47 protein-coding genes, 1 tRNA gene and 1 pseudogene (1 of these 49 running past the window's edge) are annotated in these 57,671 nt (G+C 41.2%); 37 read left to right on the top strand and 12 right to left on the bottom strand.

The window, feature by feature from the left end; translation table 11 throughout:
* The 3 genes from I2I33_RS09345 to I2I33_RS09335 all read left to right on the top strand — a co-directional run.
* Nucleotides 1-687, top strand: partial view of a serine protease gene (locus tag I2I33_RS09345; protein WP_229128250.1) — the 3' portion only. The gene continues 237 nt to the left of window position 1, outside the view; only the last 687 of its 924 coding nucleotides appear in the window; the start codon falls outside the window, past its left edge; the stop codon is at nucleotides 685-687.
* A 59-nt stretch (nucleotides 688-746) separates the two neighbouring features.
* Nucleotides 747-1,127 (top strand): hypothetical protein, encoded by a 381-nt coding sequence (locus I2I33_RS09340; protein ID WP_087421705.1) that lies wholly within the window; start codon nucleotides 747-749, stop codon nucleotides 1,125-1,127.
* 143 nt (nucleotides 1,128-1,270) lie between these two features.
* Nucleotides 1,271-1,804 (top strand): hypothetical protein, encoded by a 534-nt coding sequence (locus I2I33_RS09335; protein ID WP_087421706.1) that lies wholly within the window; start codon nucleotides 1,271-1,273, stop codon nucleotides 1,802-1,804.
* 12 nt (nucleotides 1,805-1,816) lie between these two features.
* On the opposite strand, the gene I2I33_RS09330 is transcribed toward I2I33_RS09335, so the two are convergent.
* From I2I33_RS09330 to I2I33_RS09315, 4 genes are all read right to left on the bottom strand, one after another.
* Nucleotides 1,817-2,557, bottom strand: coding sequence for a shikimate dehydrogenase family protein (locus I2I33_RS09330; RefSeq protein WP_087421707.1), 741 nt, complete (start codon nucleotides 2,555-2,557; stop codon nucleotides 1,817-1,819).
* 147 nt (nucleotides 2,558-2,704) lie between these two features.
* The gene (locus I2I33_RS09325; protein ID WP_229128249.1) at nucleotides 2,705-3,628 is read right to left on the bottom strand and encodes a DUF368 domain-containing protein; all 924 of its coding nucleotides are present in this window, start codon (nucleotides 3,626-3,628) and stop codon (nucleotides 2,705-2,707) included.
* A gap of 120 nt (nucleotides 3,629-3,748) precedes the next feature.
* Nucleotides 3,749-5,314 (bottom strand): DUF4301 family protein, encoded by a 1,566-nt coding sequence (locus I2I33_RS09320; RefSeq protein ID WP_087421708.1) that lies wholly within the window; start codon nucleotides 5,312-5,314, stop codon nucleotides 3,749-3,751.
* A gap of 175 nt (nucleotides 5,315-5,489) precedes the next feature.
* Nucleotides 5,490-5,744, bottom strand: coding sequence for a hypothetical protein (locus I2I33_RS09315; protein WP_087421709.1), 255 nt, complete (start codon nucleotides 5,742-5,744; stop codon nucleotides 5,490-5,492).
* 136 nt (nucleotides 5,745-5,880) lie between these two features.
* Between I2I33_RS09315 and I2I33_RS09310 the strand changes: the two genes are divergently transcribed.
* The 9 genes from I2I33_RS09310 to I2I33_RS09270 all read left to right on the top strand — a co-directional run bounded on the left by I2I33_RS09310 (nucleotide 5,881) and on the right by I2I33_RS09270 (nucleotide 16,648).
* A complete protein-coding gene (locus I2I33_RS09310; RefSeq protein ID WP_087421710.1) occupies nucleotides 5,881-6,546 on the top strand; it encodes a CBS domain-containing protein in 666 nt (221 codons plus the stop codon).
* A 34-nt stretch (nucleotides 6,547-6,580) separates the two neighbouring features.
* The gene (locus tag I2I33_RS09305; protein WP_087421711.1) at nucleotides 6,581-7,486 is read left to right on the top strand and encodes an NAD kinase; all 906 of its coding nucleotides are present in this window, start codon (nucleotides 6,581-6,583) and stop codon (nucleotides 7,484-7,486) included.
* Nucleotides 7,487-7,567: 81 nt separating this feature from the next.
* Nucleotides 7,568-8,296, top strand: coding sequence for an isoprenyl transferase (locus tag I2I33_RS09300; protein WP_087421712.1), 729 nt, complete (start codon nucleotides 7,568-7,570; stop codon nucleotides 8,294-8,296).
* A gap of 5 nt (nucleotides 8,297-8,301) precedes the next feature.
* Entirely contained in the window at nucleotides 8,302-10,848 is a 2,547-nt protein-coding gene (locus I2I33_RS09295; protein WP_087421713.1) for an outer membrane protein assembly factor, read from the top strand.
* 168 nt (nucleotides 10,849-11,016) lie between these two features.
* Nucleotides 11,017-11,553 (top strand): OmpH family outer membrane protein, encoded by a 537-nt coding sequence (locus I2I33_RS09290; protein WP_087421714.1) that lies wholly within the window; start codon nucleotides 11,017-11,019, stop codon nucleotides 11,551-11,553.
* A 104-nt stretch (nucleotides 11,554-11,657) separates the two neighbouring features.
* Nucleotides 11,658-12,482, top strand: coding sequence for a glutamate racemase (gene murI / locus I2I33_RS09285; protein WP_087421715.1), 825 nt, complete (start codon nucleotides 11,658-11,660; stop codon nucleotides 12,480-12,482).
* Between the two features lie 110 nt (nucleotides 12,483-12,592).
* Nucleotides 12,593-14,800, top strand: a complete 2,208-nt coding sequence (locus I2I33_RS09280; RefSeq protein ID WP_087421716.1) for a RelA/SpoT family protein — start codon at nucleotides 12,593-12,595, stop codon at nucleotides 14,798-14,800.
* An 84-nt stretch (nucleotides 14,801-14,884) separates the two neighbouring features.
* Nucleotides 14,885-15,337, top strand: a complete 453-nt coding sequence (locus I2I33_RS09275) for a Fur family transcriptional regulator (RefSeq protein ID WP_087421717.1) — start codon at nucleotides 14,885-14,887, stop codon at nucleotides 15,335-15,337.
* 42 nt (nucleotides 15,338-15,379) lie between these two features.
* Nucleotides 15,380-16,648, top strand: a complete 1,269-nt coding sequence (locus I2I33_RS09270) for an adenylosuccinate synthase (RefSeq protein ID WP_087421718.1) — start codon at nucleotides 15,380-15,382, stop codon at nucleotides 16,646-16,648.
* A gap of 60 nt (nucleotides 16,649-16,708) precedes the next feature.
* Here the strand turns inward: I2I33_RS09270 and nhaD are convergent, their stop codons facing one another.
* Complete coding sequence (gene nhaD / locus I2I33_RS09265; protein WP_087421719.1) at nucleotides 16,709-17,998, bottom strand: sodium:proton antiporter NhaD; 1,290 nt, start codon at nucleotides 17,996-17,998, stop codon at nucleotides 16,709-16,711.
* A 118-nt stretch (nucleotides 17,999-18,116) separates the two neighbouring features.
* On the opposite strand from nhaD, the gene I2I33_RS09260 reads away from it, so the two are divergent.
* A complete protein-coding gene (locus I2I33_RS09260; protein ID WP_162613838.1) occupies nucleotides 18,117-18,779 on the top strand; it encodes an MgtC/SapB family protein in 663 nt (220 codons plus the stop codon).
* 27 nt (nucleotides 18,780-18,806) lie between these two features.
* Here the strand turns inward: I2I33_RS09260 and recQ are convergent, their stop codons facing one another.
* Nucleotides 18,807-20,981 carry a DNA helicase RecQ gene (gene recQ / locus I2I33_RS09255; protein ID WP_087421904.1) on the bottom strand — a complete coding sequence of 725 codons (2,175 nt, stop codon included), beginning with the start codon at nucleotides 20,979-20,981 and terminating at the stop codon, nucleotides 18,807-18,809.
* A gap of 236 nt (nucleotides 20,982-21,217) precedes the next feature.
* Between recQ and I2I33_RS09250 the strand changes: the two genes are divergently transcribed.
* From I2I33_RS09250 to tig, 5 genes are all read left to right on the top strand, one after another.
* On the top strand, nucleotides 21,218-22,183 hold the full coding sequence (locus I2I33_RS09250; RefSeq protein ID WP_087421721.1) for an SIS domain-containing protein: 966 nt from the start codon (nucleotides 21,218-21,220) through the stop codon (nucleotides 22,181-22,183).
* Between the two features lie 103 nt (nucleotides 22,184-22,286).
* A complete protein-coding gene (locus I2I33_RS09245) occupies nucleotides 22,287-24,779 on the top strand; it encodes a DUF5686 and carboxypeptidase-like regulatory domain-containing protein (protein WP_087421722.1) in 2,493 nt (830 codons plus the stop codon).
* A gap of 69 nt (nucleotides 24,780-24,848) precedes the next feature.
* Entirely contained in the window at nucleotides 24,849-25,580 is a 732-nt protein-coding gene (gene lptB / locus I2I33_RS09240; RefSeq protein ID WP_087421723.1) for an LPS export ABC transporter ATP-binding protein, read from the top strand.
* 64 nt (nucleotides 25,581-25,644) lie between these two features.
* A tRNA-Leu gene (locus I2I33_RS09235) sits at nucleotides 25,645-25,726 on the top strand.
* Nucleotides 25,727-25,802: 76 nt separating this feature from the next.
* A complete protein-coding gene (tig, locus tag I2I33_RS09230) occupies nucleotides 25,803-27,155 on the top strand; it encodes a trigger factor (protein WP_087421724.1) in 1,353 nt (450 codons plus the stop codon).
* Between the two features lie 351 nt (nucleotides 27,156-27,506).
* Here tig and I2I33_RS09225 read toward each other — a convergent pair whose 3' ends face one another.
* Nucleotides 27,507-28,193 carry a tetratricopeptide repeat protein gene (locus I2I33_RS09225; protein WP_087421725.1) on the bottom strand — a complete coding sequence of 229 codons (687 nt, stop codon included), beginning with the start codon at nucleotides 28,191-28,193 and terminating at the stop codon, nucleotides 27,507-27,509.
* 218 nt (nucleotides 28,194-28,411) lie between these two features.
* Here I2I33_RS09225 and recF point away from each other — a divergent pair, with 218 nt between their 5' ends.
* From recF to I2I33_RS09205, 4 genes are all read left to right on the top strand, one after another.
* On the top strand, nucleotides 28,412-29,512 hold the full coding sequence (recF, locus tag I2I33_RS09220; protein WP_087421726.1) for a DNA replication/repair protein RecF: 1,101 nt from the start codon (nucleotides 28,412-28,414) through the stop codon (nucleotides 29,510-29,512).
* Between the two features lie 189 nt (nucleotides 29,513-29,701).
* Nucleotides 29,702-29,992 carry a DUF721 domain-containing protein gene (locus I2I33_RS09215; RefSeq protein ID WP_229128248.1) on the top strand — a complete coding sequence of 97 codons (291 nt, stop codon included), beginning with the start codon at nucleotides 29,702-29,704 and terminating at the stop codon, nucleotides 29,990-29,992.
* A 26-nt stretch (nucleotides 29,993-30,018) separates the two neighbouring features.
* Nucleotides 30,019-31,815, top strand: a complete 1,797-nt coding sequence (locus I2I33_RS09210; protein WP_087421728.1) for a lysophospholipid acyltransferase family protein — start codon at nucleotides 30,019-30,021, stop codon at nucleotides 31,813-31,815.
* Nucleotides 31,816-31,832: 17 nt separating this feature from the next.
* Nucleotides 31,833-32,492, top strand: a complete 660-nt coding sequence (locus I2I33_RS09205; protein ID WP_087421729.1) for a LysE family translocator — start codon at nucleotides 31,833-31,835, stop codon at nucleotides 32,490-32,492.
* Between the two features lie 22 nt (nucleotides 32,493-32,514).
* Here I2I33_RS09205 and hydE read toward each other — a convergent pair whose 3' ends face one another.
* Nucleotides 32,515-33,576, bottom strand: coding sequence for a [FeFe] hydrogenase H-cluster radical SAM maturase HydE (gene hydE / locus I2I33_RS09200; protein ID WP_087421730.1), 1,062 nt, complete (start codon nucleotides 33,574-33,576; stop codon nucleotides 32,515-32,517).
* A gap of 164 nt (nucleotides 33,577-33,740) precedes the next feature.
* Here hydE and I2I33_RS09195 point away from each other — a divergent pair, with 164 nt between their 5' ends.
* The gene (locus tag I2I33_RS09195) at nucleotides 33,741-36,470 is read left to right on the top strand and encodes a hypothetical protein (RefSeq protein WP_087421731.1); all 2,730 of its coding nucleotides are present in this window, start codon (nucleotides 33,741-33,743) and stop codon (nucleotides 36,468-36,470) included.
* Between the two features lie 245 nt (nucleotides 36,471-36,715).
* The gene (locus I2I33_RS09190; RefSeq protein ID WP_195666794.1) at nucleotides 36,716-37,930 is read left to right on the top strand and encodes an alpha/beta hydrolase; all 1,215 of its coding nucleotides are present in this window, start codon (nucleotides 36,716-36,718) and stop codon (nucleotides 37,928-37,930) included.
* A 61-nt stretch (nucleotides 37,931-37,991) separates the two neighbouring features.
* Here the strand turns inward: I2I33_RS09190 and I2I33_RS09185 are convergent, their stop codons facing one another.
* Entirely contained in the window at nucleotides 37,992-39,242 is a 1,251-nt protein-coding gene (locus tag I2I33_RS09185) for an aminotransferase class I/II-fold pyridoxal phosphate-dependent enzyme (RefSeq protein ID WP_087421733.1), read from the bottom strand.
* Between the two features lie 314 nt (nucleotides 39,243-39,556).
* Here I2I33_RS09185 and I2I33_RS09180 point away from each other — a divergent pair, with 314 nt between their 5' ends.
* The 5 genes from I2I33_RS09180 (at nucleotide 39,557) to pyrI (ending at nucleotide 43,796) form a co-directional block, all read left to right on the top strand.
* Nucleotides 39,557-40,366, top strand: coding sequence for an outer membrane protein assembly factor BamD (locus tag I2I33_RS09180; protein ID WP_087421734.1), 810 nt, complete (start codon nucleotides 39,557-39,559; stop codon nucleotides 40,364-40,366).
* A 30-nt stretch (nucleotides 40,367-40,396) separates the two neighbouring features.
* Nucleotides 40,397-40,750, top strand: a complete 354-nt coding sequence (locus tag I2I33_RS09175; protein WP_027203087.1) for a DNA-directed RNA polymerase subunit omega — start codon at nucleotides 40,397-40,399, stop codon at nucleotides 40,748-40,750.
* A gap of 133 nt (nucleotides 40,751-40,883) precedes the next feature.
* On the top strand, nucleotides 40,884-42,083 hold the full coding sequence (coaBC, locus tag I2I33_RS09170) for a bifunctional phosphopantothenoylcysteine decarboxylase/phosphopantothenate--cysteine ligase CoaBC (RefSeq protein WP_087421735.1): 1,200 nt from the start codon (nucleotides 40,884-40,886) through the stop codon (nucleotides 42,081-42,083).
* A gap of 325 nt (nucleotides 42,084-42,408) precedes the next feature.
* Nucleotides 42,409-43,320: an aspartate carbamoyltransferase gene (gene pyrB, locus I2I33_RS09165; protein ID WP_087421736.1), complete on the top strand. Its 912-nt coding sequence runs from the start codon at nucleotides 42,409-42,411 to the stop codon at nucleotides 43,318-43,320.
* A 17-nt stretch (nucleotides 43,321-43,337) separates the two neighbouring features.
* On the top strand, nucleotides 43,338-43,796 hold the full coding sequence (gene pyrI / locus I2I33_RS09160) for an aspartate carbamoyltransferase regulatory subunit (protein WP_162613827.1): 459 nt from the start codon (nucleotides 43,338-43,340) through the stop codon (nucleotides 43,794-43,796).
* A 45-nt stretch (nucleotides 43,797-43,841) separates the two neighbouring features.
* Here pyrI and I2I33_RS09155 read toward each other — a convergent pair whose 3' ends face one another.
* Nucleotides 43,842-44,171, bottom strand: a complete 330-nt coding sequence (locus I2I33_RS09155) for an HU family DNA-binding protein (RefSeq protein ID WP_255378869.1) — start codon at nucleotides 44,169-44,171, stop codon at nucleotides 43,842-43,844.
* Between the two features lie 317 nt (nucleotides 44,172-44,488).
* Between I2I33_RS09155 and I2I33_RS09150 the strand changes: the two genes are divergently transcribed.
* A complete protein-coding gene (locus tag I2I33_RS09150) occupies nucleotides 44,489-45,085 on the top strand; it encodes a recombinase family protein (protein WP_087421739.1) in 597 nt (198 codons plus the stop codon).
* Nucleotides 45,086-45,139: 54 nt separating this feature from the next.
* Here I2I33_RS09150 and pruA read toward each other — a convergent pair whose 3' ends face one another.
* Nucleotides 45,140-46,771 carry an L-glutamate gamma-semialdehyde dehydrogenase gene (gene pruA, locus I2I33_RS09145; RefSeq protein WP_087421740.1) on the bottom strand — a complete coding sequence of 544 codons (1,632 nt, stop codon included), beginning with the start codon at nucleotides 46,769-46,771 and terminating at the stop codon, nucleotides 45,140-45,142.
* A 262-nt stretch (nucleotides 46,772-47,033) separates the two neighbouring features.
* Between pruA and I2I33_RS09140 the strand changes: the two genes are divergently transcribed.
* A complete protein-coding gene (locus tag I2I33_RS09140) occupies nucleotides 47,034-48,974 on the top strand; it encodes an ABC-F family ATP-binding cassette domain-containing protein (RefSeq protein WP_087421741.1) in 1,941 nt (646 codons plus the stop codon).
* 14 nt (nucleotides 48,975-48,988) lie between these two features.
* A complete protein-coding gene (gene rlmB, locus I2I33_RS09135; RefSeq protein ID WP_087421742.1) occupies nucleotides 48,989-49,729 on the top strand; it encodes a 23S rRNA (guanosine(2251)-2'-O)-methyltransferase RlmB in 741 nt (246 codons plus the stop codon).
* Nucleotides 49,730-49,795: 66 nt separating this feature from the next.
* On the opposite strand, the gene I2I33_RS09130 is transcribed toward rlmB, so the two are convergent.
* A complete protein-coding gene (locus I2I33_RS09130) occupies nucleotides 49,796-52,420 on the bottom strand; it encodes a putative LPS assembly protein LptD (protein WP_229128247.1) in 2,625 nt (874 codons plus the stop codon).
* 116 nt (nucleotides 52,421-52,536) lie between these two features.
* Between I2I33_RS09130 and I2I33_RS09125 the strand changes: the two genes are divergently transcribed.
* From I2I33_RS09125 to I2I33_RS09105, 5 genes and pseudogenes are all read left to right on the top strand, one after another.
* Nucleotides 52,537-53,721: an N-acetylmuramoyl-L-alanine amidase gene (locus tag I2I33_RS09125; protein ID WP_087421744.1), complete on the top strand. Its 1,185-nt coding sequence runs from the start codon at nucleotides 52,537-52,539 to the stop codon at nucleotides 53,719-53,721.
* A gap of 22 nt (nucleotides 53,722-53,743) precedes the next feature.
* A complete protein-coding gene (locus I2I33_RS09120) occupies nucleotides 53,744-54,931 on the top strand; it encodes an MlaD family protein (RefSeq protein ID WP_087421745.1) in 1,188 nt (395 codons plus the stop codon).
* 374 nt (nucleotides 54,932-55,305) lie between these two features.
* Entirely contained in the window at nucleotides 55,306-56,733 is a 1,428-nt protein-coding gene (dnaA, locus tag I2I33_RS09115) for a chromosomal replication initiator protein DnaA (protein ID WP_087421746.1), read from the top strand.
* Nucleotides 56,734-56,748: 15 nt separating this feature from the next.
* Nucleotides 56,749-57,366: an IMPACT family protein gene (locus I2I33_RS09110; protein ID WP_087421747.1), complete on the top strand. Its 618-nt coding sequence runs from the start codon at nucleotides 56,749-56,751 to the stop codon at nucleotides 57,364-57,366.
* A 48-nt stretch (nucleotides 57,367-57,414) separates the two neighbouring features.
* Nucleotides 57,415-57,671, top strand: a pseudogene (locus tag I2I33_RS09105) (IS256 family transposase); the annotation flags it as partial.

Below are 57,671 nucleotides of genomic sequence, written 5' to 3'. Positions count from 1 at the left end.
TTGGTACCTCAACGGGTGGAGAAGAAAAAATTGAGCCCACAAGATATGATCGAGAAGAGAAGGGGCAGCGTGTTGACTGTCAACAAGTATCATCGTGCGATGATGCATCCGGAAGGAGTGACAGGCTGGGCAACGGCAGTCGTGTTATCGAACGACGGGATTTGTGTCTCGAATTACCATGTGTTTTGGGAATTTCTGGACTCAACAGCTAAGTTGAATCCACGGGATAGTATTATGTTTGTTGCCACGGAAGAGGGGAGAGTATACCCGATTACCGAGATCTTGAGTTTTAATAAAGCTGCAGATGTGACTTTCTTCAAGATTGATACACGGGGAGATATGCTTACCCCGATACCATTGGGAAATGACCTCCCGGCGGGGACAGGGGTACATTTGTTAAGTCATCCGGAAGGATATCCGTATGCATACACGAACGGGGTGGTTATGCGAACAACGACTTCTGACGCTAAAGATCCCTTTGCACGCCGGATGGAACTTACGGTTGATTACGCCAAGGGGTCAAGTGGGGGACCGATCATGGATGATTGTGGAAACATGGTGGCGATGGTGTCTAGTATACGTGCGATATTTTATTCTAATCAGCCGCCTTATAGTCAGCAGATGAATGTGAAACTGACAATTCCTGTGAGTTCATTGAGAATGTTGATGCAGGGAAAGAATGAATAAAACTAGTATATATTCGAAAAAATATTTACCTTTGTCATGTATTATTGTAGGTATATCGAATGAAAGTTTTTGTGAAATATTGCGTGTTGCTTTTGGTGGCAGTAATCTATCTTGGACAAGGGATAGATTCTACTCGTTATTTAGCAAAGGCAACGGGGCAAGAGCGACTTGTTTCACATGAGAAGGATGATTTTGAACGGTTAGCCATGCTGACGGCGATGAACGGAAATGCATTACCGGTCAACACTGTTCAGGATGTAACAAATGTGCAACCGACTTTTCGTTATTTGCAAAAAAATAATATTTCTGTTTATTTAGAAGAATATAAAAGGGTTTTTACTCCTTATTTTAGGTATATTGAAAACGATTATCTCGACTCTTTTGCGTTAAAGCAGGACGTTGGATACTATGTCTTTGCGTTGCGCGAAATCATTGTATGATTTTGGGTTTATTTGTAAAAACGCTACTCGTTAATTATTAGCGGGTAGAGTTGTGTCTTGACTGAATTGTATTCGGGAACAAGAACATACGCATGAATATGTGGAAAAAATAAACTATTTAATTATACAAAAATTATAAAGTCATGAGTGATAGTAAATTTGAATATATCGATGATGTTCTCTTGAATGTAGATAAAGATAAAATAGAAAAAAAGAAAAAATCTCCTATAAAGCCTTTGGCATTGTTGATCTTGGGTGCTGCAATCCTTTGGTATGGTGCGAATTATATTAACACGGCTCAGAGTGATACGCTTTCTTCTGTTGTTATTATGTTCGGTTTAGGTGTTGCAGCATGGGGAGTCGTGGCATTTTTGGTAAAGAAAGAGCGTTACGTTTACAAACCAACAGGAAAGGTGTTGAAGAAACATAAAGTGTATGTGGCTGCAAATCAGTCCTCACGATTGTATGATATTTTGGAGCAAAATAGGTATGATGATTTACAATCATTGACCCGTTCCGGACAATCTAATTTAAGCTTGGAGGCTTATTGTAGTGAAGATGAACAATATGCTTTGTTACAAGTCATGGAATTCATTCCTTACAATGACGTGCCGATGACTCCTGTCAAAGTATGTGAGGGGACTCAGGCGAAACAAGTAGCTTATTTCTTAAAATAATACTCTGAACTATTAAGTATTCCAGAGTTTCCACGAATAATCGGCTTGCAGATGGAGCATCTGTAAGCCGTTTTTTATTCGTGCTCCTTGTTGCTCTCCACGGTGCATGAATTCGGTTATTTCCGGATTATAAATAAGGTCGAAAAGATAATGATTTGAGGAGAGAAGATGATAAGGAATGTCCGGACAATCGGTTACATACGGCCACATCCCCACGGGGGTTGCGTTAATAATTAAAGGAGTGTTGGGTAGGTAACGGGCAACTTGGTTGTAGGAGATTTCAGAGGAAGAATGGGGGGTACGGCTAACCGTGAATACTTCTATTCCCAAAGAGGCAAGTGCATTCCGGACGGCTTTGGACGCTCCGCCAGTGCCTAAAAGTAAAGCTTGTGTAGGCGGTGTCTGGATAAATTCTAATAAAGATTCTCTGAAACCTAAGATGTCAGTGTTGTATCCGGTTAGGATGGAACCGGAAATCGTGTGTTCTACTTTCACGGAATTAACGGCTCCGATTTTTCTGGCATCCTCGCTGATATGGTCTAAATAGGGAATGATCTTCTCCTTGTAAGGGATCGTGACGGCAAATCCTTTTAGCGAGGGGGTTGTTTTAATGACTTGTAGTGTCTGTTCAATATTATCAGATTCGAAGTTCACAAATTCTGCATCTATTTTTTCTGCCTTGAACTTCTCAGTGAAGTAAGTCTTTGAAAATGAATGTCCCAAAGGAAAACCGAGTAATCCGAAAAGTTGCATGAGAGTTTATGTGGTTTATGAGTTTTATCAGGTTTAAAAAGTTCGGAAGATACATAATTCCCTATGGGATACTTTGTCTTCAGCGGTTTGTGACAGATAAAGACTCTGTTTCTTTATGAATCTTACGAACTTTATAAACTTTGCGAACTATTTTTTAAGTATTACTGCTAGTTTTTCAATACCCCATATGAGTAAAATACCAATGATACACATGAGGATTGCCTGCCATACAAGAGGATCGCTCTCGTTAACTTGCTCGAAGGTATTGGGGAGAACGTTTTTTTCAACATCAAAAGCAATCCCGTTAACCAGTTCTGTATCTGTAATTTTCCAGGGCCAGATTTTGTTGAGTGATCCGACCATGAATCCTGTTAATAGGGCTACTGTCATTCCATGATAGTTTTTCAATAACCAGGATAGCAAGTGTGAGAAAGCGACTATACCAGCCACAGCTCCAACTAAGAAGGTAAGTAGAACGGGAATGTTGAATTCGCTGACGGCGGTAATGATGTATTCGTATTTCCCTAAAAGTAACAGAATGAAGGCACCGGATATTCCCGGTAGGATCATGGCGCAAATGGCGATAGCCCCGGAAAGGAGAATAAACCACCAGTCATTCGGAGTACTGGTTGGGGAGAGAACCGTGATCGTGTACGCGATGATGGCGCCAACGATTAACGAGGTGATGGTTAGTATATCCCATTTTTTTATTTCTCTTGAAACCATGAGGGCAGAAATAATGATGAGACCAAAGAAAAAGGACCAAATGTATAACGGGTGGGTTTCTAGCAAGTATTTCATCAATTTTGCCAGTGAAAATATGGATATGGCAATACCTGCAACGACAGAAATTAAAAAGTTTCCGTTAATGTGTTTCCAAAACTCTTTTAACTGGAAGGTTCCCAACAAACGTAATGCTTTCAGGTTTATTGATCGAATCGACTCGATCAACTCTTCATAGATACCCGTGATAAATGCAATAGTACCTCCTGAAACACCCGGGATTACGTCTGCGGCACCCATGGCACATCCTCTAAGTACTAATAGTAAGTAGTTCTTTTTCTTCTCCATGAACAACAAATTAATTTCTTGATTTTAAATTTTAAATTTTAGATTTCCTTTCACGAATCAACATTTTTGATTTACGATTTATGAATTACCTGAAATCATAAATCGTAAATCTAAATTCATTTATTCTACTTTAAACACGTTACGGTGTTCAAAACGCAACAAGTCAAAGACAGTTTTTACCGGGGTGAAGGTGGATAGCGGAACTTCCACGAATATCGTGTTCCAATTGGCCATGGCACCATTCCACAATCCGGGTAGTTCTTGAACTTTAATATCTTTCCCGCCTAGTGATTTGCTGGTGATGAATCCCTGTGTGTTATCGATGTATTTGGTCAAGTCATATTTCTTACCTTTATAGTTATAGGTACTACATACGATGTCCACGGGATTAAAGTGGGTTGATTGGGTGAATATTTTTTTCTGATTTCGATCTTTCAGGTTGACTTGAGCGCTCTCCACGATCATCAAGCGTGTTGCATGTTCGTGGTCTTCAACCCAGAACGGTCCTCCACCCGGTTCTCCTTCATTTTTCACCATTCCGCATACACGCAATGGTCGATCAAGTAATTGTTTTAAATAAGCGACTCTTTCCTTACGGTCAGTATGAACTAATCCCTCTTTGGGTTTATAACCGAGGTGGTCGTAGATATATTGCTCGATTTCATTCAAATTTTCGTCTGTAATACTGTTTTTCTTGCTTAAGATTTTCATGTAATTGAAAATCTGGTTCTGTGTTTTTAACAAAACTCCGGCAAGGATTTTCTTGTATTTTACTGTGTCTGCCTTGCTACGATCGGGTGCCACGTTGTCAATGTTTTTGATGAAGATTAGGTCTTCTTTCAGGTCATTGAGGTTGTGAATCAATGCACCATGACCACCGGGGCGGAACACGATGTTTCCCTCGTTGTCTCTCACGAGATTATCTTCTGTATCGAGACTCACAGTATCTGTTGCTGGCGACTGGACAGAATACGTAATGTCGTATTTCAAGTTGAATTCTTTCTGGTAATTTTTGAGAACAGATTTCATGAGGGCTTTGAATTTGCCTATATGTTCTTCTGATACCGTGAAATGAATATGAGCTTCCTTACCGTCGTTGGCGTAGAGTGCCGCTTCTACCAAGTGTTCTTCAACAGCCGTGCGGATATGGTCCCTGTAAATATGGAAATCAATTAATCCCTTGGGTGTGGCATTGTAATTAAGCCCCTTGGGGGTAAGGATGTATTCTAGAATTTCAATGAGTTGATTCTTCCAGAGTAATTTGTCTAAATCAAGGCGATCTTTGTAAAGAGCCTCTTTTAGGTGTGGATAGAATGGAAATTCTTTCAATTTCTCGAAGAACGAGAATATACTTCCGGGTTCCTTGTCTTGCCGGAATTTCAAATAGTCTTCATCGCTACCCGTGTACGTGTTGAAAAACGTATTTAGCGTTTTGAACATGCGTGATGCGGAACCGGAGGCCGGAACCATTTTCACGATTTTCAACGAATTCATTCTTTCCTCGAAGATGCGGATGAATTCATCGGCTTGTTCGTCATTCAAACCGTAGATTCCGTTGTTTATTGTTGCCGCATCCCGAATCTGTACAAAATCAAACCCCTGCTTGAAATTTTCAAGCTGGTTTTCAATTTGCTCGGGTTTTATTCCCCTGCGTTTAAATTGTTTGAGATCACTTTTCGTGTACATAATTTCAGGTTTGTAAGTACGTAAATAGTTTTGCAAGTTACGAATTATTGTGCAGAAAGCAAAATTTGTCTTTTGCGTTGCAGGCTGCCGGGTGAGTCTCTGACTCTGAGGGTTATGGGTGTTTATCGTGAACTTGTAACTTGTTAGCTTGTTATTTATACGAGAAAGAAGACAATTAATTGTCTTCTTCTTCGTCATATAATTCTTCTTGATTCTCTAATTCGGTTTCGAAAAATTCTTCCGCTTCTTCCATGAGAGATTCAATGTCGTCTGTGCAGAGAGGCTCTTCGTCAATCCAGTAAATTTTCTGGTTGCTGTAAAAGCCATCCATGTCACATTGAATAATACATTGAGGCTTTTCCGTGTGCACAACATATACTAGATCTGGTGCTTCCTGGGAATTGTCTGCAATAAGAAATTTTGGTAACATGATGTTCACTGTTTTTAAATTTACGTGGCAAATATAGAAATAATTGAAAACGGTGATATTGAAAATTGAAAATTATTTTAAGGGTGGAATTTACTGGGGAAAATAATGTATCTTTAGGGCGAGAAATGAAATAAATATGATCGCATCAAGTTTACTATCAAATGTTGTACCGGTATTGAAGAAGGATGATACTTGTGCCCAGGCATTGGGGTGGATGGACTTGTTTCGGGTGTCTCATTTGCCTGTCTTGGATGGAGAAACGTACGTGGGGTTGTTATCTGATGAAATCATGTATGCGCACGGGAGTATTCATGATCCGATCGGTAAGTTGGATATACCCAGGGAAATGACTTTCGTTTACGAAGATGTACATATGTATGATGTTATCGGGGTTGCCTCTTCACGGCTTTTGTCGGTGGTACCGGTTTTGAACCGAAAAGAGGTATATCAGGGAGCTATTTTGTTAACAGACATCTTGCATAATATTGATAAACTTTTGTGTATAGACGATCCTGGCGGGATTATCGTGTTGGAAGTAAATAAAATTGATTATTCTTTGGCCGAGGTCGCCCAAATCGTGGAGTATAACGAGGCGAAGGTGTTGAGTTGCTATGTTACGTGTATGCCGGATTCTAATAAAGTGGCGATTACTCTTAAAGTGAATACGGCCCGGATAGAACCGATTCTGGATACTTTTATTCGTTATCGTTATGTGATCAAAAATACTTTTGTTTCCGGTGAAGAGATGAATGAAGAGATGAAAGATCGTTACGGGCAGTTGTTGAAGTTTATGGAAATGTAGGAAGTTTTAAATTAATTGAATCTAAAATAAATAGATGTGTTCAAAAATAAGTAAAGTTGCGATTTACGGACGGGTGATTCATGAAGAGTTTTATCCTTATTTCAAACAAATGTTGCGTGATCTGAATGAGCGAGGGGTTTGTTTGACTTGTTATAAACCTTTCTATGATTTTTTGAGGGAAAAATGTGGTATTTCTGATGTGTTTCAAGCGTTTTATGAGGAGGATGTTGATCGGGATACGGATGTTTTGTTCAGCGTGGGAGGAGACGGGACATTTCTTGATTCTGCGATGCGAGTGAAAAATCATGGTGTTCCTGTGTTGGGCATCAATAGCGGGCGGTTGGGTTTTTTGGCTAATATAGCTCAAGAAGAGATTCCTCAGGCTATTCATTGGTTATGTGCCGGAGACTTTGACGTGGAACAGCGTGCGTTGGTGAAATTCGAGATGAAAGATAATCCTTTTGCTGAATTTAATTATGCATTGAATGAGATAAGTGTATTGAAGACAGAACGTTCCTCTTTGTTGAAGGTTCATGCTTATATCGGGGAAGAATATCTCACCACATACTGGGCTGATGGCGTGATCGTGGCCACGCCTACCGGGTCTACTGCCTACTCGTTAAGTTGCGGGGGGCCGATCGTGGCTTTTGGTTGCGATAACTTGATCATAACTCCGGTAAGCCCGCATAATTTGAATATGCGTCCCTTGATTTTGCCTGGTAATGTGCAAATCCGTTTAAAAGTGGAGAGTCGTTCAGGAGACTTCATGTTGAGTGCTGATTCTCGTATGCAAAGAATGTCGGATAATCACGAATTATTTATATCTTCGGGCGATTTTAAAATGAATGTTGTGAAAATGCCTGATCATAGTTATTACGACACGTTACGGAATAAATTGAATTGGGGCGAGGACAAGAGAAACAAGAAAGATAAAAGTTGAAACAATTTTAAATAATAGGGTTAATTTTATTGGAGAGTGAAAAGTAATTTTCAATTTTCAATTTTCAATTTTCAATTAATTATGGATAAAGAGAATATACCGGAACACGTGGCAATTATTATGGATGGAAACGGAAGGTGGGCCAAAAGTCACGGTTTGGAGAGATGGGAAGGTCATAAAAAAGGAGTAGATGCGGTAAGAACAGCAATGGAGGCTGCCGGGGAGATCGGGGTGAAGTATTTGACTTTATATGCTTTTTCGATAGAGAACTGGAATCGTCCGAAGAAAGAGATAGACGTGTTGATGGGTTTGATGGTGGATGCTATTTTGGCTGAAACTGATAATTTGATGAGAAAACAAGTCCGGGTGAAGGCTATCGGGAATTTGTCGGATTTGCCGGAAGAGGTATATAACAAGTTACAGGGATTAATAACGAGAACGGCATCTAATACCGGGTTAACTCTAGTGTTGGCATTAAGTTATGGGGCAAGATGGGAGATTTTGACAGCGGCCAAGCGGATAGTTCAAGATGTGCGGGATGGCAAAATAGAAGATGTTGAGGCATTTACAGACGCAGATTTTTCCACTTACCTGACGACGTCGGGAATCCCTGATCCCGATTTATTGATCCGAACAAGTGGTGAATGTAGGCTTAGTAATTTCCTTTTATGGCAATTAGCGTATACTGAACTATATTTTCTTGATAAATTTTGGCCCGATTTTGAAAAAGAAGACTTATATTTGGCCATTCGTAATTTTCAAAAAAGAGAAAGACGATTCGGGTTAACCGGAGAGCAACTAAAAAAGTGACTCAGATGACAGGAAAAATAACGCTTTTATTAATCTTTATACTGTGTGTTTATGGGGCAAAGGCCCAAGTCGCAGATACGACACAACAATATGATATTTTTTATTCTTCGCCTAAAACTTACGAACTAGCTGGAGTGCGAGCTGTTGGGGGAGGGGAGAATTATGATGAGGATTATTTGGCACAGATGGCTGGATTGTCGATCGGGATGGCGGTACAGATTCCCGGAGAAACAATCACTCGTGCAATTAAGAGATTGTATGGGCATGGAATCTTTTCAGATGTATCTATTGCCATAGATAAGATCGAAGGAGATAAAGTTTATTTGGCTTTATATATAAAGGAGCGTCATAAACTTTCCAAGATTAATTATGTCGGGCTGAAAAAAGCAGAGGAGAATAAAATCAAAGAAAAGATGAATTTGTTACCGGGTGCCCAGGTGACAGATTTGATGAAGTCAAATCTAAAGATGCAGATCGAGAAGTATCTGAAAGAAAAGGGATATTATAACACGAATATCAGGATTATTCAACGTGATGATCCGGACCATAGTAATTTCGTGATCTTGGATGCTATCGTGGAGAAACATAATAAGATCAAGATTGACGAGATTATCATTACCGGAAATAAGTTAATGAAAGATGGTCGTCTGAAAGGTGCCATGAAGAAGACGAAAGAGAAATCTCTTCGTAATTTCTTCAAGTCGGCTAATTATATAGAAAAAAATTACGATGAAGATAAATTCCTTCTTGTTGATAAGTATAACGAGAAAGGTTTCCGGGATGCTGTGATCCTTTCGGATAGCGTGGTACAGATTTCACCTAAGCGGGTAAAAATTTATATTGATGTACAAGAAGGAAACAAATACTATTTCAATAATATTACATGGGTGGGTAACACCATTTATGGTTCAGATGTTTTGAGTGATGTGTTGAATATCAAGAAAGGTGATGTTTATAACAGTAAATATCTTGAGGAACGAATGACATCTGATGATGATGCTGTTTCTAATCTATATCAGAATAATGGTTACCTGTTCTCCCGGTTGGTTCCGGTGGAGACTATATCCGGAGAAGACTCCATTAACTTGGAAGTCCGGGTGGTTGAAGGTCCTCAAGCGACGATTAACAAAGTAATCATCAAAGGAAACAATCGAACGCACGAGCATGTAATTCGTCGGGAACTATATGTTTACCCGGGAGAATTGTTCAGTCGTGAGGATATTATACGAAGTGCCAGAGAGTTGGCGAATATGGGACATTTTGACCCGGAGCAGATTAAACCCGATTTGGCAAATGTGAATGCAGAGGCAGGAACGGCTGATGTCGTATTTGGTTTAGTTGAAAAAGCGAATGATAAAATCGAACTTTCCGGAGGTTGGGGAGCCGGTATGATCATTGGTTCTGTGGGATTGACCTTCACGAACTTCTCTATTCGTAATATATTTAATTGGGATTCTTACCGGCCTCTGCCGCAGGGAGATGGTCAGACGTTTAGTTTGAAGGCTCAGACGAATGGTAAATACTATACTTCTTTCAGTTTGTCTTTCCGTGAACCTTGGTTAGGTGGAAGAAAGCCGAATTCATTGAGTGTATCATTGTATTTCTCTCGGCAAACGGGATATTCCAGTAGTTACCGGAACTCTTATTATATGAGTAATACTTCTCAGATGTACGACTCTCGTCAGTTAATGTTGACTTACGGTCTTAGCGTGGGATTAGGACGACGAATTAACTGGCCGGATAACTGGTTTACGATGTATAATGAGATTTCGTTCCAGCGTTATCAGTTGAAGAATTGGCCGTATTATATCTTCAGTGATGGTAACTCTAATAACTTGTCTATCGCAACGGTTATCAAGAGAAGTTCTATTGACAACCCGCTGTTTACAAGAATGGGTAGTGAATTCACATTCTCATTGACATTGACTCCGCCGTATTCCTTGTTCTCAAACCGTCATTTCGAGGCAGAGAAGGATCAAGTGAAGTATAGATGGATCGAATATCATAAGTGGAAATTCAGCGGAAAGATTTTCATGCCGTTGACTCGTAGTGAGAAACGTCCGTTAGTGTTGTATGCTTCGGCACAGTACGGGTACTTGGGTTACTATGATAAGAACAAAAAATCTCCGTTCGAGGGATTCGAGATGGGTGGTGACGGAATGTCAGGATATAGCTTGTATGGTAGAGAATACGTGGGATTACGCGGTTATGAAAACGGATCATTGACTAATGCCGGTTCATCTTTTATTGCCCCGAAATCTTCAGATGCAAGCTTGTATTCCAAGTTCACGATGGAGTTGCGTTACCCGATTTCTTTGGCACAATCAGCAACGATTTATGCTTTAGGATTCTTGGAAGCAGGTAACTCTTGGTACGAGTTGAAAGATTTTGAACCCTTCAATTTGTACCGTTCTGCCGGCGTCGGTTTGCGTGTATTCCTCCCGATGTTTGGTTTGCTCGGTATTGACTGGGGATATGGATTTGACGATGTGCCGGGACGTAGTGGTGCTGGTGGTTCACAATTCCACTTCGTGTTAGGACAAGAATTTTAGAAATGGAGTGATTTAGTGATTGCAGGTTTCGTGATTTAATACAATCACATAATCGTAAATCACTGAATCTCTAAATAATTTTGAGCTTCTTTGCATACATTATGTATGTAGGCTAGGAAAAGGAATTTTATTTTATTACTTTTGTAGATCATTTTAAAGACAAACATTATGAAGAATACGTTGAAATTATTTGCTTTAGTAGCATTTATGTTTGCTGCTTTTGCTACTTCTGCTCAAACTGCAAAACCAATTAAGTTAGGTCATCTTGATGTTCAAAAGGTGATGACAAGTATGCCGGAGTTTAAAAAGGCACAGGATGATTTAGCAGCTAAGGAGCAAGAGATTAGAAAAGAATTGACTGCAATGCACGAGAATTATCAAAAATTGATGCAAGAATATCAGGCCAATGCTAAAACACTGACTGAATTAAGCCGTACAGCTAAAGAACAAGAAATTCAAGGATTGGCAGAGAGAATTCAAAACTTTCAACAATTAGCTCAAGAACAAATGGCTAAGACTCAGGAAGATTTATTAGCGCCGATTATTACTAAAATTCAAAATGCAGTTCAAGCCGTAGGCAAAGAAGGTGGTTTCACTTATATTTTTGCTGCAACTCCTAATTTTGGTCAAGGTGCATTATTGTACATGGCTGATAATAGTGAGGATGTGTTACCGCTGGTAAAGAAAAAATTAGGTATTCAATAATTTATATATATAATGAAATAAAGTCGCCCTTTGGGCGGCTTTTTTTTTGCATTCTTTGGGAATAAAAGGTATATTAGCAGCTATAAATTTAATATAATAGACATATGTCTTGTCCGATTGGGGTGTTTGATTCCGGATATGGGGGATTGACGATATTGAAAGATATTGTAAAAGAGATGCCTGAGTATGATTATATTTACTTGGGAGATAATGCCCGTACACCTTATGGAACTCGTTCTTTTGATGTTGTTTACAAGTACACGCGAGAGGCGGTTTTAAAGTTGTTCGGGATGGGGTGTAAGCTGGTTATTCTGGCCTGTAACACGGCCTCGGCGAAAGCACTACGGACGATACAGCAAGTCGATTTGCCCCAGATAGATCCTCAACGAAGAGTGTTAGGGGTTATTCGTCCCAGCGTCGAGGCTGTGGCGGATTTTACCGGGAATGGGCATATCGGTATCTTGGCAACTTCGGGGACCGTGGCGTCTGAGTCGTATTTGTTGGAGATTGCCAAAATTCATTCGGAGAAGGGATTTCTGGTCACGCAGCAGGCTTGTCCCATGTGGGTTCCGATCGTGGAGAATAACGAGATGAATTCTCCGGGGGCGGCTTTCTTTGTACAGAAGTATATAGATACAATTCTGCAAGCTGATTCGCAGATTGACACTCTCGTGTTGGCTTGTACGCATTATCCGTTGTTGAGAAGTGTTATTGACCGCTTTATTCCGGAAGGGATAACCGTCATCCAGCAGGGTGAAATTGTAGCACGAAGTTTGAAAGACTATTTGTGTCGACACCCGGAGATGGAACGAGAACTTTCCCGGGGGGGGCAGATTGAATTCTTGACCACGGAGAAAGGTGGAATGTTTGATAAGATGGCAGCGCTATTTATGCAGGCGGAAGTGACATCCCGGCATGTAGAACTGTAAAAATAGAGATTCAATAATTTAGAATTTAAAGTTTAGAATTTAGAATGAATGGAATCGCTGTCTTCTTCTATCTAAAATTTAAAATCTAAAATTTAAAATTGTTTTAGGTTATGGACGAGCAGGAAATGATTGAAACGGCTTTCGATGATTTGATAAAATCTTTGCGAAAGGGGACGACTGAGGAGAGTGTGAAAATGATTCGCAGGGCATTTGAATTTGCCCGGGAAGCTCATCAAGGAGTTAGACGTAAGTCAGGGGAACCTTATATATTGCATCCCTTGGCCGTGGCGAAGATTGCGGTAAAGGAGATCGGATTGGGTACGAAATCGGCTGTAGCTGCACTCCTGCATGATGTGGTGGAAGATACCGATTACACGGTGGAGGATATTGCCAATCTTTTTGGCCCTAAAATAGCTTCACTCGTTGACGGGTTGACGAAAATTAGCGAGGTTATGGGGTCTAATACGACCAAGCAGGCCGAGAGTTTTCGTAAGATGATTCTGACGTTAGCAGATGATGTGAGGGTAATTCTGATCAAGATTGCTGACCGTTTGCATAATATGCGAACGCTTGATTCCATGCCGGAACATAAACAAGTGAAGATAGCGAGTGAAACACTCTATATATATGCCCCCTTGGCGCATCGTATGGGATTGCATGCGATCAAGACGGAGTTAGAGGATTTGAGTCTGAAGTACGAGAATCCGGTTGAATACCAGGAACTGGAGAAACGAATTCATGATTACCGGGATGAACATACCGGTTTGTATCAGCAATTTATTGCTCCGATTCGGGAGCGTTTAACAGAGAGTGGGTATCATTATGATATAACAGCACGAACGAAAAGTGTCTATTCTGTGTGGTCCAAGATGCAGCGTAGGCACATTTCTTTTGAAGAGATATATGATTTGCTTGCCGTGAGGATCGTGTTCGATCCGAAGGATAATCAACCGGAGAAATGGCAATGTTGGAATATTTACTCGTTGATTACTGATATGTATAGTCCAAAACCGGAGAGAATCCGGGATTGGGTGAGTGTTCCGAAGGCTAATGGGTACGAGGCCTTACATCTTACCGTTATGGGGCCCGGGGGAAAGTGGATAGAGGTGCAGATTCGTTCCCGTCGGATGGATGAGATTGCCGAGAAGGGATTGGCTGCACACTGGAAATACAAGGGGGATAATGCCGAAGCGAGTAACGAGGTGGACAAGTGGTTGGCGGGTATCAAGGAGATGTTGGAGCAGCCGGGAACTGATGCGTTGGAATTTTTAGATGAATTTAAACTTAATCTTTTTGCCAAGGAGATCCGGGTGTTTACCCCGAAGGGGGAGATGAGAACACTTCCGAAAGGAGCTTCTGTTTTGGACTTTGCTTATGATATTCACACGGAGATCGGGAATTCATGTATAGGCGGTAAGGTGAATCACAAACTGGTCCCGATGAGTCATCGGTTACAGAGTGGCGACCAGGTTGAGGTGCTGACCAGCGATAAACAGAAGCCACAGAGTGATTGGCTTGATTTTATCGTTACTGCTAAGGCTCGGAATAATATACTTATGGTTTTCCGGAGAGAGAAAAAAGAGCAAATCCGTATCGGAACTACCATGTTTGAAAAATTGCTGGAAGATATGAAATTGCCTTTCGGGGCGGAAAATCTGAATAAGGCTTTATTACATTTGAAGTTGCAGCATAAAGATGATCTATACGTGAGTCTTGCTAAAGGACATTTGGACATAGAGGAGGTGCGTAAAGCCTTAAAGAAGAAGTCAGAAAATAAATTTGTCAAGTATTGGAAACTCCAGTTCTTCAAGAGCGACAAGGATAAGCCCGTGCCGGATAAAGAGAAAGAAGAAGAGAAGGGGAAAGTAATTAATGATATTATCGATGATGCTTCTGATTTTATCATTGCTCCGTGCTGTAACCCTATCCCGGGTGACGATGTTGTTGGCATGAAGATTGATGGGGATAAGATTACTGTGCATAAACGGAAATGCCCGGAGGCAATCCGATTGATGTCCAGTTACGGGGACAAAATTGTTCCCGTGAAATGGGTCAGTCACAAGATCATGTCTTTCCTTGCCGTGATCAAATTAAACGGTATTGATAGCATCGGAATCGTGAGTGATATTACGATGATTATATCAAAAGAGAGTAACGTGAACATGAGGACGGTGCATTTTGAAACCAAGGATGGGATTTTCGAGGGGATGATCCATTTGTACGTGCATAACACGGCCGACTTGAATAATTTAATGATGAAGATCGCGTCTCTGAAGGGAGTGGAGAACGTTTCTCGGGTAGAGAATTTAGATGTCTAAATTAAATTTTGTCTAAATAAAGATAGAACTTCGGATAATTATTGTAACTTAGCGATGTTGTAAATAGAATTAGCTTTGGACTCAATGGAAAAAATAAAGGAGACGGTAAAAGAGATTTTTACCACTTACCTGCAGCAGAAAGGGCATCGCAAGACGCCAGAGAGATACGCTATTTTAGATGAGATTTATTCTCATTCCGGGCACTTTGATATAGAATCCTTGTACGTATTTATGAAGAATAAAAATTACAGGGTTAGTCGTGCAACATTGTACAATACGATAGATTTGTTGTTGGAATGTAAGCTGGTGATCAAACATCAGTTCGGGAATAATATAGCTCAATTCGAACGAGCATACAATAACCGGAAACATGAACATATTGTATGCAAGGTGTGCGGGAAAGTGGAGGAATTCGCTGATTCACGGTTGGAAGAAATTGTCGAACACGTGGAAGAAAAGTATGATTTTACCGTTCATCATCATATGCTTTATATTTATGGTATTTGCAGCAATTGTAAGTTGGCAGGTAAGAAATAAATATTAATTTTGCACGTTTGTTTCATAAAAATATAGTATCAGATGAAAGTAGATGTATTGTTGGGATTACAGTGGGGAGATGAAGGTAAGGGAAAAGTAGTTGACGTGTTAACCCCGAACTATGATGTCGTGGCTCGTTTTCAAGGAGGGCCTAATGCAGGGCACACGCTTGAATTCGAAGGTCAGAAATATGTACTTCGTTCCATTCCATCCGGAATTTTTCAAGGAGATAAAGTCAATATCATCGGTAATGGTGTCGTGATCGATCCTGCTTTGTTTAAAGCGGAAGCAGAAGCATTGGCGGCGTCTGGTCATGATTTGAAAAAAAGACTTCATATATCCAAAAAGGCACATCTGATTCTGCCGACCCATCGATTTCTTGATGCTGCTTACGAGGCTGCCAAGGGTGATGCTAAAGTGGGGACTACCGGAAAAGGGATCGGACCGACATACACGGATAAAATTAGTAGAAACGGTGTTCGTGTAGGTGATATTCTACATGATTTCGATATAAAATATGCGAAGGCGAAGGCTCGTCACGAACAGATATTGAAAAGTTTAAACTTTGCTTACGATTTAGCGGTAGCGGAGAAAGAGTGGTTGGAAGGAATCGAATATCTGAAACAATTCGAGTTGGTGGATAGTGAACATGAGATTAACCGATTGCTGGATGATGAAAAATCCATTTTGGCCGAAGGGGCTCAGGGAACCATGCTGGATATAGATTTTGGTTCTTATCCTTTTGTAACCTCGTCCAACACGGTTTGTGCCGGGGCTTGTACGGGATTGGGTGTTGCTCCTCATCGTATCGGGGAGGTTTATGGTATCTTCAAAGCATATTGTACCCGCGTAGGTAGCGGACCATTCCCAACGGAACTGGAAAACGAAACGGGAGAAAAACTTTGTGAGTTGGGCCATGAGTTTGGAGCCGTAACTGGTCGTAAACGTCGTTGTGGATGGGTAGATTTGGTGGCGTTGAAATATGCTATCATGATTAATGGGGTAACCCAGTTAATCATGATGAAGAGTGACGTGCTGGATACTTTTGACACGATTTCTGCTTGTGTTGCTTACGAGGTGAATGGAGAAGAGGTTGATTATTTCCCGTATGACATTACGGAAGGAGTAAAACCGATCTATACCGAGTTATCGGGTTGGAAATGTGATATGACAAAAATGACTTCAGAGGATGAATTTCCGGAAGAGTTCAATAATTATTTGGCATTCTTGGAAGAGGAGACCGGGGTTCCGATCAAGATTGTATCTGTGGGACCGGATCGAGAACAAACGATTATTCGCTATATGGAGTAAAGAATATTTCGATAAAATAGAAAGACCGTCTTGCTGTTTGGGCAGGACGGTCTTTTTTCTTTATACAAGAGATTGTAGGTAATATACACCGATTCCGGCCAGATAACCGAGGATTGCAATCCAGGTGATGTGTTTCATGTACCACATGAAATTGATGCGTTCCATGCCCATAACGACGACTCCGGCTGCAGAACCAATGATTAGGATGCTGCCACCGATTCCCGAACAATATGCAAGGAGTTCCCAGAATGTTCCATCCGTCGTGAAATTCATGAGGTATGGTGATAAGGCACCGCTTGTGTGAGTCAAGGGATACATCCCCATGGCGGCAGCGACAAGTGGAACATTATCGATCACAGAGGAAAGAAAACCTATGATCATGTTTATTAGATAAACGTTGTGTATTTTGTCATTTAAGAACGTGGACATTTGGTCAAGTATGCCTGCTATTTGTAAGGCAGCGACAGCCATAAGGATTCCCAAGAAGAATAGGAGGGTGCTGTAATCAACTTTTGTAAGTATGGATGGAATCCGGTGTATCTTTTCCGGGGAAAGGTTTCTTTTTCGATTATAGAGAATTTCCGTGTATGTCCACACGGCTCCTAAGGCTAGCATGATTCCCATGAATGGGGGGAGATTCGTGAATTCTTTAAAAACAGGAACGAATAGGAGGCTGGCAATACCGATGCTTAGGATTGTCATTTGTTCTCTGCGACTGATGGCTAAGGTTGTGTTCGTGTTTGTTGCTTGTTGAGGCTGTGTTTCTCCTTGTAACCGGAAAGTCATGATGACCAATGGAATAATTAATGAAATCAGGCTTGGAAGGAACAGATGGCGGATAACATTCAGAGAGGTTATGTTGTCATTAATCCAAAGCATAATCGTGGTAACGTCTCCTATCGGGGTCCATGCTCCACCTGCGTTTGCGGCAATAATAACGATACTTCCGAATATCCATCGTTCTTGTTGCTCGTTAACTAGGCGGCGAAGTAACATGATCATGACAATGGCTGTGGTTAAGTTGTCGAGTACAGAAGACATGATAAAAGTAATCAAGGCAATGATCCACAATAATTTTCGTTTATTGCGTGTGGTGATATGGTTCGTGATCAAGGTGAACCCGTTGTGGGTGTCAATCCATTCCACGATTGTCATGGCCCCGAGCAGGTAAAATAAAATCTCGGCGGTATCTCCGAGGTGGTTAATAATTTCATTGTCAGTATGTGGGATGAAAGTCCATAATAGTATTCCTAGAAGGAGTGCTATGGCACTTTTACTGATTCCGGTCTGATGTTCGAGGGCGATCAGAATGTAGCCGCTAATAAATAGAATTACGAGTAATAATGTCATGTCTTGTTGTTGGGTTAATGAAGTTTTTCAATCGTATTGTATCTTTCATACGCAATTTTGCGTAGATTGGTTTATCTTTGTGTGAAGATAAGAATAGAGTAAAGTAGATACGGATATGATGACATGGGATTTTTTCTTTAGGTTATTAGTGGCCGGAGTTTTAGGGGCCATCATAGGTTTGGATCGTGAATACCGGGCGAAGGAGGCGGGATTTAGGACTCATTTTCTGGTGGCCTTAGGTAGTGCGCTTTTTATGATCGTGTCAAAATACGGTTTTTGGGATATTCTTGGAAATACGGGGATCGGTCTTGACCCGAGTCGTATTGCGGCTCAAGTGGTGAGTGGTATCGGTTTTTTGGGAGCGGGGACTATTATTATCCAGAAGTTATTCGTGAGAGGATTGACCACGGCTGCCGGGATATGGGCTACTTCTGCCATTGGACTTGCAGTTGGAGCCGGACAATATTGGCTGGGAATCAGTGCGATGTTGTTGACTTTGTTGGGGTTGGAAGGTTTAGGATATATTTTCCAAAGGATTAGCCAGAGAAATGTATTGTTAATATTTACGACAACAAGTCAAGAGGTAATCAAGGAGGTTACCGATGAGATAAAGCGTAAAAAGCATACGATCAGTTCTTACTCTACCGAGTCGTCCAAGTTGGGAGATATGACTACTTACCGGGTGACGATGGTTATTCGAACCCATAAGACTGGAGATGAAACTTTGCTATTCCAGTTTATACAGCATTTGCCGGATGTGATGATTGATCGGATGGAATAAAAAAAGCGACCTAAGGTCGCTTTTTATTTAATTTCCATGTTTGGAGTGTAGTTTCAGTCGCATCAGACGAAGATCTTCTTCAGAGTAGTCGCCTTCGAATTCATCATAGGCATCTCCAATATTGTCGCTTTTGGCTTCCATGAAGTAGTCCATGATTTCTTGTTGTTGTTCTTCATCCAGAATTTGGTTGATGTAGTAATCAATGTTAAGTTTGGTCCCGGAGAAAACGATGGCTTCCATTTCTTTGATCAGTTCTTCGAAGGTAAGGCCTTCTGCGGAGGCAATGTCTTCCAGATCAATTTGGCGGTCAATATTTTGAATGATATATACTTTGAATTTCGATTTGTTGGCAACAGTTTTAACCACCAAGTCTTGCGCTCTTTCGATCTCGTTGTCTTCAACGTATTGTTTGATTACCTCTACGAATTCCTGTCCGTATTTTTGAGCTTTCCCTGTGCCTACACCCTGAATGTTGGCCAGTTCTTCCAACGTGATCGGGTAGTTGGTACACATATCCTCTAGGGACGGATCTTGGAAAATCACGTACGGTGGCAGATTGTTCTTCTTGGCAATCTTTTTCCGTAAATCTTTCAGGATGGCAAATAAGGTGTTGTCGAGTGCTGATACTCCCCCTTTTTCCTGAAGTTTCTCTTCTGATTCTTCAAAATTATGATCTTCCATCAGCATAAAGTCTTTAGGTTCTTTTAAAAATTCGTGGCCCTTTTCAGTTAATTTTATGACCCCGTATTGTTCAATATCTTTTTCTATATAATTAGCAATTAAAGCGCGTCTGAATACCATATTCCAGAACTGTGCGTTCTTTTCAGAACCGACACCAAAAGATTCCAGTTCATCATGATGATACGATTTTATCATAGAATCGGTTTCCCCGAGAAGAATATTTACCATATGGTCCACCTTGAATTTCTCTTTTACTTCAAGGATGGCATTTAAGGCATCGATTAAGTATTCTTTTCCTTCGAATTCTTTCTTCGGGAACAGGCAGTTGTCACAGGCCCCGCAATTTTCTTCATCATAGTTTTCACCGAAGTAGTGTAACAGTACTTTTCTGCGGCAAAGAGAAGTTTCCGCGTAGGAAACGGTTTCCATGAGAAGTTGTTTCCCGATTTCCTGTTCGGCAATCGGTTTACCCTGCATGAACTTTTCCAGTTTTTGGATGTCTTTGTAGCTGTAAAATGTCAAGCAATATCCTTCACCTCCGTCCCGTCCGGCTCTTCCAGTCTCCTGGTAATATCCCTCAAGACTTTTCGGAATATCATAATGGATGACGAATCGTACGTCCGGTTTGTCAATACCCATACCAAAAGCGATTGTTGCCACGATGACATTGACTTCTTCCATTAGGAATTTGTCTTGATTGGCACTACGGGCCGAGGCATCCATCCCGGCGTGGTAGGAAGCAGCCTTGATTCCGTTCACGCAAAGGACTTCCGTGAGTTCTTCCACTTTTTTACGGCTCAGACAGTAGATAATACCTGATTTGCCTTCATTGTTTTTAATGAATTTGATAATATCTTTTGTCGGGTCTACCTTCGGACGAACCTCGTAATAAAGGTTGGAACGGTTAAAGGAAGACTTGAACACTTGGGCATCCAGCATATCCAGGTTTTTCTGAATATCGTGTTGGACTTTCGGGGTAGCGGTTGCCGTTAAAGCGATAATCGGTGCTTTTCCGATTTGCTCCACGATCGGTCTGATCTTGCGATATTCGGTACGGAAATCGTGTCCCCATTCTGAAATACAGTGTGCTTCGTCCACCGCGAAGAAGGAGATGCGTACTTTTCGTAAGAATTCAATATTACTTTCTTTGGTCAGTGACTCTGGGGCTACATATAATAGTTTTGTTTTACCACTCAACACGTCTTCTTTCACTTTTAGAATATCACTTTTGCTAAGAGACGAATTCATGAAGTGGGCAACTCCCTCCGATGCGCTGAACGAGCGCATTGCATCAACCTGGTTTTTCATTAAAGCAATTAGCGGTGATATCACTATTGCTGTTCCGTCAAGTATTAAGGCTGGTAACTGGTAACATAAAGATTTTCCTCCCCCTGTTGGCATCAGTACAAACGTGTTGTTTCCGGCGAGGACGTTCTTTATTATCTGCTCCTGGTTCCCTTTGAAGTTATCAAAGCCGAAATACTCTTTTAATTTAGCATGTAAATCTATTTGCAATCCCATTGTTTTTTTAATTTTCACACACCCCATTTTTACACGGGTGCGCAAATTTATAACTTAATTTGTTTCTACAAACAAAATCTTCTATAATAAATCTATCATCACTCGTTTTTGAGCTATCATAAAAAATGATACTTTTGTCCCTAGTAAAGTTATAGCAAAAAATGATAAGTGCAATAGTTTTTTTCTTTTTTTGCTTTAAGGACGACTTTTGAATGAATATTTATAATTAGATAGTCATGGTAGATATAAAATCGGTTGCGCGCAAAGTGATTCAAGATGAGACAGTAGCTATTCAAAATTTGATAAACTACATAGATGATGATTTTGAGGCGGTCGTTAGATTAATTTATGAAAATAAGGGGCGGGTGATTATCACTGGTATTGGAAAAAGTGCAATTATTGCGACAAAAATCGTGGCAACGATGAATTCCACCGGAACTCCGGCTGTGTTCATGCACGCTGCGGATGCGATTCATGGTGATTTGGGAATGATTCGGGAAGAGGATGTGGTAATTTGTGTTTCTAAGAGTGGAAACACTCCGGAAATAAAAGTTTTGATCCCGTTGATTCGGAATAACGGAAATAATAATATCGTGGCAATGGTGTCAAATACGGACTCTTTTCTGGCTAAGAACTCGCTTTATGTGCTGAAAGCGAAAGTGGAAAAAGAGGCTTGTCCTTTAAATTTAGCTCCGACAAATTCAACTACGGCACAGTTAGTGCTGGGAGATGCATTAGCAATGTGTTTGGTAGAGTGTCGCAGTTTCTCAAGTAGGGATTTTGCGAGATTCCATCCGGGCGGAAGTTTAGGAAAGCGTTTGTACACGCGGGTGTCGGATGTTTACGATGGAACGAATCGGCCTTGCATTACGAGAGAAGCGGGAATCCGCCCCGTAATCTTGGCCATGTCGAAAGGACGTTTGGGAGCGGTGGCTATCGTGGATGGGGAAGAACGTTTGGAAGGAATTATCACGGATGGTGACTTGCGGCGGATGATGGAGAAATACGATGATGTGGACGGGTTGACGGCAAAGGATGTCATGTCAAAATCTCCCAAGACAATATCGGAGGACGAACTGGCGTATAATGCCTACCGGATGATGGAACAGAATAGTATCACTCAACTGGTTGTTGTTGATAAAGATCGTCATTACAAAGGAATGGTACACATACACGACATATTGCGTGAAGGAGTGGTTTAATGTATGATTTGTGGTTGATGATTTATGATGAGGTATTATCTTCATCTTGAATGGTTGTTCCTGATCTGAAATCGTGAATCTGAAATCGTAAATTTTTTTTGTAATGAAATATTTGAAGTTGTGTTTTGTCTTGTTGTTATTGGCGTGGGTGTCTGTTGCAGAGGCGCAGACAACGAAGGTTCGAGGAAAAGTAGTGGATGCAGAAACGGGGGAACCGATGCCATTGGTGAGTATCGTGTTTGTGGGTACCACGATTGGGGTCACGACTGATTTCGATGGGAATTATGATATTGAGACACGGGAGGAGGTCAGCGAAATTATGGCATCTTTTGTCTCTTATGAACGCCAGACCGTGGCTGTCAAGAAAGGAGCTTTCAACACGATTGATTTTAAACTGGTACCGATTGTGACTCATTTAGACGAGGTGAAGGTAAAACCCGGAGAGAATCCGGCTCACGCGATCTTGCGGAATATTTCAAAGAATAAGAAAAAAAATAACCCGGCCGAGAAGGAATCGTACAGTTATACCACTTATACGAAGATGGAACTGGATATTGCGAACATGAAACCGGAGTTTAAAAATAAGAAGTTACAGAAAAATTTCGGATTTATTTTCCAGTACATGGACACTTCGGCCATCACGGGAAAGGCCTATTTACCCGTGATGATTTCCGAGGCTTCGGCGGATTATTACTATCGTCGTTCTCCTAAATTATCAAGAGAGATCGTGAAAGCGAGCCGGATTTCGGGTATCGAGGAGGATTACAGTCTGGCCCAGTTCACGGGGCATCTACATGTGAATGTCAACTTGTATGATAATTACATTAATATATTCGAGGTGAATTTCGCCAGCCCGTTGAGCGAACACGGGTTGATGTATTACAAGTATTTTCTGGTGGATAGTGTTCAGAAGGAGGGGCGAAAGATATACAAGATCCGTTTTCACCCTAAAGGAAAGTCAACCCCGGTATTTGACGGGGAGGTAAATATTGACTCGACGACATGGGCGTTGGAATCTGCCCGGTTGAGAATGGCGAAAGGGTTGAATGTGAATTGGATTCGGGATTTGGCTATCGAGAACACGAACGAGTTGATAAACGATTCCACCTGGTTTTTAAAACAGGACAAGATATTGGCCGATTTTACCGTGCAGATGAAGGATTCGTCCAAGTTAATCTCGTTTATGGGACATCGTCAGATAGACTACTCTAATGTGCGGGTAAATGAGGATATTCCTACCGAGATACAGAAGTTGGATAATGATGTGATCATTAATAAGGATGTACTTCAAAGTGATGAAAATTACTGGCAATCGGTGCGTCCTTACGAGTTAAGTGAAAAAGAGCAGAATATATATAATATGGTGGACTCGATTAAGAATGTCCCGCTATATAAAAATATATACGATATTATCCAAACAGCTCTGTTGGGATATTATAACACGAAATATATTGGTTTCGGACCTTATTATAAGTTGGTCAGTTTTAACAAGCTGGAGGGGTGTCGTTTTCAACTGGGGGTGAAGACCACGAGTGATTTCAGTAAACACGTGCGACTTTCCGGGTATGGGGCGTACAGTACGAAAGACGGGGAGTTTAAAGGAGGCGGGACTGTCGAGTATATCTTTAATAATCAACCGACTTCTAAGTTGACTTTTAGCGGGAAACATGACGTGTTGCAGTTAGGGGCGAGCGAAAATGCCTTTACCACGGGTAATATATTAAGTTCCATCTTTTCTAGGGGAAATAATGAAAAGTTGACGTTGATTAATTCATTTGACGTGCATTACGAGAAAGAGTGGTGGCAGGGATTTTCGAATTCTTTTGCCTTGGAATACCGCCAGATGTTCCCCACTAAATACGTTGATTTTGTCCGCCCGAACGGGGAGGTCGTGGATCAGATTCATACCACTCAGTTCCGTTTAGGAACGCGTTTGTCCAGAAATGAGATTGTCGTGCGGCAGACCTTTGATAAAGTTTCCATGGGGTCGGATTTCCCGATCGTAGGAATTGATTTGGTAGCAGGGTTGAAAGATATATTGAACGGAGATTACGAGTATTACCGTCTGGAATTGTCCGTGAAACATGATTTTAATATTGCCCCGTTAGGGTACAGTGATATTATGTTATCCGGGGGAAAGATATTTAACAAGGTTCCTTATCCGTTGTTGAAGTTACACGAGGGGAATGCCACCTATTTTTATGATCCTTACGCTTTCTCTTGTATGAATTTCTACGAGTTCGCATCCGATCTATGGGGAGCCGTGTTCTGGGAGCATCATTTTAAAGGATTTTTCTTGAGCAAAATTCCGTTGATGAAACGGCTGAAATGGCGAGAGGTAGCAACGGTGAAAGCCTTGTGGGGTACGTTGTCGGATAAGAATAACGGTAGTCTGCCTAACACGGATGCTATTTTCCGGTTCCCGGAGGGGATGTCCTCCGTGTCAAAGCCTTATATAGAAGCCGGAGTCGGTATTGAGAATATTTTCCGTTTTATCCGGGTAGATGCCATCTGGCGGTTAACGCATCGCGGGGATCGTTCGGGGCAGGATGTGGATAATTTCGCTATCAATTTCTCGTTACATCTAAATTTCTGATATTTTTCAATTTTCAATTTTCAATTTTCAATTGTAAAAGACTATCTTAGCGCGGTAAAATAGTAAGATATGAAATTAAGAGCTGAGGACTTAGTAAAAAAATACAAGAGCCGTACGGTGGTAAAAGGAGTTTCCGTGAACGTGGAACAAGGGGAGATCGTCGGGTTATTGGGACCGAACGGGGCAGGAAAGACCACGTCATTTTATATGATAGTGGGATTGATTAAACCGAATGGGGGACGTATTTTCTTGGATGACACGGAGATCACGACAGAACCCGTGTATCGTCGTGCCCAGCTTGGAGTGGGGTATCTTGCCCAGGAAGCTTCCGTGTTTCGGCAGTTGAGCGTGGAGGATAATATCAAGGCCGTTTTGGAGATGAGTAATTTACCGAAGGATTACCAGCGTCACCGCTTGGAGGAGATGCTGGATGAGTTCGGTTTACAGCATATTCGCAAGAGCAAGGGAATTCAATTATCGGGAGGTGAGCGTCGGCGTACGGAGATTGCGCGGGCTTTGTCGATTGCCCCGAAGTTTATCCTGTTGGACGAACCTTTTGCCGGTGTGGACCCGATTGCCGTGGAGGATATCCAGAGTATCGTGATCAAGTTGAAGGAGAAAAATATCGGGATTCTGATCACGGATCACAACGTGCAGGAGACATTATGTATCACCGATCGGGCTTATTTGTTGTATGACGGGCGGATTTTACAATCCGGCTCTGCGGAGGATTTGGCTAATGATCCGGAAGTTAGAAGGGTTTATCTGGGAAAAAACTTTGAATTACGCAGGAAAAAATAAAAAAACGGTCAAATCGTTTTGCTTTTCACGAAAAAGCAATATATTTGCACCGTCAAAATAGCAAGCGGGCGTGGCGAAACTGGTAGACGCACTAGACTTAGGATCTAGTGCCGCAAGGCGTGGGGGTTCGAGTCCCTTCGCCCGCACTTGAAGAGATGGCCGCCTTACAATGAGGTGGCCTTTTTGTTTGTTTTATCAATTATTGTATTATCATAGAGAAGTATGAATGTAACAAAGAACCAAATCGACGATCTTAATGCAACCATTAAGATTCAATTGGATAAGGATGATTACGCAACTCGCGTGAGCGACGCGTTGAAAGATTACCAGAAGAGAGCGGTGATTGATGGTTTCCGGAAAGGAAAGACCCCTTTCGGGATTATCAAGAAAATGTACGGTAAAGCCGTTTTGATTGAGGAGATCAACAAGTTGATCGGAGAGAGTTTGTCTAATTATATCCAAGAGAACGATTTGAATATCTTGGGTGAACCACTTCCGAGTGAGACGGAACAGAAAGAGTTGAATCTGGACGAGGAAAGTTTCGAGTTCGTTTATGATATTGCTTTGTCTCCTGCGATGAATGTGAAGTTAAGCAAAAGAGAGAAAGTTCCTTATTACATCATCAAGGTGGATGATGAAATGATAGACAAACAGATTGAAAGCATCTGCAAGAGTAATGGCGAATTGACCCCGGTTGACACGATTGAGGGATCAGAATACGTGAAGGGTGAGTTGATCGAGTTGGGAGAAGATGGAAAACCGAAAGAAGGTGGAATTCATGTTGAGGATGCCTCTTTATCTGTTGAACACATGAAAGATGAAGAGCAGGTGAAAATCTTTACCGGTAAGCAGGCTGGAAACGAGGTGATTTTCAATCCGTCAAAAGCTTATCCGAATAAAACGGATTATGCCGCTTTGTTACAAGTAAGCAAGGAAGAAGCCGAGCATATTACTTCTGATTTCTGTTTTATCATCAGCGAGATCAAACGTTACGTTGAGGCAGAAGTAAATCAGGCTTTATTTGATAAAGTTTACGGGGAAGGTAATGTGAAGAGCGTTGAGGAGTTCCGTGCCCGCGTGAAAGAAGACTTGGCTAAACAGTTCAAAGCTCATAGCGAGTACCGTTTGACGGTAGACGCTCGTGACAAGATGTTGAAGAAAAACGAGGATGTGGTTCTTCCGGAGACATTCTTGAAACGCTGGATGTTGGCTACCAATAAAGAATTGACCCAAGAGGCTGTCGATAAAGATTTCGATTCTTACCGGGATGAATTCAAATGGCAGTTGATCAAGGGGGATATGATCAAGGAAAATAGTATAAAAGTTGAAGACGAAGATATGAAGGCTGTTGGGCGTGAAGTTGCCGCCGCTCAATTACAACAATACGGATTGTACGGTTTATCTGACGAGCAATTGGATGGTTTTGCCGTTCGTTTGCTTGAGAATGAGAAACAACGTGCCAGTCTTTACGACCGTGCATTGGAAAATAAGATTTTCAGTGTTATTAAGGAGGGCGTGAAACTGGAAGAACAAGAAATATCCATGGACGATTTCGGCAAATTGTTCGAAAAGTAATTAAGACCATATAATGGTGACCCCGTCTCGTTGAGGCGGGGTTATTTTTTTACCTGAAAGTTTGTCGGAAATGTTCCTGTGATGCTCCGTACTTTCGCTATAGTTCCACTATAGTTTCGGTAAGAGGTTAACGATAGGTCAACGAAAGGTTATCGATGTTTACAGTTGATTCTTTGTCGTGTTTTTACTGATGTTTGATTGATATATTAACGAGACACCGGTGTAACTTACCAGTAATATATATGCGAGTTACTTGAAATATGGGAAAGCGGAAAATCGGTTGGGAAATAAGAAATGGACATAAAAAAAGCTATCCTTCAAGGATAGCTTTATATCAGTAATTCAAGATTCTTATTTCATGTTCAATTTGGCACGAGTGATGTACTTTTCGATGTCACGGGCTTCGTATGAAGCGGGGAATTCTTTTTCCAATCTTTCGTACATGTTCAACGCACTTTTGTAGTCGTTTGCTTTTTCGAAAGCAAGTCCGGCTTTCATCATGATCACCGGGGTTGTAGCCATATTGGTCGTTCCGGTAGTTGCTTTTTGATAATAGCTGGAAGCTTTTTTGAAATCGCCTAACTGCATATAAGCGTCACCCAAATTTGCCGTTACCATACTGGAGAAAATTACATCATCAGAAGAAAATTTTTCCAAGTGTTTGATGGCGTTTTGGTTGTCTCCCAAGTGTAAATAGCAGATTCCCGCATAATAGTTAGCTAAGTTTCCGCTGGGAGTAGAGCTGTATTTGTCAATGATCTCCAAGAAACCGGGAGCGTTTCCATCACCGTTAAGAGCCATGTTGAAAGAATCTTTTTCAAAAAGGTTCTCGGCAACAAACATTTGTTTCAGCGCTTCTTGTTCCATCGGGGCCTTGTAGAATCTGTAATATCCCAAGATTGCACCTACCACGATGATAATAACGAGTACACCTCTTACCAATAATTTTTGATTTTTCTCGATAAATTGTTCGGTCGAAATCGTGGCTTCTTCAATTTGTTCAAAGCCATCCGCACGTTTCTGTTTCTCTTTTGACATGTTTATATGTTTTTTGTTATTTACTTTTCTTATTCCTAGACGTATCGCTTGTCAACGTGCAAAATTAATTTTTTTTTTGATACCAAAAGGGGCTCCACGAAATTTTATGCAAAAAATTATCTGTCTGGCGGATTATATCCTTCTTTTCCTTACTTTTGGTCATCTGTTTCACGTCCGCGTTGGAACTTGTTGCTTGTAACCACTAACAGTTGAAGTGAATGATTTTAAAGAACTTGAATATTGTCAACTATAAGAATATCGCCGAGGCGAGTGTCACGTGTAGTCCCCGGTTTAATTGTTTTATCGGGAATAACGGTGTGGGGAAGACTAATGTTCTGGATGCCGTGTACCAGTTGTCGATGTGTAAAAGCTATTTCAACTTGCCTGATGTGCAGAATATACGTCACGGGGAGGCTTTTTTCGTGATTGAAGGGCAATATGATTACGGGGAGGAGGAGATTGACGTGTACTGCGGGGTGAAGCGGGGGCAGAAGAAGATTTTTAAAAAGAATAAAAAGGCTTATACCCGGCTTTCTGATCATATCGGGTTGTTACCGTTAGTTATTATTTCACCCGCGGATGTGGTGTTGATTGATGGTGCCAGCGAGGAGAGAAGACGTTTTATTGACGGGGTGATCAGCCAGTGTGATAAGGAGTACCTGCAATTGTTGATCCGCTATAACCGGGTGTTGATGCAGCGAAACAGTTTTTTGAAGGAATATGCGGGGCGATCCATTGATGCGGATATGTTGTCCGTGTGGGACGAACAACTTGCGGACAGCGGACGTGTCATTCTTGAACGGCGTAGGGCTTTTGTGTCCGAGTTGGAGGGGATGTTTCAGGTGTATTACGACCGGGTTTCGTTGGGAAGGGAAAAGGTTATGTTGGAATATTCGACGACTATAAAGGATGATGATTTCCCGACTTCATTACGTGGTAGTTTCGAGCGGGACCGGATATTGACTTATACGACAGTGGGTGTGCATCGGGATGATTTAAACTTGAGCCTAGAAGGGTATCCCGTGAAAAAATTGGGTTCCCAAGGACAGAAGAAGAGTTTCCTGACAGCGTTGAAGTTGGCACAGTTTGCTTACTTGGTGAAACAGAAGGGGGTGAAGCCATTGTTACTGTTGGATGATATTTTTGATAAGCTGGATGCTGACCGGGTAAGCCAAATCATTCAAATTGTTTCAAGCACGGACTTTGGTCAGGTTTTTGTTACAGATACCAATCGTGAACATATTGACGAAATTTTGCAACAACATGCCATGGAATACAAGATATTTCATGTGGAGAGAGGTGAAGTGATGAATTTGTGATTAATTTACGATTTATGATCCTATGATTAAAATGTGTTAGTTGGTGAGAAAGAATCACCTAATCGTAAATTATAAATCACTAAATTTAGTGGAATCTAAAATTTAAAATCTAAAATAGTTGGGGTTGTTTAGAAAATCGTATTTTTGTAGAACGAATTTAATTGTAAAATCATAATAAATAGGAATATTTTGAAGCAGGGTAAGACGTTGACAATGGATGAACTGGTAAATCTTTACTTGGAGCAGATGGGCTTATCCCGTCAGTTCAAAGAGAGGGAGGTGTGCCAGGTTTGGCCGGATGTCGTGGGGGGAATGATTGCTTCCCGGACGAAAAGTTTACGGATTTCAGAAGGAAAAGTGTTCGTGAGTTTCACTTCTTCTGTGGTAAAGAACGAGATTCTGATGGTGAAAGAGGGACTAATAAAAGCCTTGAATGACCGGGTCGGGGATCATGTTGTGAAAGATATTGTGGTGTTCTAGGGATGGAACATTTAATAAGGATATAGATGAAATTAATTGATACGAATGATTTTTTGCTTGGCTCTCATGGGTTGAACCGGTTTCGGGAAAGTCTGGTATCCAAGTTGGTGATGTATATTTTGAGGTTGCATAAACTGGATAAGTTGAACGTGAAGGTGAATGATGACGATCCGGAAGTTCTTTTGGATAGTTTGATCGAGGCTCTGGGGGTGACGATCGACGTGAGCAAGGAAGATTTGGAGAAGATTCCCAAAGAGGGTACTTTTATCACGGTTTCCAATCACCCGTTCGGGGGATTGGATGGAATCGTGCTGGTGCGTTTGCTGTGCAAGTTGCGTCCGGATTACAAGATCATGTCTAATTTCCTTTTGAAGAAAATAGTTCCGTTACAGGATTATATCTTGGGGTTGGACCCGGAGGAGAGCAAGAAGGATTCGAATATGCGAGTGATTAAAGAGGCAATACGTCATGTCATTGACGGAAAACCTTTGGGGATATTCCCTGCCGGGGAGGTTTCTTCTTATCAGGCTGATTCGAATCACGTGGAAGATAAGGAGTGGGATTCTTCGGTGTTGAAGCTGGTGAAGATGGCGAAAGTGCCGGTCATCCCGATTTATTTTAAAGGGTCTAACAGTTTGTTGTTTTATTTGCTGGGAATGATTCACCCGGTATTGAAAACGATTAAATTGCCTTCCGAGTTATTGAATAAGAAAAACCGGGTGGTGAAGTTAAGAATCGGGAATCCGATCAGCGTGGAAACTCAGAATACTTTCCACGATATAGCCCAGTATGGCAAATTTTTGCGGGCGAAAACCTATTTGTTGGGATCTGCGTTAGAAGTAAAGAAGTTTTTTATTAAATCACAAAAAGCAATGCCTAAAGCAGAACCGGTTGCAGCAGAGACAGAGAGTGCGGTATTAAAGAAAGAAATCGAGGGTATCGCTGAAGATTACTTGTTGTTTAACATGAAAAATTACGATATATATTGTTCTCCTTCCGTGAAGATTCCGAATGTGTTGAACGAGATCGGGCGTTTGCGGGAAGTTACTTTCCGTGCGGTGGGTGAAGGTACGAATCGTAGTATTGACTTGGATGAATATGATCTTTATTACTATCACCTGTTTATTTGGGACCGGGAAGAGGAGAAAATTGTCGGGGCTTATCGCGTGGGGAAAGGAAAGGAGATTGTTGACCGTTACGGGATGAAGGGATTTTATATCAATTCGTTGTTTAAGATGCGGAAAGAAATGTTACCCGTGTTGTACGAGTCGATCGAGCTGGGACGTTCTTTTATTACGGAGGAGTACCAGCGTAAACCGCTCCCCTTGTTCATGTTGTGGAAAGGTATTCTTTATTTCTTATTGAAGAACCCTGAGTATCGTTATCTGATCGGTCCGGTGACCATCAGCGGGAAGTACACGGAAGTATCGAAAGAGCTGATTATGCGTTTTATCCAGGAAAATCATTATAGTCATGAACTGGCGAAATATGTGATCCCTCGTTCCAAGTATCAAGTACATTCAGAAGAACCCGGGGTACAGGTAATGTTGGATGCTGCCCAAAAGGATATATCCGTGCTGGACAAGATGATCGGGGATATCGAGCCATCGAGCGATAAGTTACCGGTCTTACTGAAGAAATATATTTCGTTGAATGCCAAGATTATCGGTTTTAATATCGATCCTAAGTTTAATATGTGCTTGGATGGTTTACTTATTTTAGATATTTTTGACGTGCCGATGAAGACGATCGAGTCGTTGTCAAAAGAGATAAATGATGACACGATATTGAGTCGATTTTCCTCGGATAGTGTGGAACTGTAAATTTCCGATAGAATAACATGTACGATATTTTGTATCTTTTCAAGGGAATGTTGGTTGGTTTAATGGTGTCAATACCATTAGGTCCGATGGGTGTATTAATTATCCAGAAAACCTTGCATAAGGGTGCGTTATCAGGTTTTATTGCCGGAATGGGAGCTGCCTCTGCGGATTTCTTTTACGCTTCGGTGGCGGCATTCGGGTTGGGATACGTGATAAATACCGTGCAGACTCATGAGCTATTATTACAAATTATCGGTGGGATTTTTCTTCTGTGTATCGGGTTAAAAATTTATTTTGATAACCCGATTCGCCAGATCCGTCAACGACGTCAGGGCCGGGTGAGTAAGACCGGGTTGTTGGGTGATTATCTTTCATTGTTTTTCTTGACGGTTTCCAATCCGATCACGGTGGTCGTTTTTATGGCTGTTTTTGCCGGAATGTCCGTTTTCGGGGAATCTTCTTCTATGCTGGGGGAGTTGTTGGTGGTGATCGGGGTGTTGTTAGGCGGTGGCGTGTGGTGGTACACGCTCTCGACTTTGGTAAATATCTTTCGTAAGAAGTTCCGGTTACGCGTGTTAATCACGATTAACCGAGTTTCCGGGTTAGTTATCACGATTTTGGGTGCGCTGGTTATTTTAGCCGCTTTCGCTCCTTTTAAAAATCTGGTGATTCATTGATTACTCGGTTCGGATTTTGAATTTAATTTTCCGTTCTTGATTGAAAATGCCGGGAGTCCCCCCAGACCCCGTAGGCTACTTTACAGCCGCTTTTCAGGATACTTTCTTCCAGTTTGTGCATGGATTCCGCGGCACCCTCGTGGGTTCCCGGTTTATTCTCGTAAAGTTTATAAAGGGTGCGGTTCGTTGTGGGAGTGATGTTTGGCATCACCACGTTTGCCCCGATTTCCAGCGCTTTTTCTCTCCCGGCAGGTTCAATGGCCTGGAGGGCCGTGGTGGCAGCGATGTTAATGTCCGGCATGAGAATCCGGAGGGCGGCGACCATGTGAATGGACAGACGCAATCTTTCCTGGAGGGAAAGGAGTAGATGACGATACTCGTACAAAGGGGTGGCATGGTGTTCCAGGTAAGGCCCCATACCTACCATATCGATGTCCATGGATTGTAGGAATAGTAAGTCATTTGCTAGGTCGGTGATCGTTTGAAAAGGCAATCCGATCATCACTCCGGTTCCTGTCTGATACCCGCAGCGTTGCAGGCTTTCCAGGCATCTCAATCGGGTAGTGTGAGAATGGAGCGGGTTGTTCGGGTGAATCTTGGCATATAATTCGGGATTGGATGTTTCGATGCGCAACAAATAACGATGTGCTCCGGCATCTTTCCAGCGCTTGTAAGAGTCTTCCGTTTGTTCTCCCAGCGAAAGGGTGACGCCTAGCTCGTTGTTACTGTTCTTTTTGATTTCTTGCAATAAACGGGTAATTCGATCTACAAATGCTTTATCGGAACGTTCGCCACCCTGTAACACGATGGAACCGAAATGATGCGTGTAGGCGAAGTCTGCAGCATCAAGAATTTCCTTGTCCGAAAGTGCATATCGGGCTGTTTCCGTGTTGGATTTCCGGATGCCGCAATAAAAACAGTCTTTGGTACAGATGTTGGAGATTTCAATTAATCCCCGGAGGTAGACGTTGTTACCGATGGTTTCGTTCTTTATTCTTTTCGATTCCGAGTAAAGCCGGTTTTCTTCTTCTCCCTGACAAGTCAGCATGTTTTCCAATTCCGGCAGCGTATATATTTTTTTCATGCGATTTTCCTTTTTACAAAAGTAGGAAAAAGGCTCGATTTTACTAAATTTGTTCCTGTGAAAAAAGCGAAGCTTTTTTTCGTTTATAAGGTTTATAAAGTTATAAGGTTCGTAAAGTACTTTATAAACTTTATGTACCTTATGAACTTTATAAACTGACTAAAATGGTGAAGAAAATTGCATTAATCGTTTTTGGAGTTGTCCTTCTCGGAGGAATAGGATTTGCGCTATGGTGGGTGAACGAGCGGGAACGGGAGGTTGATGTTCCGAAGGAATCGTTTATTCCCTATAATTCAGCTGTTGTGGTTAATGTGAATGCGAACGCAAATTTGTCATCGAAAATTGCTATTGCTTTTGACCGGGAGATCAAGACGTTCCGGGAAAGTATGTTGTGTCGGGTGGTGGATACGTTGAAACAGGTGTCTCAGGTAGATACTTCTTCCTACGTGATGGCGATTCGGGTGGAGGGAAAACAAACGATTCGGTTTTTGTACGTGTTAAACCGAAGTGGCTTGTTTTCCAGGGGGGATGTACATGCTTTTTTACAAAAAATGTTTGCCGGAGTGCAGGTGAAAGAGCGAAAATATAATAACCAGAAGATATACTTGGCAAGTCGGGGAAAGGATGAGGTGTGTTACGCTGTTGTCGGTGGTATGGTGCTGGTTTCTAACTCCGAGCTATACGTGGAGGATGCCGTGAACCAGTTGAGTAATCCCGGTGAAGATGAGAAAGACGGGGCGCCTCGTTTTAAAAACGTGAATCGTTATTTCTCCGCGGGAGCCGGTCTGAACGTGTTCTTGAACACGACTTGTTTTTCCGATCTACTTCCTTTGTTATTGCAGAAGGATTTTATTGCTAAACAGACGAATATTGCCAAGTGGTTCAAGTGGGGGGCGTTAGATGGTGAAATAAAACCGAGTGGCGTCAGTTTTAACGGTTTTGTGCATTATGACGGGTTGAAAGCCGCTTTCCCCGTTGCCTTTAAGGGACAACTTCCCCAGGATTCCAAACTGGATGCCGTGATGCCTGCCAACGTGAAAAGTGTTAGTATTCTGGCTCTGAATGACGTGAAGAATTATCTGGCATCTCTTGAGGCTTATCGTTATGGGGCGGGACAGATCGAGAATGTTCGGAAAAGAAAACAGGAGTTTGCCCGTCTTTTCGGGGATAAATTGGAGGAAGAGTGGCAGGCTTTGTTGAAAGGTGAATGGGGAAAAGGGACGCTTTCTTATGACGCGAGCCGGAAACAGGAGGAAGGGATCGTGGTGGTTCACGTGAAAGCCGGGAGCCTAGCTAGAGGATTACTGGAAAAGATGTTAAAATCGTATGCCTCGAAGTCCGGGACTTCTGAAATTTCGTTATATCGTTCATTTGCCTTGGATAAAGATAAAAAAGTGAGTTACTTTAAGATGCCTGTTCCCGATTTTGCCGGCGTGATGTGGGGATACGTGTTGGGAGGAATAGCAACGAATTATGTGTTGGTGGAGGATAATTACGTGGTGTTTGCTTCTTCTGAAAGAGGTCTTCAAGCGTTTGCGAGTGATTATATGCGTCGTTTGAGCGTGAGAGAGCAGGAATGGTACCAGAAGTTGAGAACGAAATTGTCCTCGAAGTTTAACTGGATGTATTTGTCCGAGATGGTTTCGATGTTACCTTATTACGAACAGGTGACTAAAGGGACTTTGCGTGAGTTGTTAGAGAGAAATAAAGAGGGGATGGAGGTATTTTCTTCTCTTGGGTTACAATGGGTGTGCGAGGGTGATATGCTGTATCACACGTTGTTTTTAAGTACGGAAGAGGTGGAGCAGAAACAGGCTCAGATCATGTGGCAGACACGATTGGATGCCAGAATGAGTATGAAACCGGCAATCGTGGTGAATCATAACACGGGAGAACGTGAACTTTTCGTGCAGGACGAGGGAAACACGATTTACTTGATTAATGACGTGGGACGTATTTTGTGGAAATTGCCGATCGAGGGGAAGATCAATAGTGAGGTTTATCAAGTAGATATGTTTAAAAACGGGAAGTTACAATATTTATTTTCTACACCAAGCCATCTTTATTTGATTGATCGTAATGGTAATTATTTACCTCGTTTCCCGCTGGCGTTCAAGTCTCCTTGCGAACAGGGAATTTCTGTGGCTGATTACGAGAATAACAAGAATTATCGGGTATTTGCTCCCGGGGTGGATCATCACGTGTATTTGTACGAGTTGTCGGGTAATTTCGTGAAAGGTTGGGATGTGCCAAAGAGTGACAATGATATTGTATCTAAAATCTATCATTTCCGGGTGGATGGAAAGGATTATCTTGTGTATGCAGATCAGTATCGCTTGTATATTCTGGATCGTAAGGGAAAAGAACGGGTGAAGGTGTCTACCCTGTTGAATTTATCCGGTAACACGCCTTTGTACTTGACGAGGCAGGATGGTCAGATGAAGATCGCTTTCTCGGATATTAACGGGGAGATCGTACTGGTTGATTTCCGGGGCCGTGTCGAGCGGGTCAAGGGAGAGAAAATGGTCGGTGGCGGAATACTCAACGTGGAAGATATTAATAGTGACGGGCAGGATGAGTTTGTTTATTCTCGGAAAGATATGCTTTGCGTGTATGATGTTCAAGGTAAATTGCTGTTGGAGAAATGCTGGGAAAATGCCGAGCTGAGTTTCCCGTATGTTTATCGTTTCTCGGCCCGGGATTCGAGAATTGGGGTTATGGATGGTAAAGGGGAACGTCTTTTCTTGTTGGATATGAAAGATGTTTCCAAAGGTTTTCCTATACGTGGAAATTCCCCGTTTTCGATCGCTTTCGGAGATAGGGGAAATGCAGGATTTTATTTGTTCGCCGGGAGTGATGGGACGCATTTGTTGAAATACCGGGTTTTGCGATAGTCGTGTTTGTTCTTTACCAACTTTTTACCAACTTTTTACCAACGCTTGTACCTGTTCGTTAAGGGCGAGATGTCTCTTCGATAGTTCTTCGTTCCCAAGAAGGGGTGTATATCGGATGGATAACGAATAGATGTAAGTGTATCTGTTTCGCTAACATGGCGTTACATGGATATTGTCGTTTTTTTGCTTTTTTTTGAAATTAATGGTAAACTTGCAATAGAAAAAATGTATATAAGCGTTATTGTATGAAAATGATAAAATTCGGGTTAGCTTTATTTTGGGTGACATTGATTGCTGGTAGTGCCTTTGCACAAAACGTGGGAAAGTTGAGAAACTATTTGGAAAAAAATAAGTTGGAAAGTGTGGCGGGGCAAGGGTTTGCCAAGAAAAAATTGACAGCAACAGGGGCCCGGGATGCCGGGATTGTACTGGTTGAGGCATGGGAAAAAGAGATTAAAGAGAAATATCATCGTTCTTGGGGATTGAAAACTTTTAACCGGGAGGGGTTACAGATGAAGTTTGATTACCGGGTATTTGGTGAGAAAACGGCGGATGGGCGTAGCCTGTACATATCCATGCATGGAGGGGGTAATGCTCCGGAGGCATTAAACACCCAGCAATGGCAGAATCAGATTCGTTTGTACGAGCCGGCGGAAGGAGTTTATGTGGCCCCGAGGGCGCCTTGGGATGATTGGAATATGTGGTTTAAACCGGGATTGGACGAGTTCTTCGAGGCGTTGATTCAAACGGCTATCGTGGAGATGGGGGTGAATCCGGATAAGGTATATCTGTTGGGGTATTCTGCCGGTGGAGATGGTGTGTGGAGAATGGCACCCCGTATGGCCGATCGCTGGGCGGCAGCCTCGATGATGGCCGGGCATCCGGGAGAAGCTTCGCAGGTGAATTTGCGTCACGTTCCTTTTATGATCTGGATGGGAGAAAATGACGGGGCATACGACCGGAATAAGTTGGCGGTAGCGAAAGGGAACGTGTTGGATTCTTTACAGCAAGTGGAGCCGGAAAGGTATATACACGAAACGCATATTGTGAAAGGCAAGGGGCATTGGATGGATCGGGCAGATACGGCAGCAATTGCGTGGATGGCTAAATACAAAAGAAATGCTTTGCCGAAAGAGATTGTCTGGCGTCAGAAAGAGGTGGTTCGTCCGTCCATGTACTGGGTGGGAGTAAATCCGGCAGATGCTCGTCCGGGAATGACCGTGGTGGCGGAACTTGCCAGAAATGAAGTGAAAATCGTGAAGAGTGATTATCCGAAATTAAGAGTTTATCTGAATGATAAGATGGTGGATATGGATAAGCCGGTAAAGGTTACTTATCAAGGAAGGACGTTGTTTGAGGGGAAGGTGGAGAGAACGATGGGATGCTTGGCAAAAACTTTGCAGGAAAGGGGAGACCGGGAATTGATGTTTAGCGGGTACGTGGATGTGGAAATAAAATAACTTTCATATAAAAAAGGAGTCCTCGATTTTTCGAGGATCCTTTTTATGTGAAAGTATTACTTTATAAAGCGTTTGCATCAACAACCACGTCTTTATTGTATTCTCCGTTAGCTAATTTTTGGGCAACATTCTTGAATGCTTTTACAGTGTATTCCACGTCTTCCAAGGTGTGCATAGCTGTCGGGATCAAGCGGAGTAATAATTGACCTTTCGGGATAACCGGATAAACCACGATAGAACAGAACAAGTTATAGTTCTCTCTTAAATCCATGGCAACCTGTGTTCCTTCAGCCACACTACCGGACAAATAGACAGGAGTAACCGGAGAATTGGTTCTTCCGATATTCAATCCGTCAGCTTTCAATCCGGCTTGGAGAGCTCTTACGATAGTCCATAATTTTTCACGCAATTCCGGTTTAGTTCTCAATAGTTCCAAACGTTTGATCGCACCTTCAACCATAGGCATCGGGAGTGATTTTGCGAAGGTCTGAGAACGCATGTTATATCTCAAATACATACAAATATCTTCATCACAAGCGATGAATGCACCGATACCTGCCATTGCTTTAGCAAAGGTTGCAAAGTAAAGGTCGATACCGTCCATTACACCGAAATGATCTCCTGTTCCGGCTCCGTGAGGTCCCATGGTTCCGAATCCGTGAGCGTCATCCACGAGTAAACGGAAATTGAAGTCTTTCTTTAAAGCTACAATCTCGTCCAATTTACCAAGGTCACCTGCCATACCGAATAAACCTTCCGTAATCACCAAGATACCACCACCGGTGTTTTCCACCCATTTGGTTGCTCTTTCCAGTTGTTTACGCAAGCTTTCCATGTCATTATGCTGGTACACATATCTTTTTGCCGGAGACAAACGAAGACCATCCATGATACAAGCATGGTCTTCAGCATCGTACACGATACAATCATGACGGCTGGTCATGGCATCAATGATAGAAACCATTCCTTGGTAACCGAAGTTTAATAAGAAAGCGTCCGGTTTTCCCACAAATTCTGCTAATTGAGATTCCAAGTACTCGTGACGAGAAGTTTGCCCACTCATCATCCGCGCCCCCATTGGGTAAGCCATACCATATCTTGCAGCAGCCTCGGCGTCAGCTTTACGTACTTCCGGGTCGTTTGCAAGACCGATATAATTGTTTAAACTCCAGTTTAAAACTTCCTTACCGCGGAATTTCATGCGGGGACCAATTTCGCCCTCTAATTTCGGGAAAGAGAAATAGCCATGAGCTTGTTTGGCATATTGACCAATGTTTCCCTTCTGTTGTCTTACTCTTTCAAAAATGTCCACTTCGATAAATATTTTGAAATTCTTAATCTTATTATTTACAATATGGAAACAAAGGTAACTAAAAAAATGTATTCCAAATAAGTTCTTTTGAAAAGTTGCGGTTTCGGATGTGGAAATACGTTTAAATACTTAGTCCGTTTTTATGCGGTTGCAGAAAAATAGACAGCACTACAAGTGGCAGGTTATAGATACTTGCCTTTTTTTGTTTTTAATTTTTATCTTGCTTTGATCATAAATAGTCAATCATAAGTTGTAAATTATTTTGTGGATTGATATTTATAATTTATCTTTGCGTGATGCAAAAAAGGCACTTTATGATGAAGAATTTTATAGGATTTCTGCTTGTAATAATTTTGATGAGTTCATGTAGTGAGTATCAGAAACTCTTAAAAAGTGGTGATTCTCAGGCTATGTATAAGAAAGCGGTAGAGTATTATAATAATGGAGATTACACGAAAGCATCCAATTTATTCGATGGAATTCGGATGGTTTTTCAGGGAACATCCAAGGCTCAGAGTGTGGCTTATTACCGGGCTTTCTGTAGTTATAACCAAAAAGATTATGAAGTTGCGGCAGAATTGTTTAAACAATTCGTTTCTATTTATCCGGAAAGTTCCTACGTGGAAGAATGTTTATACATGATCGGGTATTGTAATTTCTTGGCTTCTCCGAAAGCGAGATTGGATCAGACCGTGACAGAGAAAGCAATGGAAAGTTTTCAACTTTATTTGAGCCGTTACCCGAACAGTTCCCGTAAAGAGCAAATTCATGAATACATGGATGAGATGAGGGACAAGTTATCTTACAAGGATTATTTGAGTGCGAGAAATTACTATTTGAGAGAAAAATATAAATCGGCCGTAGTGAGTCTTGAGAATTGTTTAAAGGATTACCCTGGATCTAAATATCGGGAAGAAATCATGTACATGTTGTTCAATTCCAAGTACGAGATGGCTGTAAATAGTGTTGAAGATAAACAATATGAACGTTATAATGCGGCTAAAGAGGAGTATTATTATTTCCTTGATGAATACCCGGAAAGTCGTTATGCCAAGGAAATGGCTCGAAAATATGAAATCATCAACGAGTTCTTGAAACCGTATGATGTTGATGAAGAAGAATAACCAGATAAAACAATAATATTCAAATTAACCATGGTAGATTTTAAGAAAGTTAAAGCGCCGAATAATACTATTACCCGGAATCCGGCATCATTGGCCAGTAAAGCGGATAACATCTACGAGGCAGTAGCCGTGATCGGTAAAAGGGCTAATCAGATTTCGGTTGAAATGAAAGAGGAGTTAAGTAGGAAACTTCAAGAGTTTGCCTCTTATGCGGATAATTTGGAAGAGATATTTGAAAATCGGGAACAGATCGAGATTTCCAAGTATTACGAGCGTTTGCCGAAACCCGTGTTGATTGCTACCCAGGAATTTGAGGACGGGGACATTTATTTCCGTGTTTCCTCGAAAGAGAAAGGTGATGCAAATAATGCAGACGAGGAATAGTCCCTGTCTTTAAGGAAAAGAATATACCTGAGAGTGTTATACTTTCAGGTTTTTTGTTTTAAATTTGCCAAGCAGTTCATCTTTCTTTGGTATTTGAATTCGAGAAACGTGAATTTATAACGTTATAAATAAGGTGATGTTAAAAGGAAAACATATTATATTGGGAGTGACGGGCAGTATTGCCGCGTACAAGGCCGCAACATTAACTCGTCTGCTTGTGAAAGAAGGGGCGAGCGTGAAAGTGGTTATGACCCCCTTGGCGAAAGAGTTTATTACTCCCTTGACAATGGCGACTCTTTCCAAGAGTCCGATTATGGTCGATTTTTATAACCCGGAAAATGGGGATTGGAACTCTCATGTTGATTTGGGGTTGTGGGCTGATTTGTATCTGATAGCTCCGGCCTCTGCGAACACGATAGGAAAGATGGCGGGAGGTATAGCAGATAATCTTTTGCTAACGACATATTTGTCTGCAAAATGTCCGGTGATGGTTGCTCCGGCAATGGATTTGGATATGTATAAACATCCGGCAACGCAGCGGAATTTGAAGGTATTGCAATCTTTTGGTAATATTATTATCGAACCGGAAAGTGGGGAACTGGCTAGTGGGTTGATAGGGAAAGGACGAATGGAGGAACCGGAAAGGATAGTTGCTTTTATTACTGATTATTTTGCTCGGCAGGCGGATTTCAAAGGTAAAAAAGTTGTGGTAACGGCAGGGCCTACTTACGAGAAAATAGATCCTGTACGTTTTATCGGGAATTACTCTTCCGGAAAAATGGGCTTGGCTATTGCGGAGGAACTTGCAGGACGGGGGGCAGAAGTGGTGCTTGTGTGTGGTCCTGTAAATCTGAAAACGAGTCACCCTGCGATTCGTCGGGTGGACGTGGAGTCTGCAGCTCAGATGTACGAAGTAACGTCAAAAGAGTTTGTCAACAGTGATGTCGCGGTTTTGAGTGCTGCTGTGGCTGATTTTACCCCGAAGGAAAAAGCCGATCACAAAATTAAACGGGGTAAGGATGATCTGTTGCTGGAATTGCTGCCGACAAAAGATATTGCTGCTGAATTAGGAAGAATAAAAACTGTGTCGCAATTATTAGTCGGGTTTGCCTTGGAAACGAATGATGAAGAGATGAACGCTCTTTCTAAGATGCAACGAAAGAATTTGGATATGATCGTCTTGAACAGTTTGAATGATAAGGGAGCGGGTTTTAGTGTAGATACGAATAAGGTGACAATTCTGGATAAAGCAGGAGATAAGACTGTCTATGAGTTGAAGACAAAGGTGGAGGTAGCTAAAGATATAGTCGATCAGATTGCTTCCCGGTTATAGTTTATACATGGGATTTTTGGGGTGAATTTTTTTTCTTGTAACTGGTTCGTTTGCAGGAATTCTCGTTTTTGTGAGAAATATTTTGGAAAATAAATTGGAAAATCGTTTTGTTCGGATGGAAATTATGCATAATTTTGTATTCCGATATGAAGATAGAACATCAAAATATTCGGCGAAGATTGTTTTTATGCCTGCAGTTTAGGCAGAGACATGATCGTTGTTTTAACAAGATACAGAAAACCAACATTGTCGTTAGTTGACATTGTTGGTTTTTTTTTATATGGGAGAGTATGAACGAACATAAACACTTTTAATATATAGAATTATGAATAAACGTAGCTTAGTATCCATTACCGACTACTCGAAAGAGGACATTTTGGAAGTATTGAAAATAGCTTCTGAATTTGAGAAAAACCCAAATCGTAATTTATTAGAGGGTAAGGTGGTTGCTTCCCTGTTTTTCGAGCCATCTACTCGTACGCGTTTGAGTTTCGAAACAGCTATTAGTAGAATGGGAGGTCGTATTGTCGGATTTTCCGATGCTTCATCCTCTAGTACGACAAAAGGGGAATCATTGAAAGATACGACCAAGATGGTGGATAACTACTGCGACTTGATTGTGATGCGTCATCCTTTGGAGGGTGCAGCCCGTTTTGCCAGTGAGGTTGCTGATGTGCCGGTAATTAATGCGGGAGATGGTGCCAATCAACACCCGACTCAAACCATGTTGGATTTGTATTCTATCTATAAAACGCAGGGGACCCTTGAAAATCTGAATATTTTCATGGTTGGGGACTTGAAATACGGAAGAACAGTCCATTCTTTATTACAGGCAATGAGCCATTTTAACCCGACGTTCCACTTTATTTCCCCGAAAGAATTGGAGATGCCGAAAGCCTACAAGTTATTCTTGGATGAATTGCATATTCCTTATTACGAGCATACCGAACTAGATGACGTGATCAATGATGCGGACATTCTTTATATGACACGCGTACAACGGGAGCGTTTTGCAGATCCGTTGGAGTACGAGAAAGTGAAGAATGTTTATATCTTGAAAAACTCCATGCTGGCTGGGACAAAAGATAACATGAGGATTCTTCACCCGCTACCTCGTGTGAATGAGATCAGCGAGGATGTGGACGATAACAAGAAGGCATATTACTTCCAGCAGGCTTTGAACGGGGTATACACTCGTCAAGCAATTATTTTCAAGACATTAGATTTAAAATGGTAATTAAAGAACAAAGAGATATGGCAGCAAAGAAAGAATTACAGGTTAGTGCCGTGGAGAACGGAACGGTAATAGATCATATTCCTGCAGAGAAATTATTTGACGTGATTAACGTGTTGGGAATCCAGAATTTGGAGAATACGGTAACTTTTGGTTACAACTTAATTAGTAGCAAGTTAGGTAAAAAAGGAATTATCAAGATTTGGGATAAATTCTTGAAAGATGATGAGATAAACAAGTTGGCTTTAGTTGCTCCGACGGCAAAAATCAATATTATAAGAGATTTCGAAGTTGCGGAGAAAAAAGCGGTTATGGTGCCAGAACACGTGGAGGGAATTGCTAAATGTGTGAACCCGAAATGTATTACCAACAACCAGAATGTTCGTACGAAATTCGATGTTGTCGGGAGTTCTCCTATCGTGTTGAAGTGTCACTATTGCGAGAAACTAACTGATCAAGAACACATTGTAATCATTTAACGATACAAAGCTAGTTACAAAAAGAATAGAGATACATAAGTATCTCTATTCTTTTGTTGCTAAACTTCTTTCTTTTTGTTTGTTTTTTAACGATTTGCTGGTTATAAACTTGATGTAATCGTAAGAGGAATATTTTTCCACTTTTTTGGTAATCAAATTGAACCTTTCTCTTGTTTTTTGTTGTTTTACAGCTAAAGTTCCGAAGTCTTGAATCGTAACTTTTTCACCTGCTTCAAGAGATTCCAGTATACAACTGATAAAAGTGTTAATGATTAATGCAGAAGTTGCTTGGGTGTGTCCACTTCTTTCTGCTACTTTTTTAGTGAGTTCTCTTTTGTTCATAATCAATTTGTTATATAATTCTACATACCGAATGTGAATTCGATTTTCATATGATTTAACGCCTTATTTAAAACTATTTGTCAGACTAAACGTTCATTAAAGTTGACACTGCTTTTTGCATGAAAGATTAGATTTTTTTATATACCTTTTCTTTCGTGTAAGGGTCTTGTTAGTAATATTTTTGCAAGAATTCATCATGTTTCTCCTAAAATTTGGTATATTTGTCTAGTAAAATGAACGTTTTACTTGACACCTGTGTGATTTGTTTGTTTATATTTGTGATTCTGAATTTTTTTATAAAATGACTATTAATGTCTTTGTTTTAATTTATTTTGTAAAACGGAAGGGTTATGACAATAGCATATTTAAGGGTAAGCACAGGGAAACAACATCTTGAGAATCAGAAAGAAGAAATTGAAAAATTTGCTGCAAGGAAAAACTTGACCGTAAACCGTTGGGTGACGGAAGTGGTAAGTGGCAAAAAGAAAGAGCATGACCGGAAATTAGGGCGATTGTTGAAAAGTTTGAAAAAGGGAGATGTGTTAATCGTTACTGAATTATCCCGATTAAGCCGGACTTTGCTAGACATAATGTCGATACTTCATCGTTGTCTTGAAATGAATATAACGGTATATAGTACAAAAGATGGTTATGCTTTTGACAATAGCATCAATAGTAAAGTTTTAGCTTTTGCTTTTGCCTTGGTGGCAGAAATTGAGCATAATCTGATTTCGATGAGGACTAAAGAAGCTTTGGCTCACCGGAAGTCGGAAGGCGTGCGTTTGGGGCGTCCACCGGGAAAAGGGAAGCAAAACGTGTTGCTGGATAACCGGGAAGAGATTAGTCATTTGCTTGAAGAGGGGATGTCCGTGTCGGCTGTTTGCCGAATCTATCATATCTCACGAGAAACATTTTATGCTGTAAACCGAAAGTATCAGCTTTTCTAAAAAAGAAAAAGCTGAACGTGCATGACGTTCAGCTTGTATGGAGAATTAAAAGTTCTATTCTTCCAAGAAATTAGGATACATATAGTTCGTTGCCGGAACAAACGTTTCTTTAATAGCTTGTGGTGAAACCCAACGCAATAAATTGAAGATCGTTCCTGCTTTATCATTAGTACCGGATGCACGACCACCACCGAAAGGTTGTTGATCAACAACAGCTCCTGTCGGTTTATCGTTGATGTAGAAATTACCAGCAGTGTGAGTTAAACGCTCTGTCATTTCCTCGATGTTGGCACGATTTTTAGAGAAAATAGCTCCGGTAAGAGCGTATGCCGATGATTTATCCAGAATATCTAATGTTTCATCTACTTTTTCCGGATCATAAACGTAAACGGTTAAGATCGGACCGAATAATTCTTCCCGCATGGTAATGTAATCCGGTTTGAAAGCTTGGATAATGGTCGGTTGGATAAAATATCCGGCACTCATATCGTAATGCCCGCCGATAATCACTTCTGCATCTTCCGATTTGTTTGCAGCATCAATTGCGTTAGACAATTTAACGAAAGATGCCTCATCAATAACGGCGTTTACAAAGTTCGTGAAATCTTCAACTCCACCAACTTTTATGCTAGCCATGTCCTCTTGCACGTAGTTTTCTACTTCGGGCCAGATATTGGCAGGAATGTAAGCGCGTGAGGCGGCAGAACATTTTTGTCCTTGATACTCGAACGCCCCGCGTACGATGGCTGTTGCCACTTCTTTAGGACATGCTGTCGGGTCGGCGAAAATATAGTCCTTACCTCCGGTTTCCCCAACAATTCTCGGATAACTTCTGTATTTATCAATATTTTTCACGATAGTAGCCCAAATATCATTGAATACTTGAGTTGATCCCGTGAAATGTATACCTGCAAAATCTTTATGAGAGAAAATAACATCGGCAGCCGTCGGGCCTGAACAGTAAACCAAGTTGATAACACCGTCAGGTAATCCGGCTTCTTTTAGAATTTCCATAATCAGATGTGCCGAATAGACGGCTGTCTTGGATGGTTTCCAAACGCAAACATTACCCATTAATGCCGGGGCACCCGGTAAGTTACCCGCGATAGAGGTAAAGTTGAATGGAGTAAGGGCGAAAACAAATCCTTCCAAAGGACGCCATACCGTACGATTCCAAATTCCCGGAGCGGAATTCGGTTGCATATGGTATATTTCGTACATATTTTTCACGTTGAAACGGAAGAAGTCAGCTAATTCTGCCACACAATCGATTTCTGCCTGGAAAGCATTTTTGGATTGTCCTAACATGGTCACGGCATTCATCCGTTGACGATAAGGTCCGGCTAAAAGATCAGCCGCTTTTAAGAAAATGGCAGCCCGACTTTCCCAGCTCATTTTTTCCCAAGCCGGTTTAGCTTTTAATGCAGCATCAATTGCCATTTGCACGTGGCTGGCATCCCCTTGGTGATAATGTCCGAGTAGATGATGATGATCATGTGGCGGACGAATATCTACCAGTTTCCCCGTGCGAACTTCTTTCCCGTCAATGATCATTGGAACATTGGCAACGATAGAACGCAATTGATTGATTTGTGACTTCAATTCTTTTCTTTCCGGAGAACCCGGTGCATAACTTTTGATGGGTTCATTGGTAATGTTTGGTAGTTTAAATACTCCTTTGGGCATATTTTATTCTTTTATGTAGTTAGTATTCTTTCTAAATTTCCCAAATATAAAAAATATTTGATGGATAAAACAAGATATTTGTCATTTTTTATATGATTTCGTCGGGTTGCAGGTTATTTTTATGTGCAAATTTTGAATTTGCAACCTGTAACTTGTGAACTTGTAACTTGTAACACACGGGAAAACTCGTTTGCCCGTGTCTATAAGTTTCGTATATTTGCACTCGTTAAAATATAGAAGGTTTTATTTTGCATGATGATATATGATTTCAATTAATAATGTAAGTGTTTTATTTGGAGATTACGCGTTGCTTGACTCTATCTCTTTTCTGGTGAACAAAAGAGATCGGATTGGTCTGACTGGGCGTAACGGGGCCGGAAAGTCTACATTATTGAAGATATTGGCCGGGGTACAAGAGCCTTCCGAGGGAAGTGTATCTGTTCCTTCCGGGTTGAAAATCGGGTATTTGCCACAGACGAAAGTGTATGCAGAAGGTAAGACCGTACGGAAAGAGGCGGAAACAGCGTTTAATGATGTGCTGGATTTGCAAGCGGAATTGGAGCGTTTGCATCGGGAACTGAGTGAGCGTACAGACTACGAGTCGGATAGTTACATGGCGCTGATTGATAAATTGAACGTGAAAACCGAGATGTTGCATATGCGAGGGGCGGATAATATGGACGGTGAAGTTGAGGTCGTGTTGAAAGGATTGGGATTTCGGCAGGAAGATCTGGAACGGCGGTGCGAGGAATTTAGTGGGGGATGGCGTATGCGGATTGAGTTGGCTAAAATATTATTGGCACGTCCCGATGTTTTTTTATTGGACGAGCCGACAAATCATTTGGATATAGAGTCTATATCTTGGTTGGAGTCATTCTTGCAAGGTTATCCTGGGGCTGTGGTTCTTGTTTCACATGACCGTGCATTTTTGGATAATATTACAACCCGGACGGTAGAGATCTCGCTGGGAAAGATATACGATTATAAAGTATCGTATACACGTTTTACCGAATTACGTAAGGAACGTATCGAGCAACAGCAACGTGCTTACGAGAACCAGCAAAAGCAGATTAAGGATACGGAGGATTTTATCGAGCGTTTTCGTTATAAGGCGACAAAAGCGGTACAGGTACAATCCCGGATCAAACAACTGGAAAAAATAGAACGAATCGAGATTGAACAGGAAGATTCAGCACGAATCAATGTGCGATTTCAACCGGCGGTACGTTCGGGGGATATTGTCGTGAGTGGGCGGGATTTGAGTAAAGCGTATGGTGATCACGTGGTACTGCATGAAGTGAATCTTGATGTGCTGAGAGGAGAGAAAGTTGCTTTTGTCGGAAGGAACGGAGAAGGTAAAACAACTTTGGTGAAGATGATCATGGATCAGATCCCCTATGAGGGAAACCTGAAGATCGGGCATAACGTGAATATCGGGTATTTTGCGCAGAATCAAGCTGATTTGCTTGACCCTTCGTTGAGTGTTCTGGATACGGTAGATCAAGTGGCAGTAGGTGAAATCCGGAAGAAAATCCGGGATATATTAGGGGCTTTTCTGTTTTCCGGTGAGGATGTCGACAAGAAGGTGAAGGTGCTTTCCGGGGGAGAGCGTACCCGCTTGGCAATGGTACGTTTGTTATTAGAACCTTATAACGTGTTAATCTTGGATGAGCCGACGAATCATCTGGATATGCGCACGAAAGATATATTGAAAGATGCGTTGAAGAAGTTCGAAGGAACTGTGATTGTCGTTTCCCATGACAGGGATTTTCTGCTTGGGTTGGCAGATAAGGTGTATGAATTCGCCAACAAGGGGATAAAGGAATACCTGGGAGGTGTTGCGCATTTCCTAGAGGCTAAGAAACTGGAATGTTTCCGAGAATATGAACAGATGCACCCTCGAAAATTGCAGCAGGAGGATGTTGTGGAAGAGGAGATTGTTTCTGAAAATAAAATTGCTTTTGAGGAACGGAAACAATGGAATAAAGAGATCAAAAAGTCAGAAGTGAAGATCGAGAAGTTAGAAGTGGAAATTGCTGATTTGGAACAAAAGATCGGGGAGGCAGAGGGAAAAATGGCAGAAGGCGTGATTAATGATGAGTTATTAAAAACTTATGATGAGATGAAAAAACGCTTGGAAGTCTGTATGGAAGAATGGGAAGAGGAGAACGGGCATTTGGAAGAATTGAAAGCTAGAAATTAATAATAACGAATAAGATGGCAAAGTTTAAACAAGAGTGTATTTTCGGAATCCGGGCCGTGATGGAGGCTATACAGGATGAGAAGGAAATTGACAAGGTGATGTTCCGTCAGGGAATAAAGGGGGAGTTGTTCCAACAATTATTTTCGCTGGTGCGTGAACGTCAGATTCAGTTCCAGTACGTACCCGAAGAGGTGTTTAAACCGTTTGCCGGGAAAAATCATCAAGGAGTTTTGGCAGAGGTTTCTCCAATTCCTTACCAAGACATAAATACGGTCGTGGATGCTGTGGTGGCGGAAGGGAAAATACCATTAATACTTATTTTGGATCGGATTACTGATGTTCGAAATCTGGGTGGAATTGCCCGTACGGCAGAGTGTGCCGGGGTGAGTGCCATTTTAATTCCGAATAAGAATTCTGCAAAAATATCTTCTGATGCGATTAAAACATCTGCCGGGGCTTTATACCATTTGCCTGTTTGTCGGGAGAAGAATCTCAAAAAGACGATAAAAGAATTGAAACGAAGAGGGTTAACTTTATTTGCTGCCACGGAGAAAGCAGATAAATTTTATACCGAAGTGGATATGAAAGAGGGATGTATGATTATTATGGGAGCGGAAGATACCGGTATTGATGAAGAGTTGTTAGTATTGGCTGATCAACAAATTAAAATTCCCCAGTATGGGAAAATAGAATCTCTGAATGTTTCTGCTGCTGCTGCGATCCTGGTGTATGAGGCGGTGAGACAAAGAAGGTAGAAATCTTACTTAGTATAAACGAAATAAAGCAGACAAGTGTCTGCTTTATTTCGTTTATTTATTTGATTAAAGTCTTCTATCATACCAGGAATCCCGTTTGGTTAATTTCAAATCCCTCAATAAAGAGGATCGGACGTGAATTTCAAAGTTGTAAGACTGGTGCTGTCCGAACGGCATACAGTTGAATGTCATTTCCCAACAATGTAAGTCTCTCGTGACACTAAAACTGGTTGAAGTAACTTCTTTGTTTTTAATATCGTATCCCGATTGGAACGTGAGTTTCCATTTAGGGGTTAACGAGAGGTCTCCCGAGAAGTTAACAATCTGACTAATAGTTGGACTTCTATAAGGACTAGGTCTTGAATAGGTAAAATTGTAACTGATACTTATATTCCAAGGAACATCGAAATCCATGTAATCATCGTAAAATCCTCCTACGAGGTCATTCTTTTTCTCTTTATTTTGTCCATTATCCGCGGAAAAACTAAAATTGGTAGAGATTGTTGCGTTGGTTAAACGTCCTAGTTTTCCGTGATATTTATTATATCTTACATTATTTGTATCTATCGCGTAAGGGTCAATGGTACCGCTGAAATTCAAATCTACTTTGTTATTCAATATTTTGGTACGTGCGCTTATGGAGATATTTGAAAAGTTCATACTGTCGGCGAAGGGATTATAAGATGTTGAAAGTCTGAAACTCTCCAACAGTTTTACTTTTTTGAATTCTTCGTCTCCGGTTGTATCTTTGTCATTTCGGACTTTCATTTCGACATTGTTATCCAAACTGAAACTAATACTCCCGGATTGTTTACCGCCGGTAGTGTTCGGACGATAGGTTAAACCTTCGTGAATGTCATATTCAACCTCTTTCTCTCCATCGAAGTAGCTCTTTTTGTAGTTACCCAAGGGTTTTATAGCGGGGGTATAGGATGCCGATATGGAAGGACGTATCATGTGCCGGATGGCAACAACTTTACATCCCGGTTTGAACATGAACATACCATATATGGTTGGGGTATACCCGATTGATCCGCTGGCTGAATAATCGTGCGAGTAATTCAACCCGGGGACATCCCGTGTGATAAATTGCCCACCGTTAGCACTCGTGTCCGGGATCCATATTTTTTCAATGGTTTTGAGGTTCAAGTAGCCGTTGTAATTTAAAGAGGGAGTGAAAGTCACGTCCTTGGCAATCTTAAATTGTAAACTGATCGGGATATTGTGTTTAAATCCATTACTCCAGTCTCTTTCAAAAGAGGATTTGAACAACTTGTCTTCTTTGGTTTGGATACTATTTCTTAATTCGGCAGAATAAGATACACCAATATTGTCATACCATTTCATTTCACCGCTTTTCCCTTTTTTACGGAAAGGATAGATTTGTGTCATCCGGAGACTCAAATTCGGTAATGTTATAGCAATAGAGGAATCCCGGCTATTCTGGCTATGATTGAACGAACCACTCAAACTGAACGGACTTTCGGGCCATTTTTTACTCCACGAAATACTGGATTGCTTTCTTTGGTTGGCAATTCCGTCTACCGTGTTGGCATTATAGTAGTTGTTATTGGCGGATGACATATCCACGGAAGCAGAGAATGAACTGTACGGGTTTGCTTTTCCATCTTGCGTGTGGGTCCAGCGTACAGACCAGTCAGATGATTCCTGATAATCAGGCAACCCCTTTTCACTGACATAGTTTTTACTGATCGTGAAGTTCAGATTACCGTTGAATTTGTATCTTTTACGGTATTGGGTTGCGTATTGTAAACCCCAAGAACCGTTGGTGTAAATATCCCCGGTGATGTTCATATCAATATAGTCATTGATATAAATATAGTATCCACCACCTCTCAAGTTAAATCCTCTCATTCGTTCCTCTCCGTAAGTGGGCATGATAATTCCCGACGTGGCTTTTTTCGTGATCGGGAAAAAGCCGAAAGGAATAAAGATCGGTAAAGGAATTCCTTCCAGTTCCAAATGGGTGAAACCGACGAATATCTTTTTATCCTTGATCATCTTCGCTTTGCTCATGTTTAGCCCAAAGTGAGGATGGTCGTGTTCGTCGCAGGTCGTGTACATACCGTGTTTCACGCAATAGACGGAGTCACTCATCTTTTTGGTTGTTTTTCCTTGAATATAACCTTCTCCTTCCTGGGTGATAATCTCGGTTACGTAACCCTTTTTCGTGTCAAAATTATAATGTAATTCAGTACTTTCAAATTCCTGACCACCATCTTTAAATTTGGGTGTTCCTTTTAATTTCCCGACAGAATCGGGTACTCCGGTTGCCATGGCTAATTTTTTATCCATGTCCAGTTCGATGTAATCGGCTCTTAACTCTGTTGTGAGGTATTTCACGAAACCATTTCCGTATAGATATACTTTTTTCTCTTGTATTGAAAATCTGACAGAATCGTCCGCGTTATAATCGATCAAGTCGTCGAATAGAGGTTTGGATTGTGTGGAATCGTTACGAATAGTGTCTATCGGGATTCCTGCAGAATCATAAACGATACGAATGCTATCACCGGGTTGTCCCGTTGTGTCAATGGCCGTGATAAAGAGATTTTGTCCGAAAATAATCTCGGACGCCAAGCCATTCGATGAGAGTATTATGGGCAGGGCGATCATTGTTAAAATGATACATTTCTTAATAAAAAGCCCTGTATATAATCTAACTTGCAATTTTATAATTATTTTTGTGACTAATTATTGCATCACGCATATTGCATTTTTGCTTTGCAAATGTAAGAAATAATGGTTGTTAATGCTCATGATTCTTTTTAAAAAGTTTTAAATACATGATAAATCAGTGCAGGTTCATATGTTTCTTGTTGGTAATCTTTTTATTAGAAGGTTCAAATTCTTTGATTGCACAAGAAGCTTTGGGTAAAATTAATTGTATTTGTATTGATGCCGGACATGGAGGAAAAGATCCGGGAGCTATCAGTGGAAAGCTGAGAGAAAAAGATATAACGTTGGCAATTGCCCTGAAATTGGGGAAAATGGTGAAGAGTGCCTATCCTGATTTGAATGTCGTATACACGAGAACAAAAGATGTCGCCGTGGATTTGAGAGAACGGGGACGGATTGCAAATAAGGCCAAAGCGCAATTGTTTATATCCATTCACGTGAATAAGTTTTCCAAATCAAGCGTGAGAGGCGTGGAAACATACGTGTTGGGGTTGCATAAGTCGGAGGCCAGTTTTCAGGTTGCCATGAAAGAGAACGAGGCTATTCATTACGAAGAAGATTATTCTGTGAAATATGATGGTTTTGATCCGAAAAAGGCAGAGTCATATATCATGTTTAATTTTTTGAAGAATAGTCATTTGAAGAATAGTATGGAATTTGCCGCACCTATACAAAAGGAGTTAATTGCGAGAACTCGTATGCCGGATCGGGAAGTAAGGCAAGCGGGATTTATCGTGTTGATGGACGTGGGGATGCCGGCAGTTCTGATTGAGACCGGTTTTATTTCGAATCCGAGTGATCAAAAGATTTTAACGTCTGAATCGGGACAAACGAATATTGCCCGGGCTATATTTACGGCTTTTCAGACCTATAAGAATAACGTGGAACGTAACAGTGTCGTGTTGACCGGTGGGCAGGATGAACAAAAAGTGATACCAAAACAAACTCCGCAGGTGCAAAAGCAAAACCAGAAAACTTCCACGATAGAAAAGAAAGAAGTAGAGAAGAATGTTACGACTTCTGGTAAGAATGATTTGTTTTATGCGATACAAGTTGCTTCTTCCAAGACACAAATAAAAGATCTTCGGTATCTGAAATTGAAAGATAAGGTGGAGGAGCTGAAGGGAACAGACCGTTATCGGTATTACGTGAAGAAAACTTCGAGTTACGAGAAAGCGTTAGAGTTTCAACAAGAAGTTCGGAAAACGGTAAAGGATTGCTTTATTATTGCTGTCTATAAGGAAAAACAAATTACCGTGGCTGAGGCAAGAAAGTTAGAACAGAAGAAATAAATGAAGAAATAAAATAATACTCATGAAAATAAGAAGAGAAGCGAAATTAGCCCTGACCGCGTTGGCTGCGGTTTTTATCTTGATTTGGGGAATAAATTTCTTGAAAGGTTCGTCCTTGTTTGAATCCAAAAGTACATTTTATGGTGTGTATGATAGTGTAGAAGGATTGAAAGTGTCTAGTGGCGTTATTTACCGGGGCTATCAGGTAGGACAAGTAATTTCGATTCAATTTACGGGAGAACGGTTCGATCGGGTACTCGTGAAGTTTTCGGTGGATAAAGGGTTGGAGTTGCCATCAAACACGTTGGCCATGATTCAGAGTGCTGATTTAATGGGTTCAAAAGTCGTTGCTCTGGTACCGGGAGATTCTCACGTGACTGCGGTAAGTGGAGACACCCTGCGGTCCCAGGTGGAGCGTGGACTTATGGAACAGGTAAGCCAGCAAATGTTGCCATTGAAACAGAAAGCCGAGCGTTTGCTGGGATCATTGGATTCAGTGATGTTAATTGTTCAAGGGTTGTTTAATGAGGAAACAAAAAAGAATTTGAGTAATAGTTTCGGAAGTATTGATCGGACGTTACGTAATTTGGAGGGAGCCTCGGGAAATTTGGATACCTTAATACAAGGGGAGTCCGCGAGAATCAGTTCCATCTTGCAGGATGTAAATAGCATCACGGGTAATTTGAGAAATAATAACGAAGAGATTTCTACTATTTTGGGGAATGTATCTGCGATAAGCGATTCTTTACGGCAGGCAAGTTTACACCAGACATTGATGAGCTTGGATTATATTTTGGCTACAACCGATTCGATAATGAATAAAATAAATAGAGGAGAGGGAACGATAGGGGCTCTTTTAAATGATAATGATCTCTATTATAATTTGAATCAAGTGAGTGAAAATTTGAATCGTTTATTAGTTGAGTTCAGGTATAATCCGAAACGCTTTATAAATCTTTCTCTGATTGATTTTTCTTCAGGAAAAAATGCTCTTGAAGAATATGGCGTGGTGATTTTCGAGTCTTCAGAACGATTGGATATTAATTCTGAATTGTATGTGCAAAATCCTGGATTGAAGGAGATTAAGTATAAGGATAAATATCTTTACATCATTGATAGCTACAAGAAATTGAAACCTGCCCAGAGGAAATTAGACGATGTTATAAAGCGTTATAATGATGCTTATATTGTTAAAATTGACTTTATTTGAAAATTAGAATTGTTCTAAATAATACTTTTGGGAGGCTGAATTTTGTTAACATAAAAAACTAGTTTTAAGAATCAAAAAAATATAGCGTAGTTCATTTTTTTTCCTTAGGTGCTAAAGCTTTATCCTTATGATAGGTTAATTAGAATGTTACGTTTATGTTAAGAATCTGTTGCAAAAAAGAGACGATAGGTAATTGTGCTGATTTAGGTTAAAGTTTTGGTTATCAATGGTGTATATCTAAAGGATTGATACCTAAAACGTAAGCAAGAATCGATAAAAAACAAGTGAAAGCATCATTTTTTTTCCAGGATTTTTTTTTCGAATTTAGCGTTCCATTTCCTAGAAATGAGATAGGGATATAAACTAATAGATAAATGAAAAGGGATTGTAAAAGTGTTTGGTCGGAATGTCTAGACTTGATCAAGGAGCAGGTGTTGCCAAGAACGTTTAAAACTTGGTTTGCACCGATTCGTGCATTGAGTTTCAAAGATGATGTGTTGACAATTCAAGTGCCGAGTCAATATGTTTATGAATGTTTGGAAGAGCATTTTGTGGATATATTGAGAAAGGCTGTTCGTACCGCTATTGGTCCGAATGCAAAACTTGAATATTCGGTTGTAGTAGAAGAGAGCCATCCTCGTGACCCTCTCTCCGTAACGATGCCTTCCAATAACATGAAAAAGGTGGAACCAAACACGGTATACGTGAATGGTAAACCGGATAGTGTTGCCCCTAAAAATCCTTTTGAGCGTAATAATAATCGTTTGCAGATAGACCCTCAATTGAATCCTTCTTACACGTTGGACAGTTATATCGAGGGAAGTTGTAATCGTTTGGCAAAGTCTGCTGCCGTGGCTATTGCACAAAATCCGGGAGGTACGGCTTTTAATCCCTTGTTAATATATGGTGGGTCCGGATTGGGAAAAACTCATTTGGCTCAAGCTATCGGTATGGAGGTAAAACAAAATTATCCCAACAAGGTCGTGTTGTACGTGACCACGAATGTTTTCCAGACTCAATTTACGGAAGCCGTACGTAAAAATGAGATAAATGATTTCTTACATTTCTATCAGTTAATTGACGTGTTGATTCTGGATGATATTCATGAGTTGGCCGGTAAGACTGCCACGCAGAATACATTCTTCCATATATTTAATCATTTGCATCAATCGGGAAAGCAATTGATTTTGACATCCGATCGTTCTCCGGCTGAATTGAGTGGTTTGGAAGAACGTTTACTTTCCCGTTTCCGTTGGGGATTGTCTGCCGAGATAAAAGCTCCTGATTTTGAAACTCGTATGGAAATAGCTCGTTTTAAGGCGCATAAAGATGGTATTGACTTCTCGGATGAGGTGTTGGAATATATCTGTAAATATGTAAGTAATAACGTGCGGGAATTGGAAGGAGCAATGATTTCTTTGCTGGCCCAGGCTACATTTAACCATAAAGACCTGACAGTTGATGTGGTGAAGGATATTTTGGGTAAAATGGTGAAGAATCAGAAAGTCGAGTTGACCGTGGAACATATTCAGCAGGTTGTTTGTAATCATTTTAACATGGCTCCCGAAATGTTGCAAGAGAAGACGAGAAAGCGGGAAGTTGTTCAGGCTCGTCAGCTGGCCATGTATTTCAGCAAGACTTACACGAATGCATCGTTGGCATACATCGGTAAACAAATTGGTAAGAAGGACCACACAACCGTGTTGTATGCTTGTAAGGCTGTTACCGATCTGATGGAGACCGATCGTGCTTTTAAGGCTCAAGTGGAGGAACTCCAAAAGAAACTTTATTGCCGTAACTAATTATCACGTTCCTTTATGGAGGAGGATAAATATAGAACCGTAAACGCGATTGCCGAAGGCCTGTACAAGGAAAAAGGCAGTCGCTTTATTTCTTTTATTTATCCCGTGAAATCCGAAGAAGAGATTAAAGATATTGTTACCGGGCTTAAGACGAAGTTTTATGATGCCCGACACCATTGTTATGCTTATTGCCTAGGGGCAAACCGGGAGCGTTTCCGGGCGAATGATGACGGGGAACCTTCTTCTACGGCGGGTAAACCCATCCTCGGACAGATTATTTCCAATGACTTGTCCAACGTGCTTATCGTGGTGATCCGGTATTTCGGGGGAATTAAGTTAGGGGTATCCGGTTTGATTCAAGCCTATAAAGAAGCTGCTGCCGATGCGATCAATCATGCAGAGATCGTGGAGCGAACGGTAGATGAAGTTATTCACGTGCGTTTTACTTATGTAGTGATGAATGACGTGATGAAAGTATTGAAAGAAGAAGAACCGGACATTTTATCCCGAAATTTTGAGATGGAATGTGAGATGACTTTGTCTATCAGACAGAAAGATATGCCTCGTCTTAGAGAACGTTTGTTGAAGATCGAGTCTTTGAGTATCGAAGATAGTGTTTCAAAAAGTGTGTAAATTCCGAATTGATTATTTTTGTAATGCAATTTTCAAAAACGAATTACAATGGAATTTACACATGAACAAATCTCGGAAATAATTTCCGAAATCACAAACGGTGAACTAGGTTTACAAGGCTTGGTTAAACAAGGTTTAGAGAGTTTAATGTTATCGGAACGTGCTCTTCATAACGAGACACGTGGTGACGTGAGTAACGGTTTTCGTGGTCGTCGAGTATGTCATGGCGGTAAGGTCTTCGAGCTTCGGGTCCCGCGTAGTCGTAACAACCATTTTTACCCGATGTTACTGGGGGTGCTAAAAGA

This window comes from Butyricimonas sp. BSD2780061689_150309_C8 (assembly GCF_015560935.1).
Classification (GTDB): Bacteria; Bacteroidota; Bacteroidia; order Bacteroidales; family Marinifilaceae; genus Butyricimonas; species Butyricimonas paravirosa.
Note: the sequence above shows the minus strand (reverse complement) of the source record. Positions and strands in the feature narration are given on the sequence as shown.

Coding starts and splice junctions, on each gene's coding strand:
- I2I33_RS09225 (WP_087421725.1), bottom strand. CDS start 28,193: ATGTCAAAAGAGAAACAGAAACGTGCGGATGGCTTTGAACAAATTGAA.
- I2I33_RS09280 (WP_087421716.1), top strand. CDS start 12,593: ATGGACGAGCAGGAAATGATTGAAACGGCTTTCGATGATTTGATAAAA.
- I2I33_RS09190 (WP_195666794.1), top strand. CDS start 36,716: ATGAAAATGATAAAATTCGGGTTAGCTTTATTTTGGGTGACATTGATT.
- I2I33_RS09310 (WP_087421710.1), top strand. CDS start 5,881: ATGATCGCATCAAGTTTACTATCAAATGTTGTACCGGTATTGAAGAAG.
- rlmB (WP_087421742.1), top strand. CDS start 48,989: ATGGCAAAGTTTAAACAAGAGTGTATTTTCGGAATCCGGGCCGTGATG.
- I2I33_RS09290 (WP_087421714.1), top strand. CDS start 11,017: ATGAAGAATACGTTGAAATTATTTGCTTTAGTAGCATTTATGTTTGCT.
- tig (WP_087421724.1), top strand. CDS start 25,803: ATGAATGTAACAAAGAACCAAATCGACGATCTTAATGCAACCATTAAG.
- pyrB (WP_087421736.1), top strand. CDS start 42,409: ATGAATAAACGTAGCTTAGTATCCATTACCGACTACTCGAAAGAGGAC.
- pyrI (WP_162613827.1), top strand. CDS start 43,338: ATGGCAGCAAAGAAAGAATTACAGGTTAGTGCCGTGGAGAACGGAACG.
- lptB (WP_087421723.1), top strand. CDS start 24,849: ATGAAATTAAGAGCTGAGGACTTAGTAAAAAAATACAAGAGCCGTACG.
- I2I33_RS09250 (WP_087421721.1), top strand. CDS start 21,218: ATGGTAGATATAAAATCGGTTGCGCGCAAAGTGATTCAAGATGAGACA.
- I2I33_RS09295 (WP_087421713.1), top strand. CDS start 8,302: ATGACAGGAAAAATAACGCTTTTATTAATCTTTATACTGTGTGTTTAT.
- I2I33_RS09150 (WP_087421739.1), top strand. CDS start 44,489: ATGACAATAGCATATTTAAGGGTAAGCACAGGGAAACAACATCTTGAG.
- recQ (WP_087421904.1), bottom strand. CDS start 20,981: ATGGGATTGCAAATAGATTTACATGCTAAATTAAAAGAGTATTTCGGC.
- I2I33_RS09260 (WP_162613838.1), top strand. CDS start 18,117: ATGACATGGGATTTTTTCTTTAGGTTATTAGTGGCCGGAGTTTTAGGG.
- I2I33_RS09340 (WP_087421705.1), top strand. CDS start 747: ATGAAAGTTTTTGTGAAATATTGCGTGTTGCTTTTGGTGGCAGTAATC.
- I2I33_RS09245 (WP_087421722.1), top strand. CDS start 22,287: ATGAAATATTTGAAGTTGTGTTTTGTCTTGTTGTTATTGGCGTGGGTG.
- I2I33_RS09140 (WP_087421741.1), top strand. CDS start 47,034: ATGATTTCAATTAATAATGTAAGTGTTTTATTTGGAGATTACGCGTTG.
- I2I33_RS09180 (WP_087421734.1), top strand. CDS start 39,557: ATGATGAAGAATTTTATAGGATTTCTGCTTGTAATAATTTTGATGAGT.
- I2I33_RS09300 (WP_087421712.1), top strand. CDS start 7,568: ATGGATAAAGAGAATATACCGGAACACGTGGCAATTATTATGGATGGA.
- I2I33_RS09205 (WP_087421729.1), top strand. CDS start 31,833: ATGTACGATATTTTGTATCTTTTCAAGGGAATGTTGGTTGGTTTAATG.
- I2I33_RS09125 (WP_087421744.1), top strand. CDS start 52,537: ATGATAAATCAGTGCAGGTTCATATGTTTCTTGTTGGTAATCTTTTTA.
- I2I33_RS09195 (WP_087421731.1), top strand. CDS start 33,741: ATGGTGAAGAAAATTGCATTAATCGTTTTTGGAGTTGTCCTTCTCGGA.
- dnaA (WP_087421746.1), top strand. CDS start 55,306: ATGAAAAGGGATTGTAAAAGTGTTTGGTCGGAATGTCTAGACTTGATC.
- I2I33_RS09275 (WP_087421717.1), top strand. CDS start 14,885: ATGGAAAAAATAAAGGAGACGGTAAAAGAGATTTTTACCACTTACCTG.
- I2I33_RS09120 (WP_087421745.1), top strand. CDS start 53,744: ATGAAAATAAGAAGAGAAGCGAAATTAGCCCTGACCGCGTTGGCTGCG.
- I2I33_RS09110 (WP_087421747.1), top strand. CDS start 56,749: ATGGAGGAGGATAAATATAGAACCGTAAACGCGATTGCCGAAGGCCTG.
- I2I33_RS09175 (WP_027203087.1), top strand. CDS start 40,397: ATGGTAGATTTTAAGAAAGTTAAAGCGCCGAATAATACTATTACCCGG.
- I2I33_RS09305 (WP_087421711.1), top strand. CDS start 6,581: ATGTGTTCAAAAATAAGTAAAGTTGCGATTTACGGACGGGTGATTCAT.
- nhaD (WP_087421719.1), bottom strand. CDS start 17,998: ATGACATTATTACTCGTAATTCTATTTATTAGCGGCTACATTCTGATC.
- murI (WP_087421715.1), top strand. CDS start 11,658: ATGTCTTGTCCGATTGGGGTGTTTGATTCCGGATATGGGGGATTGACG.
- I2I33_RS09320 (WP_087421708.1), bottom strand. CDS start 5,314: ATGTACACGAAAAGTGATCTCAAACAATTTAAACGCAGGGGAATAAAA.
- I2I33_RS09325 (WP_229128249.1), bottom strand. CDS start 3,628: ATGGAGAAGAAAAAGAACTACTTACTATTAGTACTTAGAGGATGTGCC.
- recF (WP_087421726.1), top strand. CDS start 28,412: ATGATTTTAAAGAACTTGAATATTGTCAACTATAAGAATATCGCCGAG.
- I2I33_RS09270 (WP_087421718.1), top strand. CDS start 15,380: ATGAAAGTAGATGTATTGTTGGGATTACAGTGGGGAGATGAAGGTAAG.
- I2I33_RS09330 (WP_087421707.1), bottom strand. CDS start 2,557: ATGCAACTTTTCGGATTACTCGGTTTTCCTTTGGGACATTCATTTTCA.
- pruA (WP_087421740.1), bottom strand. CDS start 46,771: ATGCCCAAAGGAGTATTTAAACTACCAAACATTACCAATGAACCCATC.
- I2I33_RS09210 (WP_087421728.1), top strand. CDS start 30,019: ATGAAATTAATTGATACGAATGATTTTTTGCTTGGCTCTCATGGGTTG.
- I2I33_RS09315 (WP_087421709.1), bottom strand. CDS start 5,744: ATGTTACCAAAATTTCTTATTGCAGACAATTCCCAGGAAGCACCAGAT.
- hydE (WP_087421730.1), bottom strand. CDS start 33,576: ATGAAAAAAATATATACGCTGCCGGAATTGGAAAACATGCTGACTTGT.
- I2I33_RS09335 (WP_087421706.1), top strand. CDS start 1,271: ATGAGTGATAGTAAATTTGAATATATCGATGATGTTCTCTTGAATGTA.